Annotated in this window: 47 protein-coding genes, 1 tRNA gene and 2 pseudogenes (2 of these 50 running past the window's edge); 23 read left to right on the forward strand and 27 right to left on the reverse strand. The window is 43.4% G+C overall.

The features are described 5' to 3' along the window. Positions 1-1,084, forward strand: partial view of a DNA polymerase III subunit beta gene (gene dnaN, locus N0824_RS07220; protein WP_108936267.1) — the 3' portion only. Its footprint begins 65 nt before the window's first position; the window shows 1,084 of its 1,149 coding nt (coding positions 66-1,149); its start codon lies beyond the left edge, outside the window; the stop codon is at positions 1,082-1,084. Positions 1,085-1,243: 159 nt separating this feature from the next. On the opposite strand, the gene N0824_RS07225 is transcribed toward dnaN, so the two are convergent. The 4 genes from N0824_RS07225 to N0824_RS07240 all read right to left on the reverse strand — a co-directional run bounded on the left by N0824_RS07225 (position 1,244) and on the right by N0824_RS07240 (position 5,895). Further along, positions 1,244-3,295: an FAD-dependent oxidoreductase gene (locus N0824_RS07225; RefSeq protein WP_108936268.1), complete on the reverse strand. Its 2,052-nt coding sequence runs from the start codon at positions 3,293-3,295 to the stop codon at positions 1,244-1,246. Next, positions 3,295-3,507 (reverse strand): hypothetical protein, encoded by a 213-nt coding sequence (locus N0824_RS07230; RefSeq protein ID WP_108936269.1) that lies wholly within the window; start codon positions 3,505-3,507, stop codon positions 3,295-3,297. Before N0824_RS07230 ends, N0824_RS07225 begins: the two co-directional genes overlap by 1 nt. Before the next feature lie 240 nt (positions 3,508-3,747). Further along, a complete protein-coding gene (locus N0824_RS07235) occupies positions 3,748-4,311 on the reverse strand; it encodes a Uma2 family endonuclease (RefSeq protein ID WP_108936270.1) in 564 nt (187 codons plus the stop codon). A gap of 57 nt (positions 4,312-4,368) precedes the next feature. Further along, positions 4,369-5,895, reverse strand: a complete 1,527-nt coding sequence (locus N0824_RS07240; RefSeq protein ID WP_108936335.1) for a bifunctional aminoglycoside phosphotransferase/ATP-binding protein — start codon at positions 5,893-5,895, stop codon at positions 4,369-4,371. Positions 5,896-6,226: 331 nt separating this feature from the next. Between N0824_RS07240 and N0824_RS21850 the strand changes: the two are divergent. From N0824_RS21850 to N0824_RS07255, 4 genes and pseudogenes are all read left to right on the forward strand, one after another. Further along, positions 6,227-6,364, forward strand: a pseudogene (locus tag N0824_RS21850) (hypothetical protein); the annotation flags it as partial. Between the two features lie 19 nt (positions 6,365-6,383). Next, positions 6,384-6,653 carry an EAL domain-containing protein gene (locus N0824_RS07245; protein WP_255420518.1) on the forward strand — a complete coding sequence of 90 codons (270 nt, stop codon included), beginning with the start codon at positions 6,384-6,386 and terminating at the stop codon, positions 6,651-6,653. 76 nt (positions 6,654-6,729) lie between these two features. After that, complete coding sequence (locus tag N0824_RS07250; protein ID WP_108936336.1) at positions 6,730-8,544, forward strand: EAL domain-containing protein; 1,815 nt, start codon at positions 6,730-6,732, stop codon at positions 8,542-8,544. Between the two features lie 288 nt (positions 8,545-8,832). Beyond that, positions 8,833-9,834 (forward strand): phosphoribulokinase, encoded by a 1,002-nt coding sequence (locus N0824_RS07255; RefSeq protein WP_108936272.1) that lies wholly within the window; start codon positions 8,833-8,835, stop codon positions 9,832-9,834. Between the two features lie 50 nt (positions 9,835-9,884). Here the strand turns inward: N0824_RS07255 and N0824_RS07260 are convergent, their stop codons facing one another. The 4 genes from N0824_RS07260 to N0824_RS07275 all read right to left on the reverse strand — a co-directional run bounded on the left by N0824_RS07260 (position 9,885) and on the right by N0824_RS07275 (position 14,880). Continuing rightward, complete coding sequence (locus tag N0824_RS07260) at positions 9,885-10,598, reverse strand: response regulator transcription factor (protein WP_108936337.1); 714 nt, start codon at positions 10,596-10,598, stop codon at positions 9,885-9,887. Between the two features lie 646 nt (positions 10,599-11,244). Further along, positions 11,245-12,306, reverse strand: coding sequence for an S-methyl-5-thioribose-1-phosphate isomerase (mtnA, locus tag N0824_RS07265; RefSeq protein WP_108936273.1), 1,062 nt, complete (start codon positions 12,304-12,306; stop codon positions 11,245-11,247). Between the two features lie 139 nt (positions 12,307-12,445). Beyond that, positions 12,446-12,859 (reverse strand): hypothetical protein, encoded by a 414-nt coding sequence (locus tag N0824_RS07270; protein WP_108936274.1) that lies wholly within the window; start codon positions 12,857-12,859, stop codon positions 12,446-12,448. 413 nt (positions 12,860-13,272) lie between these two features. Then, a complete protein-coding gene (locus N0824_RS07275; RefSeq protein ID WP_108936275.1) occupies positions 13,273-14,880 on the reverse strand; it encodes an MFS transporter in 1,608 nt (535 codons plus the stop codon). A 161-nt stretch (positions 14,881-15,041) separates the two neighbouring features. Between N0824_RS07275 and N0824_RS20495 the strand changes: the two genes are divergently transcribed. Further along, positions 15,042-15,233, forward strand: a complete 192-nt coding sequence (locus N0824_RS20495) for a hypothetical protein (protein WP_146184265.1) — start codon at positions 15,042-15,044, stop codon at positions 15,231-15,233. Positions 15,234-15,351: 118 nt separating this feature from the next. Then, a complete protein-coding gene (locus tag N0824_RS07280) occupies positions 15,352-16,455 on the forward strand; it encodes a glycosyltransferase family 4 protein (protein ID WP_108936276.1) in 1,104 nt (367 codons plus the stop codon). Positions 16,456-16,733: 278 nt separating this feature from the next. Here the strand turns inward: N0824_RS07280 and queF are convergent, their stop codons facing one another. Further along, the gene (gene queF, locus N0824_RS07285) at positions 16,734-17,129 is read right to left on the reverse strand and encodes a preQ(1) synthase (protein WP_108936277.1); all 396 of its coding nucleotides are present in this window, start codon (positions 17,127-17,129) and stop codon (positions 16,734-16,736) included. Between the two features lie 243 nt (positions 17,130-17,372). Here queF and N0824_RS07290 point away from each other — a divergent pair, with 243 nt between their 5' ends. From N0824_RS07290 to N0824_RS07305, 4 genes are all read left to right on the forward strand, one after another. Further along, entirely contained in the window at positions 17,373-18,554 is a 1,182-nt protein-coding gene (locus N0824_RS07290; RefSeq protein WP_108936278.1) for a M20 family metallopeptidase, read from the forward strand. 22 nt (positions 18,555-18,576) lie between these two features. Beyond that, positions 18,577-19,041, forward strand: coding sequence for an MEKHLA domain-containing protein (locus tag N0824_RS07295; RefSeq protein ID WP_108936279.1), 465 nt, complete (start codon positions 18,577-18,579; stop codon positions 19,039-19,041). A 235-nt stretch (positions 19,042-19,276) separates the two neighbouring features. After that, on the forward strand, positions 19,277-19,978 hold the full coding sequence (gene pyrF / locus N0824_RS07300) for an orotidine-5'-phosphate decarboxylase (RefSeq protein ID WP_108936280.1): 702 nt from the start codon (positions 19,277-19,279) through the stop codon (positions 19,976-19,978). Then, positions 19,942-20,478 (forward strand): hypothetical protein, encoded by a 537-nt coding sequence (locus N0824_RS07305; protein ID WP_108936281.1) that lies wholly within the window; start codon positions 19,942-19,944, stop codon positions 20,476-20,478. Before pyrF ends, N0824_RS07305 begins: the two co-directional genes overlap by 37 nt. Here N0824_RS07305 and prmC read toward each other — a convergent pair. The 4 genes from prmC to N0824_RS07325 all read right to left on the reverse strand — a co-directional run bounded on the left by prmC (position 20,475) and on the right by N0824_RS07325 (position 23,349). Continuing rightward, entirely contained in the window at positions 20,475-21,359 is an 885-nt protein-coding gene (gene prmC / locus N0824_RS07310; protein WP_108936282.1) for a peptide chain release factor N(5)-glutamine methyltransferase, read from the reverse strand. The two genes, N0824_RS07305 and prmC, sit on opposite strands and share 4 nt — an antisense overlap. Positions 21,360-21,364: 5 nt before the next feature. Further along, on the reverse strand, positions 21,365-22,165 hold the full coding sequence (locus tag N0824_RS07315; RefSeq protein WP_108936283.1) for a Tic22 family protein: 801 nt from the start codon (positions 22,163-22,165) through the stop codon (positions 21,365-21,367). A 399-nt stretch (positions 22,166-22,564) separates the two neighbouring features. Continuing rightward, positions 22,565-22,999 (reverse strand): hypothetical protein, encoded by a 435-nt coding sequence (locus tag N0824_RS07320; protein WP_108936284.1) that lies wholly within the window; start codon positions 22,997-22,999, stop codon positions 22,565-22,567. A 277-nt stretch (positions 23,000-23,276) separates the two neighbouring features. After that, positions 23,277-23,349, reverse strand: a tRNA-His gene (locus tag N0824_RS07325). Between the two features lie 102 nt (positions 23,350-23,451). On the opposite strand from N0824_RS07325, the gene N0824_RS07330 reads away from it, so the two are divergent. Then, positions 23,452-23,838, forward strand: coding sequence for a DUF4359 domain-containing protein (locus N0824_RS07330; RefSeq protein ID WP_108936285.1), 387 nt, complete (start codon positions 23,452-23,454; stop codon positions 23,836-23,838). Between the two features lie 135 nt (positions 23,839-23,973). Here the strand turns inward: N0824_RS07330 and N0824_RS07335 are convergent, their stop codons facing one another. Next, the gene (locus tag N0824_RS07335) at positions 23,974-24,477 is read right to left on the reverse strand and encodes a DUF3122 domain-containing protein (RefSeq protein WP_108936286.1); all 504 of its coding nucleotides are present in this window, start codon (positions 24,475-24,477) and stop codon (positions 23,974-23,976) included. Between the two features lie 547 nt (positions 24,478-25,024). On the opposite strand from N0824_RS07335, the gene N0824_RS07340 reads away from it, so the two are divergent. Next, positions 25,025-27,652, forward strand: coding sequence for a chloride channel protein (locus N0824_RS07340; RefSeq protein ID WP_108936287.1), 2,628 nt, complete (start codon positions 25,025-25,027; stop codon positions 27,650-27,652). Positions 27,653-27,660: 8 nt separating this feature from the next. Here the strand turns inward: N0824_RS07340 and N0824_RS07345 are convergent, their stop codons facing one another. After that, entirely contained in the window at positions 27,661-28,041 is a 381-nt protein-coding gene (locus N0824_RS07345) for a DUF1830 domain-containing protein (protein WP_108936288.1), read from the reverse strand. A 948-nt stretch (positions 28,042-28,989) separates the two neighbouring features. On the opposite strand from N0824_RS07345, the gene N0824_RS07355 reads away from it, so the two are divergent. Together N0824_RS07355 and N0824_RS07360 are read left to right on the forward strand one after the other, a co-directional pair. Beyond that, complete coding sequence (locus N0824_RS07355) at positions 28,990-30,072, forward strand: DEAD/DEAH box helicase family protein (RefSeq protein WP_233256377.1); 1,083 nt, start codon at positions 28,990-28,992, stop codon at positions 30,070-30,072. Between the two features lie 173 nt (positions 30,073-30,245). After that, positions 30,246-30,641: a gamma-glutamyltransferase gene (locus N0824_RS07360; protein WP_233256381.1), complete on the forward strand. Its 396-nt coding sequence runs from the start codon at positions 30,246-30,248 to the stop codon at positions 30,639-30,641. A gap of 69 nt (positions 30,642-30,710) precedes the next feature. Here N0824_RS07360 and N0824_RS07365 read toward each other — a convergent pair whose 3' ends face one another. From N0824_RS07365 to N0824_RS07375, 3 genes are all read right to left on the reverse strand, one after another. Beyond that, positions 30,711-33,416: a phycobilisome rod-core linker polypeptide gene (locus tag N0824_RS07365; RefSeq protein ID WP_108936290.1), complete on the reverse strand. Its 2,706-nt coding sequence runs from the start codon at positions 33,414-33,416 to the stop codon at positions 30,711-30,713. A 174-nt stretch (positions 33,417-33,590) separates the two neighbouring features. After that, a complete protein-coding gene (cutA, locus tag N0824_RS07370) occupies positions 33,591-33,929 on the reverse strand; it encodes a divalent-cation tolerance protein CutA (protein ID WP_108936291.1) in 339 nt (112 codons plus the stop codon). Positions 33,930-34,073: 144 nt separating this feature from the next. Continuing rightward, entirely contained in the window at positions 34,074-34,781 is a 708-nt protein-coding gene (locus tag N0824_RS07375) for a Crp/Fnr family transcriptional regulator (protein ID WP_108936292.1), read from the reverse strand. A 55-nt stretch (positions 34,782-34,836) separates the two neighbouring features. Between N0824_RS07375 and N0824_RS07380 the strand changes: the two genes are divergently transcribed. After that, positions 34,837-36,036, forward strand: coding sequence for a hypothetical protein (locus N0824_RS07380; RefSeq protein ID WP_108936293.1), 1,200 nt, complete (start codon positions 34,837-34,839; stop codon positions 36,034-36,036). 38 nt (positions 36,037-36,074) lie between these two features. Here the strand turns inward: N0824_RS07380 and N0824_RS21855 are convergent. Beyond that, a pseudogene (locus N0824_RS21855) lies at positions 36,075-36,217 on the reverse strand (type II toxin-antitoxin system HicB family antitoxin); the annotation flags it as partial. Between the two features lie 135 nt (positions 36,218-36,352). Beyond that, a complete protein-coding gene (locus N0824_RS07385) occupies positions 36,353-36,859 on the reverse strand; it encodes a hypothetical protein (RefSeq protein ID WP_108936294.1) in 507 nt (168 codons plus the stop codon). A 513-nt stretch (positions 36,860-37,372) separates the two neighbouring features. Between N0824_RS07385 and N0824_RS07395 the strand changes: the two genes are divergently transcribed. Next, positions 37,373-37,870: a DUF2335 domain-containing protein gene (locus N0824_RS07395; protein ID WP_233256378.1), complete on the forward strand. Its 498-nt coding sequence runs from the start codon at positions 37,373-37,375 to the stop codon at positions 37,868-37,870. Positions 37,871-37,955: 85 nt separating this feature from the next. Here the strand turns inward: N0824_RS07395 and N0824_RS07400 are convergent, their stop codons facing one another. Beyond that, positions 37,956-41,942 carry a magnesium chelatase subunit H gene (locus N0824_RS07400; protein ID WP_108936296.1) on the reverse strand — a complete coding sequence of 1,329 codons (3,987 nt, stop codon included), beginning with the start codon at positions 41,940-41,942 and terminating at the stop codon, positions 37,956-37,958. A 712-nt stretch (positions 41,943-42,654) separates the two neighbouring features. Here N0824_RS07400 and N0824_RS07405 point away from each other — a divergent pair. The 4 genes from N0824_RS07405 to N0824_RS07420 all read left to right on the forward strand — a co-directional run bounded on the left by N0824_RS07405 (position 42,655) and on the right by N0824_RS07420 (position 46,999). Further along, positions 42,655-43,086: a HEPN domain-containing protein gene (locus N0824_RS07405; RefSeq protein WP_108936297.1), complete on the forward strand. Its 432-nt coding sequence runs from the start codon at positions 42,655-42,657 to the stop codon at positions 43,084-43,086. Between the two features lie 7 nt (positions 43,087-43,093). Continuing rightward, positions 43,094-44,470 (forward strand): KGGVGR-motif variant AAA ATPase, encoded by a 1,377-nt coding sequence (locus N0824_RS07410; RefSeq protein WP_108936298.1) that lies wholly within the window; start codon positions 43,094-43,096, stop codon positions 44,468-44,470. 5 nt (positions 44,471-44,475) lie between these two features. Then, a complete protein-coding gene (locus tag N0824_RS07415) occupies positions 44,476-45,969 on the forward strand; it encodes a P-loop ATPase, Sll1717 family (protein WP_108936299.1) in 1,494 nt (497 codons plus the stop codon). Positions 45,970-46,123: 154 nt separating this feature from the next. Further along, positions 46,124-46,999: an N-acetylmuramoyl-L-alanine amidase-like domain-containing protein gene (locus N0824_RS07420; RefSeq protein ID WP_108936300.1), complete on the forward strand. Its 876-nt coding sequence runs from the start codon at positions 46,124-46,126 to the stop codon at positions 46,997-46,999. On the opposite strand, the gene lpxC is transcribed toward N0824_RS07420, so the two are convergent. The 6 genes from lpxC to N0824_RS07455 all read right to left on the reverse strand — a co-directional run bounded on the left by lpxC (position 46,996) and on the right by N0824_RS07455 (position 55,390). Next, entirely contained in the window at positions 46,996-47,808 is an 813-nt protein-coding gene (lpxC, locus tag N0824_RS07425) for a UDP-3-O-acyl-N-acetylglucosamine deacetylase (protein ID WP_108936301.1), read from the reverse strand. The two genes, N0824_RS07420 and lpxC, sit on opposite strands and share 4 nt — an antisense overlap. 249 nt (positions 47,809-48,057) lie before the next feature. Next, on the reverse strand, positions 48,058-50,121 hold the full coding sequence (locus tag N0824_RS07430) for a BamA/TamA family outer membrane protein (protein WP_108936302.1): 2,064 nt from the start codon (positions 50,119-50,121) through the stop codon (positions 48,058-48,060). A 275-nt stretch (positions 50,122-50,396) separates the two neighbouring features. Then, the gene (locus N0824_RS07435) at positions 50,397-51,275 is read right to left on the reverse strand and encodes an Hpt domain-containing protein (RefSeq protein WP_108936303.1); all 879 of its coding nucleotides are present in this window, start codon (positions 51,273-51,275) and stop codon (positions 50,397-50,399) included. A gap of 683 nt (positions 51,276-51,958) precedes the next feature. Next, positions 51,959-52,582, reverse strand: a complete 624-nt coding sequence (locus tag N0824_RS07445; RefSeq protein ID WP_052277060.1) for a heme-copper oxidase subunit III — start codon at positions 52,580-52,582, stop codon at positions 51,959-51,961. 136 nt (positions 52,583-52,718) lie between these two features. Further along, on the reverse strand, positions 52,719-54,395 hold the full coding sequence (gene ctaD / locus N0824_RS07450; protein ID WP_108936304.1) for a cytochrome c oxidase subunit I: 1,677 nt from the start codon (positions 54,393-54,395) through the stop codon (positions 52,719-52,721). A gap of 29 nt (positions 54,396-54,424) precedes the next feature. Next, the gene (locus N0824_RS07455; protein ID WP_046663288.1) at positions 54,425-55,390 is read right to left on the reverse strand and encodes a cytochrome c oxidase subunit II; all 966 of its coding nucleotides are present in this window, start codon (positions 55,388-55,390) and stop codon (positions 54,425-54,427) included. 314 nt (positions 55,391-55,704) lie between these two features. On the opposite strand from N0824_RS07455, the gene N0824_RS07460 reads away from it, so the two are divergent. Together N0824_RS07460 and N0824_RS07465 are read left to right on the forward strand one after the other, a co-directional pair. Continuing rightward, positions 55,705-56,616, forward strand: coding sequence for a heme A synthase (locus N0824_RS07460; protein ID WP_108936338.1), 912 nt, complete (start codon positions 55,705-55,707; stop codon positions 56,614-56,616). A 111-nt stretch (positions 56,617-56,727) separates the two neighbouring features. Further along, on the forward strand, positions 56,728-57,671 hold the 5' portion of the coding sequence (locus N0824_RS07465; protein WP_108936305.1) for a heme o synthase. It continues 7 nt past the right edge of the window; 944 of the gene's 951 nt are visible here — the first part of the coding sequence; its start codon is at positions 56,728-56,730; the stop codon falls past the right edge of the window.

Here is a 57,671-nt window from a genome sequence, read left to right on the forward strand (position 1 = left end):
CAGTCGTCCTACCCATCCGGTGTTGGGCAATGTTCTCTTTTGTGCCGATGAGGAAAAGGGCGAAATTAGCCTGACTGCTTTTGATTTGAGTTTAGGGATTCGCACCAGTTTTCGGGCCGAGGTGGTGGAAGGGGGTAAGATTACTCTGCCAGCAAAATTGCTGAACGATATTGTCTCTCGTTTGGGAGAGGGGGAAATCACTATCTCTGTGGAAGAAAACGAGAATGATGAGGAGCATAGTCTCGCTTTCCTGAAAACTGCCTCGGCACAGTTCCAAATTCGCGGCATGAAGGCCGATGAGTTCCCAGAATTGCCCACGGTGGCCGATGGAGAAATTGTTAATTTACCTGTAGTTGCCTTGACAGAGGGACTAAAAGGTGCCTTGTTTGCCGCTAGTGGCGATGAAACTAAACAGGTGTTGACGGGGGTACATTTAACTAAAACCGTCGATTGTCTAGAATTTGCCGCCACAGACGGTCATCGTTTAGCGGTGGTACAAACTCCCCTAGAGGAGGTGGAAAGTGCCTCTGGTGGCTTTAATGTCACCATTCCGGCCCGGGCCCTGCGAGAATTGGAAAGAATGATGGCAACAAAACAAAATATCGAGACTATTACTCTGCATGTGGATGATTCTCAAGTCATCTTTGAAATGGGGGAACAGAGGTTAACCAGTCGTAAGTTAGAAGGGGCCTATCCCACTTATAATCAGTTAATTCCTAAATCCTTCGATCGCTCTTTGGTTTTAGACCGCAAACAGTTAATCCGTTGTTTGGAATTAGTGGCGGTTTTATCGGACCAAAAGAATAATTTAGTTAAGTTTAGTCTCGATGGTGAGAATAGTCGTTTATCCCTAGCGGTGGAGTCTCCCGATTTAGGTAGCGCAAAAGAGTCCATGGCGGCGGAAATTCAGGGAGAAAGTGGCGATATTGCCTTTAATGTTAAATATTTAATGGACGGTTTGAAGGCTTTACCCAATAATGATATCCAAATGCAGTTAAATGCTAGTACCCAACCAGTTATTTTTACCCCCTTGGGAGGTTTAAAGATGACCTATTTGGTCATGCCGGTACAAATTCGTCAGTAATTTTTCCCTAGCAATTACCTCAAGGAGTGGGAGACTTTTCAGCTATCAGCTTTCAGCATTTGTTTGGCAATTGATTAGAAAGTTTTCTACTTATTATCACAGTCCGAGTCCCTGACTGCTGACTGCTTAAAGACTCCTGACTCCCCCAACTCTGGTTAATTAATACCAATCATCCATCGACCGGAAAATTGAGGCATCGGGGAACACAGTGGGATTACCACTAGCGTCGATTTTTTGCCGTAATTCTCGCAGTTGTTTATTGCCAATGAGAAAATCACTTTCTACTAATTGATAGGGCAGTACATTATTATTTAAAGCATACACTGCCGTGATGCCAGCAGCTACCCCAGAGGACCACTCGAAGGAATGGACACGATAGGCGGCCGCGGCAATATGACTGAGAGCGATACTTTTACCCGCTATCAGTAAATTATCGATTTTTTGGGGAATTATAGCCCTTAAAGGAATCTCGAAGGGGTAAGCTTGGCCTTGTCCCTGTCTTTCTCCTGCTTTTTCTGTATTACCCGGTTTTTCGGGGGGATGTTCCGTCATGCAGGGATGAAAATCAATCGCATAGTGGCCGATACCGACGGAATCGGGGTAAATGGTCGAGCGCTTGCGTTTAACGGCCTGATCGGGGGATAATGTGCCATCAAGTACGGAAAATCCCTCTAATCCTGCCAAGGTGGCAATTAAGCGCCGATATTCTGCCGGGGAAAGATTTTGACGATAGAAATCGCTTTGAAAATTTTGTCGGGAAATATCGATTTCTGTGACGGTAAAACCATCGGGGAAAGTCAGGGAAGGACGACCGATAATCCGTCTTGCTTCCCGAATATAGGGATATTTTGACAAACCATGGGCAGTTCCCATGGGAGAATCAAAACCGGAGAGATAACGGTTATTCAAATGGGGAACTTTTACCCCGTCCCCTAACTGGGAATCGGTCGTCCCTTCTACTAACCAATAATAGTAGGAAATGGCGTGTTCTTCGCCCCTTGCGAGGGTTTCTGTGCGTAATCCTCCCATCCATCCCCCGGGAGATAACTGTCCTAACTCTTGCAACTGTTCACGGGTGTAGATAAAGTTATCCTTCCCAGTCCCCGGACGATAATCATTTCCCCAGGTCCAATTCTGCATGGAGATATCCCCCGGGACGGGTTCGGTAAAAGTAATTCCCCCAAAGGTTTTTTCTTTACCCAGTTGTGGACTCCAAATACGACGATAGGTGAAAACCAGGTCAAAATCGGCTAATCGCGGCAATTCATAGCTAAAATAGGGGGCATAGCGTTCGTAATAAACGGGTTTCTCGTGGGTTTGGGGTTTTTCTGTTTCCTCCATGGCGAAGGTATAGGTAAAGCCTTGGGTACAGTAGGGGTCGCCAGTGACGCTAGAGGAAGAAGGTTCGAGATAACTGCGCTTATCGACCCCTAAACGGTAGGGAATATCTGATAATCCGATGATTTCCCCGGTTTCGGTCGCTTCAATCACATACCAATCTGCTAATTGATTCGGTTGGGAGGATTTGGAGACAAAACGGAGGATTTTTTTATCAAAACGGGGAGAATTTTCGTAGCGATAGATATCCTCCATTTTTTGCGATAAAAACTCGCTATTTAGGGGAGGAGTACCTTTTGCGGGACTATGTTGAATAGCAATTACACTGGTAATCTGTTGACCGGTGCCGCGATTGGGTAAAGTTTCAATATTTAATTCTTTGACTACCGTGGAGGGAAACCATTTCAGGGTTCCTTTGCCTTTTTTGGCAGCGTCTTCTAACTGTTGAAATAATAATTTATGTCCATCAAAAGGGAAAAAACAAGACCCACTTACCCAACATTCCCCGGGGTTTTGTTTGCCGTAATGCTTTCTAATTCTTTCCCTAAATTCTAGATAACCTTTCGGGAAAAATAATTTTTCTCTTTGTGTCCGTCTTTCATCTAATGCGGAGGTTCCCTGAGAAGATATCTGTCCCCCCACCCAGTCGGTAATCTCGGTTAAACAGACGGTTTTTCCTAATAATAAAGCTTCGTAGGCTGCACCGGCACCGGCTAAACCACCACCCACCACCAGAATATCACAGCCGACGGTTTGATCCGGTTCTCGCGGGGGGGCCGCTAGGGTAAGGGGAGTGAAAGCTTGCAGGAGAAATAATCCCAGAGAGAGGGATTTAAGGGGAGTAAAGTGATGATTGAAAATTTTAGGGGACATTATTGACAAATATCAATGTTGTGGCTGAGAGTTTCCTCTTTCTTTGAAGAAGTAGCCAGAGCATCTGTTCCTGAAATCCTGATGGTTTTTTTTGGGCGATATTGAGAACTTTGTAGCTTGATGCTGGCCTTTGAGAGATTATACACCTTCAGGCTGACAATCGATCGCTTTTCCAGAACTGTTTTGACAAAGATATCCTGATTCGGTGTCATTCCCTTTATTATATAGTCATTTCAGATAAGTCTGATACAGTCTAGACCGACAAAACCCTTATGAACTCTGGGATTGATATTCTCAATCTTAATTGAAATGACTATACTAAATCCGTTGAGTAACGCACAGAAAACGGGTTTCTCGGAGAAACCCGTTTTCTACTCATGCACTCATGCAAAACGGAGAATAAATAATCAGTTTTTAATAACTGGATTTAGTATTATTCCCTGTCATCCTTCCTAAGTTAAATGCAAAACAAATCCGGGTAAGACATCTTCCCCAGATAAAATAGCAGGTAAATTAATAATTTCCACACCGCTATTTAGTCGGTAGATTTCCACCTGCTGCTGTTGAGGATTAATCAACCAACCCAAACGTAAACCACTGGCTAAATATTCGCGCATCTTTTCGCGTAAAGAGGTTAAAGAATCGCTACGAGAACGTAATTCAATCACAAAATCGGGACACAAAGGTGGGAACTTTTCTCGCTCTTCTGCGCTCAAAGCTTCCCATCTCTCCCGTTTTATCCAAGCAACATCAGGAGAACGATATCCTCCCTTTGGTAAACGAAAAATTGTCGAAGAACTAAACACCTCACCAAGTTGAGTTTGCTCGTTCCATACCCCCACTTTAACAATCAAATTAGCTTCTTGTTTACCAGTATTTCCCCCCACGGGAGGCATAATTAATAATTCTCCTTTTTGATTACGTTCTAAATTCCATGTTTGATTGTCCTGACAGAGATGATAAAATTGTTCATCGGTCAGATTAACTGTCTCGAGATTTAACACTACAGTTTCCATAATCGCTTCTCCTTCTTGCTACTTTATAAGAATGGCTATATCGTGATTAATCTCAACCTATTTACCTAATTGACTCTCTAAAAATTCTGACCAATTGGGATTAGTAGTGTCTAGGGAAACTAGATAGGGTTGTTCCCTTTCATGAAAAGGTTCTGTTTTCTCAATTTGGGCATTTAAAACCTCGATAGTAGCGTCAGAAATATCGCCTTTTCTAGCGGCAATCCGTTGTTTTAAAACTTCTATAGGTGCGTGACAATGGACAATATGAAAAGGAATCTTTAAATTTTGGGCATAGGTTAATAAGGGTTCTCGCCAAGCATATTTATCATAGCGTGCATCGAGAATAACTGGATAACCTAAAGTTATTAAAATTCGGGCTAATTTCGCTAGTCTAGCGAAGGTTTTTTGACTCATTTCGATACTATATATATCTAGACTTCCTGTTTGATTTAAGTCAATTCCAGCCAAATGTTTGCGAACTGCATCGGAACGAATCTGAATAGCATTAAGATTTTTAGCAATTACTTTCCCTATGGTACTCTTACCCGATGCAGAAAATCCCGACATCAGAATTAATCTCGGTTTCTGCGGTTGGGTGTACTGCCAAGCTAATTGATAATAATCCTGTGCATTGGCTTTAATTTTCTCAGAAAAAGTGTCACCATCAAGCATAAAACTATTGACTTTTGCCCTCACATACGCTTGTCTAGTCAGGTAGAGAGGCAAGACTTTTAAACCCTCCCAGTCTGCGGTTTGTTCTAGATAAGTATTGACAAATAAATTAGCGAAATCTTCTCTCCCCCTAGCGGTTAAATCCATGACTGTAAAAGCAATATCATACATGACATCAACGAAGCGAAAAGATTCATTAAATTCTATGCGATCAAATAATTGTATTTCTCCCTGCCACTGACAGATATTATTTAAATGTAAGTCGCCGTGACATTCGCGAATCATCCCTTTTATTTGTCTTTCCTCTAACCAATCTCGGTGTTCTGCGAAGAATTTATCTGTATAAGCTTTTGTTTCATCGTATTGTTTTTGGGTTTGGACAAAATTAATATATTTCTCGGTTTGTTGATAGTTTTCATCAAAAGCTTGTTTAATAATTTCTAAATTACCAAATTGAGTAATATAGGAATTAGTCACAGCTTGCCGATGAAACTGTGCCACTTTTTGAGCCAAAGACTCGATCGCTTTTTCCGTTAGTTCTCCCCGTTCAAAAATTTTACTCAGTAAACATTCTTGGGGAAACTGATTCATTTTTAAAATGTATTCTATCACTTTTCCTTTGCCATTTAAACTTATGCTACCCTGTTCTTCATTAATTGACAAAACTTCCAGATAGATATTAGCAGCAACTTTTTTATTTAACTCTAGTTCCTGTTCTAGATAATATTTTCTCTTTTCTAAAGTGGAGAAATCAAAAAAATTATAATTAACTGGTTTCTTGACTTTATAGGCATAATCTCCTGTCAAGAAGATAATTGAAGCATGGGTTTGGATAATTTCAACGGGAATTTTGACAGCATGAGGATAAAAGTCGGGATTTTTTAATTCTTCGATTAATCGGTTACTATCCATAGGGAGAACTCCTCCGGGGTACATCTCATTTTTGTAAATTTACTAAGTTGGGATTTTTAAAGGGAAAATCTCGGCTAAAATTGGGCTTTATGTCTGATTTTATCACTCAATCTGGGCCCTTGAGGGTTTCTACTCCCCAAACCTCGTTAGGGAGGACAGGACTTCGCCACCCACGCGCGTGGTTTTAGATGTCCGTGGAGAAAGTGCCTCCCCCAAAGGTCAGAAAGCATTAGCTTTGCAAGTGGGATGCTTACACTCGGTTATCGTACATTTGTATTGGTTTGTTGCTGAGAGTCGGTATTTCTGCAAATCTGAGGTGCAGCAGGTCTAAATTAATGAAAACTGCATCATGCAGGATGAGAGCTTTGTCAACTCAGCTTTAAGCGACCTGCGGGAATTGTGGGTACAGTTAGTTTTAGATAATTTTGCCACCGGCTATTCCTCATTAAGTTATATTTATAAATACACCTTCGACAGTTTGAAGATCGATCGATCAAACCTTTATCCAATCTTTACCATCAAAAACCAAGCATTTAGCCATGTTATCGACTATGATCAGCCTAGGGCAGAATTTGAATTTACGAGTTATTGCCGTCGGGGGAGAAAGTGCACAACAGTTGGATATTTGCCAACGTCTCGATTGTAAAGAAGTACAAGGATTTTGGTTGACTCGGACTTTGAAACCAGAAGATGTGACACAATTACTGTTAAGTAAATGTTCCGAATTACCCCAACACTTTATTGAGAAAATAAATTAACTTAAAGACGAATAAGCCATAGCTTTTGAGAGAACAAATTAACTTATATTTTCACTTTTGTCGAGGTGCCGAAAAAATGATTAATGGTTCATCCAATTCCCGTTATCTCCTGATTGTGGAAGATCCTCAGGGGAGAAGAACAATTACCCTAGAGGAAATGAAATATTCTCTCGGACGTAAGTCCGATAATCAAATTGTTCTTCGCTCCAAACACGCTTCTCGCTATCATGCAACTTTAATTAAAAAGAGTATTGATCGCCAAAAATTTTCCTATTGGATTCTTGATGGTGATTTAGAGGGAAATAAAAGTCATAATGGCATTTATGTCAATGGGTCTAAATGCTTAATTCATGAATTAAAAGATGGTGATTTAATTAACTTTGGCTGTGATATAAATGCCAGTTTTCATTTAATAGCAAGTCAAGCAAAAATAGAGCAAGCACCAGTTAAAAGTCTAGGACAGTTACAAGGGAACCTGACGGAAAATGAAACCCATTCTAGCCAGAATGACCTCCATGCAAAAAGTACCTTAATTCTCGATCAATCCCCATCCAAAATCATTAGTTTTGATAGCCAGATTCAAGAGGAATATTCTTCCGGTCTTCTCACGGATTTACCTAACCGTTCTCTCTTTAATCAATATCTCTCAAGTGCTATTAATAATGCCCAGAAAAATAATAAACTGATCGGGCTGTTATTATTGGACGTAGAGCGGCTAAGAAATGTCAACAATCAACTAGGTTATCCCCTGGGATATAAACTCTTAAAAATCTTAATTGAACGTTTAAGAAAAAATTTGCGATCAGAAGATATAGTCGCCCATTGGAGAGGGTATAAATTTATTATCCTGCTGCCACAAATTAATGCTGCTAATGATCTAGAAAAAATTAGTCAAAGAATTATTAACACCCTAGAAAGTAATTATGATATCGAAAATCACTCCCTAGCCGTGCGATTAAGTTTAGGTTCAGTTATCTATCCCCCCGACGTCACAGACAGGAAAGTAATATTACAGAAACTGGAGGAAAATTTAGTAGCAGTCAAGAATAATACAAATAATAACTCCCAGATAGAGTCAGTTAATGTTCCCTCCAAAAATACTCGTAGTTCTAAAGTTGAATATTTTCTCTATCAGGCAATGAGAAATAATGAATTAGCTCTTTACTATCAACCGCAAGTTAATATCCCTCAGAGGCAAGTGGAAGGATTGGAGGTATTATTGCGCTGGTTACACCCTCAATTCGGATTAATCGCTCCCAATCGTTTTTTACCCTTAGTCGAAGAAAGCGAGTTAATCCTTGAGCTTAATCGTTGGGTGCTAAAAAATGCCTGTCAACAGGCACAAATATGGCAGCAGCGGGGATTATTATACACTCCCATCTCGATCAATCTGTCCCCACACCAATTGCGCGATCCCCAGTTGCTCACCATCTTCAAAGAAGTCTTGACTGAAACCAAAATCGGGCCTTTCTTTCTGGAGATGGAAATAACCGAGACAAGTTTACTGGAAAATAGCCGCGAAACCGGTCGAATTCTTGGGGATTTGCAGAAATTGGGTATTAGTATTACCCTCGATGATTTTGGCAGCGGGTACGCTTCGATCGCCTATCTCGGTCAATTTCCCGTGAAAAAACTGAAAATAGAGCAATCTTTAACAAAAAAACTGACTAATGCTCCCCAAGATACCCGTTTTATCTCGTCATTGCTGGCGATAGCGAAAAGTTTTAACTTAATAGCGATCGCCAAGGGAGTGGAAACCCAGCAACAATTAGAAATCCTGCAAGAATTAGGTTGTGAGAGAATGCAAGGCAATCGCATCAGTTGCCCCCTAGCAGTGGAGGAAATGACGACATTTCTCCACACCCACCGCACCCTCTCAGTTGGGGATTAGGAGTCAGGAGACAGGGGAGAGGAGACAGCTTTTGTGTATTCTCCCCACTCCCCAATTCATAATTCATAATTCATAATTCATAATTCCCACTGATAACTGATTTTGGTCACTGATTCCGGTATGATCTGAACAGAGAATCTAGTATTAAATACCTACTCATTCTAGCGTGAGACTCTTGCCGAACCTGTCAGCAGCAGAAATTTGTGGCGGCGGGGTGCTGCTGGATCCAGAGTCTGGTTTAATTACATACTATGGGTTAACAATTAGTTGTGTATTTAGAGGGAAACTATGGCCAATAAGCCAGAGCGCGTGGTTCTAATCGGTGTAGCTGGGGACTCCGGCTGTGGGAAATCTACTTTTTTACGTCGTTTGACCGATTTATTCGGGGCCGAGTTTATGACAGTGATCTGTTTAGATGACTACCATTGCCTCGATCGCAAACAGAGAAAAGAGGTGGGTGTCACCGCACTCAATCCGAAAGCGAATAACTTTGACCTGATGTATGAGCAGATTAAAGCTCTCAAGGAAGGTCAAGCCATTAATAAACCTATTTATAATCATGAAACGGGGATGATCGATCCTCCCGAAATCATCGAACCGAATAAGGTAATCGTGATCGAGGGACTACACCCCTTATATGATGAACGAGTCCGGTCTCTATTAGATTTCAGCGTTTATCTCGATATTAGCGATGAAGTCAAAGTTAACTGGAAAATTCAACGGGATATGGCCGAGCGCGGTCACACCTATGATGATGTCATGGCGGCCATTAATTCTAGAAAACCGGATTTCAGCGCCTATATCGATCCCCAAAGACAGTACGCTGACGTGGTGATTCAAGTGCTGCCCACCAAATTACTTGAAGATCACGAAAGTAAATTACTGCGGGTCCGTTTAATCCAGAAAGAGGGGGTAGAAAACTTTGAACCCGCTTATCTGTTTGATGAAGGTTCCACCATCGACTGGCGGCCCTGTGGTCGTAAATTGACCTGCACTTATCCCGGTATTAAACTCTACTATGGTCCGGATGGCTTCTTGGGAAATGAAGTGTCGATTCTGGAACTAGATGGTCAATTCGATAACCTGGAAGAAATGATCTACATCGAAAGCCATTTGAGCAAAACCGGCACTAAATACTACGGTGAAATGACGGAATTACTGCTCAAACACAAAGATTATCCCGGTTCTACCAATGGTACGGGTTTATTCCAAGTATTGGTCGGTCTCAAAATGCGTGAAACCTACGAAAAACTAATGGCAGCCGAAGCAAAAGTGGTGGCCCAAGTCTAGTTTCTAGTTTTGAGGGAGCCAGCATTCTACCCGGGTAGGATGCTGGTTTTTTAACCCACTAATCCCGATCGCAGGGCCAGCACTGCCGCTTGAGTCCGATCATCGACACAGAGTTTATTTAAGATATTGCGGACATGGGTTTTCACCGTGCCAATGGTGATATAGAGTCGGTCGGCAATCTCGGCGTTACTACAACCGGCGACAATCAGATCGAGAATTTCTAGCTCTCGTTCCGTTAGGGGCGCATTTTCCAGTAATTGGCGACATTCCAGGTCAACCCCCTGAATTATCACTGTTTTGGCCTCGGCGGCTGCACCCACGGGAACATTTTGGCGCACTTGTTGCAGGACAATATTGGCGATTAAGGGATCGATCCAAGGATTGCCTTCCTGGGTGGAATGAATCGCCTCGACTAATTTATCGACGCTAATATCCTTCATGCAGTAGGAATCAGCCCCAGCAGTAAAGGCCGCCAAAACCGGTTCTTGGGTTTTGTGCATGGTTAGCATGAGAATCTTCGTGGCCAGGCCGTCCTCGCCGCAATTTTGTTTGAAACGCCGCACTAACTCGATCCCGTCGATCGTAGGCAAACCTATATCGACGATCGCCACATCGGGTTTAGCCTCCTCTAGCAGCCTCAGTCCCTGTAATCCATTGGTGGCTTCTCCCACCACTTGAATACCTTCTCGATACTGGAGGGCTGCCACCAAGCCCATGCGTGTTAGATCGTGATCTTCTATAACGATAACCCGCACTTTATCCATGTTCTTTTCCCAGTTGATTTTATTTCCACTTACAGCGTTGCTCATAAGGATTTCTCATAAATATGAAGTATGAAGGAATTTGGCATCATTTGTGGACGACCAGCTACTGTCCGGCGTTACCTGTTCAGGTCTCCCCCAAACAAGAGACTTAGTACCTCACTATTAAGATAACTGCTATACTAAAAGCCGCACTGCCAAAGAGCCTTAATTGTCCCCTCAAATCTACACTTTACTACTCCCAATCTTAGTCTTTGCCGTCCCATTGTAACATCCTTTAAATCTCGATTAGGTAAAGATTTAACAAGAATACATCTTTGATCTACTTGGAGTTTAATAGATATAGAATTGGGTTCTGGTTTAATCAATTTTTTAGCCTATCTTAACAAAAATCTCTTAAATAAACAAAAAAGCTAATTTTTGTCCTTAATTAGCTCAATAATAGTATCTAACTGTAGATAATTTCTCAAAATTACTATTTTCCTTGATATTATCGCTTTAAGCTATTTTTGTCTATTTGTCAATACCGATCTTACCCATTTTACCATCTTGGCCACCACCTCCAATATGATTGAGGCTGAATTTTTCCCCACTGTGCCAGTCGATATCAACAAATAAAAATGGTGTTAGTAGGGAAAAAGCTTACTCTCTAGGAGTCCTGTAAAAAAATTAATTCAGCTGGTGTTACCGCTCCTTTTTCCGTGATGATTGCGGTGATTAAAGTGGCGGGAGTAACATCGAAAGCGGGGTTATAAAAGTTAACATCTCTAGGGGAAAGGGTTGTCGTCCCCACCTGATAAATTTCGGCACTATCGCGCTGTTCGATCGGGATACCCGTACCATCCTTAAGGGAAAAATCCACCGTCGATAGCGGTGCAGCCACATAAAAAGGCAGATGATGAGCTTTTGCCAGCACCGCGAGGGAATAGGTGCCGATTTTGTTAGCCGTGTCCCCATTGGCCGCAATGCGATCGGCCCCAACAATCACCGCATCGATCAGTTTTTGCTGCATACAGTGGGCTGCCATGCTATCGGTGATCACGGTGACGGGAATTCCCTCCCGCGCACATTCCCAAGCGGTTAATTTTGCCCCTTGCAACCTTGGCCGGGTTTCGTCTGCATACACTTGTATTAATCTTCCCGCCGTCCAAGCGGAACGAATCACCCCTAAAGCAGTACCATAACTGGCCGTGGCCAGGGAACCAGTATTACAGTGGGTTAGAATTGTCAGTTTTTCCGGCTGCTCCGGCAGCGCCAATAAACCATGGTGACCGATCGCTCGACAGGTTTCCACGTCTTCTTTTTGGATATTGTGGGCAGTTTCAAGGAGATTTTTGCTAATTATTGTCACTTCTGGGCCACTTTCCCTGGCCACTTTTAACATTCGCTCGATCGCCCAGAATAAATTCACCGCCGTGGGCCGGGTTTGGGCTAATCGATCGGCTACTCTAGTTAAATCAGCCAGAAATTCCTCTGTCTGGTCGGTTTTAATTTCCTGCGCTCCTAAAACCATACCATAGGCAGCCGCTACCCCGATCGCTGGAGCGCCGCGGACAATCATCGTTTCGATCGCCTGGGCCATGGACTCACTGCTGGTGATCTCAACTTCCCGATACTCGATCGGTAAACGGGTTTGATCGATCAGCCAGACTTTGTTATCTTGCCAACGCACGGGATAGATTGAGTTACTCTCGGCATTGTTTGTGGTCATAATTAGTAATCTCCGTAATAGTTGCAAAATTTTGGTTTTTTTTAAGAGGTCTAGTCTCGTGCGCTCTAGTTACTTTAAGCGATCGAGCTTGGATTCTGGTCATAGCTAGATTAGGGTTTAATCTTATATATCCCGGATTTTATCCTTTGTATTCTCGTCTAAGTTTTTGTAGTCTGTCTATCTCTTTTCCTGTCGGGTGTAGAGTTTTTTTGCGGGTGATTCTCAAGCGTTCGGCTATTCTTGCCACTGTCGCCACACTTAACAATATACCAGTTCTTTCTAGGAATAGTTTCGATAGTTCGGCTAGAGTTGCATCATTATTTTCCTCAATCAAATCACCGAGGGCGATCATCTGTTCTGACGTAAGTTTTAAATGACGGCCACATCGATAAGTCTTCGGTCGAATATCTCCCGTTTCTCGAGATTGCTTCAAAAGCTTTTGTACGAAACTTAAGGTTACGCAGAATCTTTTCGCTAATTGTCTTTGAGAGATGGGTTCGTTATAATAACAGTCTAGGATTTTCTGACGGAACTCTACTGGATAGGATTTCATTTTTTTTACAATTTAGCTATCGATAACATTATACTTAAGTAAGTAGTTATAATGTTATTGAAGATAGATTTTGCCTCTGATCCCCCCTGCACCCCTTAATCCCCCCTTGATAAGGTAGGGTTGATTCATAGTAGGGTTGATTCATGAATCAACCCTACCCTTGATAAGGGGGGTGTCTGACAACTTTTAACACCCACCTACTTAATATTTCCGAGAAAGGCCGTATCTGAATAGAGTAGAGGGGGAGAACACTCCTTGAAGACATTATGCTTCTGGGTCGATTGTACCCAGTAACAAGTAGTTCAAAAATCAATACAATTACTTTGCGGTAAGGGTTGGCTGATTTTTCTTGGGAGGAATTTCGGAAATAAATAAAAATAATCTCCTGTCTCCTGACATCTGACAACTGATGTTTACTTTTCTTCCTGTCTTCTTGCTGCTAATTGGTCTAAAATTTCGGCGTGAACTTGGCGAGTAATTGGATAAAAATAGGCAAGAATTAGACTAATGATCAGGAAAAATGCTGGTAAAGGGGCAATTGCTAGGCGAATTGCTATTAAAGCACTATCTGGCTGTAGGGGAATTGCTTCTCCTGGGATTCTCGGTTTAAAACCAGATGTTTCTAGAGCAATACCGACAAGAAATAACCCCAAAGCTAAACCAATTTTTTGCAAAAGTACCATGAAAGCATAAAAAATACCTTCTCGACGTTTTCCTGTTTCTAATTCATCTAATTCAATCACATCAGGAACCATTGACCAAGGAATTAAATAGGCCACAGATACACCAAATCCCGCCAAAACTGCCAAAGTATACATTAAAGTTATTTGTCCTGGTTGGAGCAAAAATAAACCGATTTGGGCAATAATCCAGACAGTCATCCCTAAAAAATAGACTAGCTTTTTATCTAATTTCTGACTAACTGCTTGCCAGAAAAATAACATCACTAAAGCTGTTCCCTGTACTGCTAAAGCGACTAAACCTGATTCTGCTTCCGATAGTCTCATGTAGCTGACGACGTAGTAAACCAAAATCGAGGCGGTTAATTGTACTCCTAACCAAGCACAAAGATAGATGCCAATAACGTATAAAAAGGGACGATTACCAAAAACTATTTTTAATTGTTCTTTCAAGGGAATATTTTCGGGATTATTAGCCGCTTCTCTCTGTTTAATTGCCGCATCATCCCTGAGATGATTTTCAGTTTTACCATAGTAAATAGTTAAACCAGAAACTATCACTTGTATTCCTAATAAAATTGTGGAAATAGCGATAAAGTCTCTGGGATTTACCCCAATTTTTCCTACTCCATAGACCAAGGAAAGCGCACCGATAACTATAAAAGCAATTGCCAAAACTTTTTTCTGAGGAGAATTTAGAATCGCTTTTGCTCCTCGTTCTTGTAAAACTAAAGCGCACCAAATAACTGCTATAATCGACATTAAAGCACAAACTACACCTAACAATAAAAAAGCTTGATGGAGATCGTTGGCATAGGACGATGAGACGAGAATATAGAGAATTAATGAGAGAATGCTACCCCCGATGGAAAAGGCAAAACGAAAACTATTTAAGCGGGTTCTCTCGTTATAATCATAAGTTAATTCAGGGGTGAGTGCCTGGTAGGGAAGATTGACTACCGTATAGGTTAAATTAAAGATAATGCCGATAAAAATATAATATAAAAATAACCATAATTGGTTATTGGTCGGGATTAACCACAGTAAAAAATAGCTAATTCCGAAGGGAATCGACCCCAATAACATCCATGGTAAGCGACGACCCCAGATAGTACGAGTTTGATCGCTCCACATACCAATGATCGGATCGTTAATAGCGTCGAAAATTCTCACCACCATCAGCACACTACCGGCTAATCCTGCCGATAATCCTGCCACATCAGTGAGGAAAAATAGCAAGTAAAATACCGAGATATTGGCAGTGATAGCCGGTCCTAAATCGCCCGCACCATAGGCGATTTTTGTGGTTAAATTGAGTCTTTCAGCAGTTAAATTATCCATAAAAGCAATTACAGAGATTAAAATAAGCTTAACCGTTCTGGGAGCATTTGTAACCTTTGTCAGAGCAGCTGAGGAACTTTAATTTTTTTGATTTCTAGTAATTCCTGAAAATATCCAGCATTAAAAGAGGAAGATTCCTCGATCACACAAGGGACAAAGAAATGGCTTTATCTGTGGCATCCCGGAAAATTCTGACTATTTCCCCGTCCTTCACTTTTTATCTATCGCCTTGGCCAGCATTATCAGCTAAACTGGCTAATATCAGTTATTTTAGCTATCAGCATCGGAATTATCCTTATTCTGGCAGTTACACGCGAGAATATCTACCAGATTGTTCTTTTTCGGACTGTTAGCGGTTAGTATCTATTACTTGGGGGACGATCGAAATAGATCAGGAAAGTGCGATAGTACAGATCAGAGATCGGGAAAAATTTTTTCGCCAAACCCAAAACTTTTTGACGCTGAAGTTCTATTATGCCTCATATCTTCCTATTTTTAGAGATTTTTTCCCAAGAAGGCGGTATTCAATCATATATTAAGGATGTTATACAAGCTTATCTTACTTTGCCCGATTCCGAGGCGGCCGAGGTTTTTTTACTGCGGGATGCCCCTGATTGTCCTAATCCTTTCAAAAATCGAGGTATTACCTTTCATTACCTGAAAAATAACTCAGCAACTCTCGGACGCATCCAATTAGCCCTTAAGTTTCTGGTTTCTCTCCTCCGGAAACGTCCCCAAAGAGTTTTTTGTGGTCATGTAAATTTAGCCCCCCTCACCCGTCTTTACTGTCAAGCTTTAGGCATACCCTACACCGTCCTTACCTACGGCAAAGAAGTCTGGGAACCTTTACCAAATTCCCAAAAACAGGCCCTGCAAGCGGCCGAATCGATCTGGACAATTAGCCGTTACAGTCGCGATCTTATGTGTGAGGCTAACGCTATTGATCCCAAAAAAGTAGCAATTCTCCCCTGTGTGGTGGATGAAGAAAAGTTTAATTTAGGTGAAAAGTCCTTGACATTAATCAAAAAATATGATATAGAAAATGCCAAAGTTTTATTAACAGTGGCCCGATTGTGGTCGGGGGATATCTATAAAGGGGTAGATGTTACCATTCGGGCCCTGCCGACAATTCTAGAGACTTATCCCGAAGTAAAATATCTAGTTATCGGACGAGGAGACGACCTTCCCCGGTTAGAAGCTTTAACCAAGCAGTTAGGAGTCGATAAACAGGTAATTTTCGCCGGTTTTGTCCCCACGGAGGAATTAGCCGACCATTATCGTTTGGCCGATGCTTACGTTATGCCCTCCCGGGAAGGATTCGGGATTGTTTACCTAGAAGCGATGGCCTGTGGTGTTCCCGTGATTTCTGGGGATGAGGACGGTTCAGCAGAGCCGCTGCAGGATGGTTTGGTGGGGTGGCGGGTTCCCTATCGAGATGCCGAAAAAGTGGCTAAAGCTTGTTTAGAAATTTTGCCAGGTCAGGATCAACGTTGTCACCCGCAATGGTTGCGTCAACAAACTCTAACTAAATTCGGCAAAAAGACTTTACGAGCAAAATTAGAGCAGTTAATCTAAATCCCTATGCTCTATGTTAGTGCGAGTTTTGGGGAGCATCCCAGAGCTGCACGGGCAGGAGACCTGTTCTACATAGATTCTCTAATTTTATCTGTGGGCTAGGCTTCTGGCCCGTCCTTCCCGTCATTCAACCAGTTTACCTAAATTAAACACTTAAAACACAGGAACAATGGAGGTGAAAAAATAACACTTAAAAAGCGTTTAATTGAAAAGATCAACAACAAAAACTAGAACAGCTAGAGATGGGGGCTAACCCATCCCCAAACTAGACAATTATGCTATTCTTTTTTATACATCACCTCCACCACGGTATGTACGTTACCTCTGGGATGAAAATCCCCCTTAACTTTCATCTGCAAGGGTTCGCAAGCCGCCACCAAATCATCTAAAATTTGGTTAATTGCTTCTTCGTGGGAAATATAAAGATCGCGATAACTATTAATATAAAGTTTAATCGCCTTTAATTCCATCACCTTTTGATCGGGAACGTAGCTAAGATAAATAGTGGCAAAATCGGGATAACCGGAAAAGGGACACTTACAGGTATATTCCGGCAGAGTGATCTGAATATCGTAATTTCTGCCAGGACGTGGATTGGGAAAAGTAATTAATGTTCCTTCGGCAATTTCTCTTTCCCCGTACTTAACCTCAATTTTTTCGGAAGACTGAACCATGTTTTTTCCTAACTAGACAATGTTTCCTATCATAGCTGGAATATTCTCTCAAGAGGTGTTACCGAATTAAGAGATGAATAAGCTAAGACGCATTTTAACCACCGGTCCTTAGATTAGCCGAATCTCTTCATCCCTTTGCTTTTGCCTCTTGCCTCTTGCCTTCAGACTGAAAATCAGCCAAGTGGAATTTTCAGGTAAAAAATGCTCTATGATTAACTCTAAAGATACTGTAAAACTGGTTTCATGCTCTCCGAGATTAAAAACATAGCCGAGAGTCTCGCACCCCGATTAGTGGAGATTCGCCGCCACATTCACGCGAATCCAGAGTTAAGCGGGCAAGAATATCAAACTGCCGCCTATATTGCCGGGGTTTTGTCTTCCTGTGGTCTATCGGTGCAGGAAGCGGTGGGAAAAACGGGAGTTAAGGGAGAATTGGCGGGAAAAGGCAGTGATCGAAGGATTTTAGCCATCCGGGCCGATATGGATGCCCTACCAATCCAAGAAAGAACCGATTTAGACTTTGCTTCCCGCAAACCGGGGATTATGCACGCCTGCGGTCACGATGTTCATGCTACCGTCGGTTTAGGGGTGGCGATGGTGCTTTCCCGCCTCTCGGAACCTTTGGGGGGAAAAATACGCTTTCTCTTTCAACCAGCAGAGGAAATCGCCCAGGGGGCCAGTTGGATGATCCGGGAGGGGGTGATGCGGGATGTCAGCGCCGTTTTGGGGCTGCACGTTTTCCCCTCGATTCCGGCCCGATCGATCGGGGTTCGTTACGGGGCCTTAACTGCAGCTGCCGACGATCTGGAGATTTTTATTCAAGGGGAATCCGGCCACGGGGCCCGGCCCCACGAGGCGATCGATGCTATCTGGATCGCCTCGCAAGTAATCACCACTTTGCAACAGGCAATTAGTCGGACTCAAAACCCTTTGCGTCCCATCGTCCTCACCATCGGGCAGATTAGCGGTGGTCGCGCCCCCAACGTCATCGCCGATCAGGTACGCATGGCGGGAACCGTGCGATCGCTGCACCCAGAAACCCACGCTCATCTCCCGGAATGGATCGAGAGTTTGGTCACGAATGTCTGTAGCACATATAACGCTAAATGTCAAGTAAAATATCGTCGGGGCGTGCCATCGGTACAAAATGACCAATTTTTAACTCGTTTGGTGGAAGAAGCCGGTTTAGAAGCTTGGGGACAGGATCGGGTGTTAATTCTCTCGGAACCCTCCATGGGGGCCGAGGATTTTTCCCTTTATTTGCAACAGGCCCCGGGGACAATGTTCCGTCTGGGAGTGGGTTCGACTAATCTCCTCAATCCCCCCCTTCACCATCCGGAATTTTTAGTGGATGAGTCGGCAATTCTGACGGGAGTGATTACTTTAGCCTACGCTGCCTATAAATATTGGCAAAGGGAAGATTAAACCGGTTTTTCAAGATAATTTTATGGAAATTTGGCAAGATTTAGCTATTATAGCTTGGACGGAATTGCTGCTGGATAGTTATGAACAGTTAATCGGGCGATCGCTGTTGCCCCGGATCGGTACTGGCAAAGAACAGAGTAAAATGCTCTTTTATGCCCCTTTCGTGCTGGTTTCCCACGGTACACAAACTAATCCGATCTTTAACTATGGTAATCGCAGCGCCCTGGATCTCTGGGGTTTAACTTGGCCAGAATTATTAGCAACTCCTTCGCGAGCGACGGTACAGGGGGAGGAACCCGCCCAAGAACGCCAAAAAATGCTGGATTTAGTCAAAAAACAGGGCTATATCAACGATTATCACGGGGTAAGGATCACGAAAAACGGTCAACTATTTCGCATCGAAAAAGCGATCGTTTGGAATATCATCGATCGTGATGGCATTTATTGCGGACAGGCTGCCACTTTTGCCGATTGGATTTTTCTCTGATTTAAGCTCCTCAATCCCCCATCACCCCACTCCCTAATTCATAATTTATAATTCCCTCTCCCCAATTCATAATTCATAATTCATAATTTATAATTCATAATTCCCCACACCCCACTTCCCAATTCATAATTCATAATTCATAATTCATAATTCATAATTCCCTCTCCCCAATTCATAATTCATAATTCATAATTTATAATTCATAATTCCCCACACCCCACTGTATCGCCCAAATATGACCAACTCAGACCGAATTATTGTTCCTCTCGATGTGCCGGATTTAGAATCAGCGATCGCATTGCTCGATCTGTTGCCGGAAGTCAATTTTTGGAAAGTGGGACTAGAATTATTTGTCAGTAGCGGTGCAGAAATTCTGGCGATTCTGCAAGAAAGACAAAAAAAGAGCTTTCTCGATCTCAAATTTCATGATATTCCCAATACGGTCGCCGGGGCCTGTCGTTCCGCCAGTCGCTATCAAGTGGATTTACTCACCCTCCACGCAACGGCCGGACGGCAAGCGCTGACGGCAGCTAAAGCAGCAGTCTCTGACCTGCTATCCCCGCCAAAACTTCTCGCTATCACCGTTTTAACCAGCCTTAACGCCAGGGAATTAGCCCTCGACCTCAAAATTCCCCTAGAGCTATCGGAATATGCCTTAAATCTGGCATTATTGGCCAAGGAATCGGGAATTGATGGGGCGGTTTGTTCTCCCCAAGAAGTGGCGCAATTGCGTCGCGTCTGTGGAGAGGATTTTCTCTTAGTTTGCCCCGGAGTTCGTCCCTCCTGGTCAATCAAAGGGGATCAAAGTCGGGTGATGACTCCGGCCCAAGCGATTAAAGCTGGGGCTGATTATCTAGTAATTGGACGACCGATCACCGGTGCTGAGGAGCCAAAGGTAGCATGGGCAAAAATTTGTCACGAATTAGCCGATATTTAGGGGTATTACTGGTTATTTTCGGGATTAACTCGCCAGTAGTTAGTCTTCCTCTTTCTAGCTGTCCGGAGGATTTAAATCTTTTAGTCGATCGCCTCTTGTCAGATTTACCCGGTTATGCTAATCGAGTTATTACCCGTTCCCAAATCGACCAAAAATTATCTACACCGGTTTTTGTGATTATTGCCGGTCGTCCTGAATTTGCACCCCTACCTTTAACTGCCAGTCAATATTCTGGTCAAATTGCCGATGACACTCAACAGGTTTTTTTTACGACTTTAGAGCGTCAGTATAGCAAAAATCGCTCTGTCAGCCTCCAGAATTATCACTGGTTATTTTTAACTAAAACTGGGGAAGGATGGCGATTAGTGACGATTTATAGTCAATTAGCGGCCCTTGAACCCGCTCAAGTCCCCTTACCTCCCCTAGAAACCAGCCAAGGCACCATCGGCCAAGCGGTGCGTCTCTGGCTGCGGGACTGCGAAGCGGGGACATTGCGCTAAATTCGCTCGGCCAAAACAAAGCGGTCGAAACCTGCTAGGTCGTTAATAATCTGAATTTGTCGATAATTGCCCTGATTTTCCAGCATTTGCGCTACTTTTTCCCCTTGACCGGCTCTCATTTCCACTAGCCAAAGGCCTCCCGATCGCAGATAATCAGGTGCAGTGGCCACTAGATATTGAATTGACTGTAATCCGTCTTCACCTCCATCCAGGGCCAAACGAGGTTCATGTTCCCGCACTTCAATTTGTAAGTCGGGGATTTCTGCACTGGGAATATAGGGAGGATTGGACAGCATACCGCTAATCTGTCCTTTCCACTTCTCTAGGGGTGTCCACCAAGAACCCTGTTTTAGGATAATTCTGTCGGCAAAACCGGTATTGATGATATTTTCTTTGGCGATCGCTAAAGCCGTTTGACTGTAATCAATAGCATATATCTCTGCTTTTGTCAAGATACTGGCTAAACCAATAGCGATCGCACCGCTACCGGTTCCCAGATCTACCCAGATTCCCCCGTCGTCTCCTCTGACGGTTTCTCCAACAATATCGATTAATAACTCGGTTTCGGGACGAGGAATTAAGACCGCCGGGGAGACTTTCAGGGTAAAATTACGCCAGACCACCGATTCGAGCAAATACTGCAAGGGAACCCTTGCTTGCAGGCGTTTTTGCCAGCGTTTAGTAATTTCCGACCAAGAATAACTCAAAGGGATTTTTTCTCGTTCCCGAAAGGATTGTAAGCGCAGGGAAAGAGTATCTAAATCTGTCACTGCTTGCAGAAAGATATCCACTTCCTTGGCAGATAGTTGCGCTTGCGCTAAATCCGCGATCGCCTGTTGGCGCCATTGACTTAATTCTTGACCGGAAATACTATCAGTCACAAGGCTTAACGATTGGGGGCGGGGGGATTATTGGTATTATTATTAGGGCGTGGCTGATTTGCTGGGGGTTGGTTGGGAGCATTTTGGTTGCTATTTGCTCGGATAAAATTAATCGTTTCTTGGCTAGGATAGAGGAGAATTTTAGTTAAAGCTTCATCGTTGCTTTGTTGTAGGGTGGCGATGACACTTTCTAAGGGAATAACCTCAATTTTTACCGTGGCTGCTTCGGCGGGATTAGCTTTTTTATATTGTTCTACCATTTGCAAAGCGGCTGCTTTTTCAAAGAAGAAAGGAATAAAATCCTGATTATTGCGACTGATCACCAAAAAATTACTCTCTTTTCCCGCTTTCGGCACAAATAAAGGTACCCCACCTTGATACTGTTGACCTCTTTCACTAAGCAGTTTTTTCGCCGATTCTACTTCCGACTCTTTGGGAACAAAATCGATAATTAAACGATTTTGTTCGGTTTGACTGGCTTGCATTTTATAGACTTGTGCCAAAGAAACAGCCTGAACTTTAACTTTGCTGGCCACTTCAGGATTCTCTTTTTTCAGTCGTTCAAAAAAGTTTTGTGCGTCCTGTTGACTGATAAAAACTCCCGTGAATTTCTGTTCTTTTTCTCCCACGGCAATTAGGGGAACTCCTTGATCGTCGGCAATAGCAAAGACAGGTACAGACTGCAAGGTTCTGACGATTTGTTCTTCAGGTAAAGCGAGTGCTTTAGAATAGCTGCCCAGCAGCGAAGTCAGCATTGTCGTTCCTACTAAACCAAGGGTTGCCGTCCAACGAATGAGAGATTTCATCAAAATAATTACCTCGTTATTACTATTAACCAATATTTGCCGTTAATCTGAACTATATCGTCTACTTAACTCCTCCGATTAGGAGTTTTTTGATGAATAACCAGCCGCGAAAGTTCCCTTTATTGGCTTGCTTTTGAACCATCATAGCTAAAAATATCCATACTTGGTAAGATGTGGTCGCAGCAGCGGCGAGAAAACAGGGGCAATTTATGGGCTGATCTGGGGAATAATAAAAATTAATTAGAGTTTTTAAGGCATATTTTCCGAAAAAAATCGCTTTAGCTACGGTTTAAGTTCCCTTAAGCTCGCTTTTGCTTTAATAAGCACCAACTTAAGCTCAAAAGGCATCCTCTTGTGTGAATCAGTTAGTCAACCGGCCACCTCTTGATCTTGGCACTACTAATGATTTTCCGAGAGATGGTGCGGATGGGCGATCGCTAACCGCAGCCATTGATAGGAAACTAGATTTAAAATCAGTCCGATGATCAATAAAATTGCCATGAGAGCGATTTGATACCAGGCGATCGGTCTGACCAGAAGATCGGCGATCAGATGGGCTAAATTCAAGATAGAATAGAGAATTGTCAGCCAGAAATGGGTTTTTCTCAAGGAACGACTTTCACTAAAATTGACCCCGATAATCGCTAACATTGGCAGCAAAAAAAAGAGTAACATTCCCCAGAAAATTGGCTCAAGATTGCTGGTTTGATGACTCTCGACGATCGATTGACCATGGAAAAGCGGCATTAACCCCAGTTGGGTGTGAAATAGGGTTCCCAAGAGGAATGTTGTCCAGAGAGCGGCAATTTTTTCGGGATATTTCGCTGTTTTCACGGTAATTATCCTCTTAATCGGTTAATATAAAAGCTCGCGCTAGGTGAGAAAGTCTTCTTAAATTTTTCCTAATCACTACATTCCAGAAAAAGTTGCTGTATTTAAAAAGTCAATTTAAGTCTGAATGGCATCACTATCTGATCGATTAGATGCTAAACTCCCCAGATATTATTTTGCTGTTGAAGGTTGTCAGAAACGACGATCAGAACTACTACAAAAATGACGTTGATTTAGTGCGAATTTTAGCCTAGCCTGAAATCGAGGGTCTTGAAAAGAGGGCGAACGAGGGGACTCGAACCCCCGAGTGGTGGAACCACAATCCACTGCCTTAACCACTTGGCTACGCTCGCCGTACACCTTTTCAAGTATAGCACAAGACGAATGGTTGACAAGGGGTTTTTTATCCTAATTCGGGCTATGGTTAGGGTAAGTGAGTGATGATTTGAGAGCTTATGAAATTGGCGCGGTTAGGGGGAATGGTGTTAGGAGTGGTTTTAGGGGGAATTGCGGGGATATTGCTGACAACTAATCCCAATCGTCAAGATTACGAACAATACGCCTCCCAGAGGTTAACTAGCTATCTTAAGGATAATGTCTGCGCTCGGGCGCAAGCTTCCATCGAGGTACAGTCTCTCTTGCGGGGTTACTGTAAAATGTTGGTGGATACGGGTCATCCTTTCTTACAAGAAGCGATCGCCACTAACACATCTAGAAAGAATTTTCTCGTTTTCAGCGTTTATCAAACGGAATTATCGTTCCCTCCCCCTTTACCTAGTTATCACTTCAGCACCGTCGGTTTTTTGAACAAATTATACATCTACGAAGCTTTAGAACTGTAGTCAGACAATTAGAATTTTGGTACTGATTGTATTGTAGTGGTGATAGCTGAAACTTTTGCTAATTGGGCATTGTAGTCAGATAAAGTACCAAACAGCCCCAAGGTGATTCTCAATTTTTCACCCTAACCCAAAAAGTCAAACATTTACGGAAAAAAGCAGACTTTGCCATTCCAAAAGTACAGGAATCGGGATACTGAGAGAGCGGGGATTGTCTAGGGGTAGGGAAAGCTCGATCACTTCGGTAACGGGTAGCTGCGCTAAGATATCCTGCATCTTGTATTGACCAACGTTAGCTGCGGGTGATTCTTGGGCAAAAGCATCCTCAGCCGCTAAAATTTGACCTTTAGCAGTGGTTATCGTTAATCTTTCCGGGTGAAGAAACTCAATCCCCTCTGGAAATCCCACCAAGCGCAAACTAATTTCTACCGTTTCCCCATCTTTAACTCGTTTAAATAACACCACCTGCCAAGGACTACCGGTATCATCGCGCAAACTATGACGGGATTGATATAACAGCTGCCCCGGTCCTTCTAGCTGTTGTCGAGTTATAGCTAGTGCGGACAAGGAAAAATCGATTTGAAGGCTAATAAATAGCAAAAAACTGACGAGAACACAAAATAATAATAGAAATCGTTTCATAACTTTATTGACATTAGCTAAAAAATGTGATACAGGCTTCGGCACTTGAGCTAAATTAACATAACTATATCACTATACAGTTAATTATTCAAAAAAAAGCTGCTGTCAAGGGAAGTGGAGCGGCTTTTGTCCGCAAAGACATTGTCTGATTGATTAGATAAATTGATAGTTGCAAGTAACTTCGAGATGGCTAACAAACCCGATGAATTTGCCAGAACAGAAATCAGCGAAAAACAGAAAATAGTTGATTAGGATACAAAGGAATATCCTTGAGTCCAGCTTTCTCAAAACCATGGGTTAGCCACCCGGCCCCACAAAATAGATCTACTGTAGAGATATGGTCAATCAATGACAAGTTTTATATCCTCCGATCAAAGACAGGGACAACCTTTGATCCTAGCCCATCGATCGAAAAACTACTATGGGGTCCACCGGTAGAAACAAGGTGAACGGTTACAGAACTTAACGGCCTATGATTAAAGAGACGAGGAATCAGAACCCGAAATAAATCCTCGCCCCGCCATTGCCTTGATTCTCCCTGATAATTATGGGACTTTTTGCCCGTCACCAAAACCTCCGTCAGTGGTTTAAATCCCAACACTTCGGACGTAGCGCCACCGATAGTCGCTATGCTTTACTGGTCGCCTGTTTAATCGGAATTCTCTCCGCCCTTGCCGCTATTATCCTGAAATTGGGCATCGGTTGGTTAGGTGGTTGGCGGGTGCATCTAGTAGCCAATTCCTCTCCTTTCCTGGTTTTGCCCCTCGGCGGTTTTCTGCTTGGTTACAGCGCCGGTTGGATTGTGGAACACTTCTCCCCCGCAGCCGCCGGGGGTGGTATTCCCCAAGTAAAAGCGGCCCTAGCTAAATATCCTTTGCCCCTGTCTTGGCGCGTCGCCCTAGTAAAAATGATCGGGGCGATCCTGATCCTTGGCGGTGGTTTAACCCTTGGTCGTCGGGCCCCGACGGTACACATCGGAGCAGCCCTAGCGGCCCAATTAAGCGTCTGGCTGCCCACCAGTCCCGATCACCGTCGTCAGATGATCGCAGCCGGGGCAGCCGCCGGGTTAGCGGCCGGTTTTACTACTCCCATCGCCGGAGTCCTCTTTGTGATCGAGGAATTAATGCGCGATGTTTCCAGTATGACCCTAGAAACGGCGATCGTGGCTTCCTTTACCGGGGCCGTGGTTTCGATGATGCTGCAGAATACCCCCTCGATCATCACTGAATATGCCAATATTAGCTTCTCTGCCCAAGAAATACCCATTTATTGCCTTTTAGGGGCTTTAGCTGGCTTATTGGGGGCTTTATTCAATCAAGGCATCCTTTTTTGTAGCCAGATGCAGCGGCGTTGGCGGTTATCTTTAGCTTGGCGCATCGGTCTGGTCAGTGGCTTATCGGGAACGGTAGTGGCTTTTTTACCCGACTTTTTCCGAGATAATACGGGTTTACGCGAATTTTTGCTGGCAGGGGAATTAAGTTGGCAGAATACCGCCCTCGCTTTTGTGGTCTATTTTTTCCTGACGATGATCTCCTACAGTTCCGGCGCTCCTGGAGGACTCCTCGCCCCCGCTTTGGTGTTGGGATCCTGTTTGGGGTTTCTGGTGGGGGGAATCGAGACGAAAATTATGGGTTTCGGCAGCGAACCTAGTTATGCTTTAGCGGGTATGGGGGCTTTTTTTACGGGAGTAGTCAGGGTTCCAGTAACGGCGATCGTGATTGTCTTTGAACTGCATCACAATTTTAATGTTGTGCTGCCCCTGATGTTGACCTGTGCCGTTTCTTATATCACTGCCGAAAGCATTCTACCCGGTTCTCTCTATCAGCATTTACTTTCCGCTAGTGGTATTATTCTCAACGAGGAAACCCCTGCTAATGATGTGCTGGCCCATCTGTCGGCTATAGATGTGATGCAATCGCAGGTGGAAATTCTGCCGGCAGATTTACCCCTAGGGGAAGTGGTGAAAATTATGTCCCGTTCCCATCATCGCGGTTTTCCCGTGGTGGAACAGGGGCGACTATTGGGGATTTTTACCCAAAGTGATCTGGATAAATGGCGATCAAAAAACAGTCAAACCGTCCTGCGGGAGATCATGACTCCCAATCCGATTACTGTGGCTCCTCAGGCAGCTTTAAGCGATGTTTTATTTCTGTTAAATCGCTATCAGCTTTCCCGTTTACCCGTTACCGATGGTCAAAAATTGGTGGGGATCATCACCCGCACCGATATTATCCGGGTGGAAGCTGATCAATTGGGGGGGGTTTGTCAACTGCCCCAACCCAGTACCCCTTCCTATGTGGTTTATCAAACTCGTTCTCCGGCTGTGGGAATAGGCCGGATTTTGTTACCTATTGCCAATCCCGACACCGCTACCGCTTTGTTTAAAATTGCTGCTGCGATCGCCCGTGAACGCAATTATGAGATAGATTGTCTCTATGTGATTACTGTGCCTCGTCTTAGTTCTCCGGCGGAAGTCCGGGTGGATACGCGGGAAGGACGCAAATTACTTCATCGTTTGGAAAGATTAGCGCGACAGCAGAATATCTCTGTTCATACACAAATTTCGGTGGCTCAGGATATCGCCGACGGGATTTTAGCCACGATTCGCGAACGACACAGCAATTTATTAATTATGGGTTGGACGGGGGAAAAATCGACTACTGGGGCGATTTTTGGGTTTTTAGTCGATACTTTGATCGCCCAAGCTCCCTGTGAAACCATCTTGGTAAAATTAGGGACAAAGGATTGTTTTCCCAACGATCCTAATCGGGAAAGGATTTGGCTGATTCCCACCGCCGGCGGTCCCAATGCCCAACGCGCCTTAGGATTATTGCCTAGTTTGCTGTCTTTGTCCGAGTCTTCGGATTATCCCAAACTTTGGTTATGTAAAATCTATTCTCCGACGGAGTTACTGCCAGATCTGTCTATTTTGGAAGTTTTACAAGCATCTTTACAGAAAGCGATCGCACAGCCGATTGTGCCTTTACCGATTCGTTCGGCCTCTCCGGCCGAGGCGGTAATTAATCTGGTAGAATCGGAGGATTGTTCTTTGGTGCTTTTGGGTGCATCTAGGGAAAGTTTGCTCAATCAGTTCTTAAATGGCAATATCCCCTCGACGATTGCCCGTGCCGTTAACTGCACTGTCATTCTCGTGCGAGGGGAATTATCGGAGTAGGTTATTAGCTAGGCGGAAGCTAAACTTAAACCGAAGGGTACGGTATTGTCAATTTTGGCCCCTTGACTTTCCTCTAGGGAATGGGGATAAAATACTTCCCTGTCCAGTTGACCATCGGAGTCATCGTCATCCCCATCGCTGATATAAAGGCGTTCACAGGGGATATTATCGGAAAGGATGGCACTGGCCATCATCCCCGTATGAATCTCTAAGAAAGCATCCGCTAGGGTCTCAAATACTAAACGCTGCCCGGGGAAAACCACCCTTTCAAAATACCAGTTAGCAATATTGGTGATGCGAACAATTTGAATATGATTGGTCGCATTGACATAGCAACAAAGAATACTATTTTTCTTGCCGTTGGGGAGGGGATCGAGAATCTGTGCCATAGCAATTGGGGTGATCTTAAAGTGGGTTTGTCATCGCTCCTTCACCGTAACATCCTTTGATCCCCGATAGCTGTAAAGATGATTACATTACTCGGATAAAAATCTACCGATAGCTTTTTCTGGTGATAGAAAGCGGTTTTTATTAAAAAATAATTAAATTTAACTAATGCCTAGTTTTGGCTATTTGTCAAGGGGGAAACTACGCTTTTTTGCTGTTTTTCTTGATTTTTTGCCCAGCTATTTAGGGTCAATCCTAATTTTCAGGGAAAAAGTACCTGAATTTTCCCGCTGCTCACTCCCAGATCTGGTATTTTTTGATTGACAAAAAGTCTAAAATTCTTACCCAACAAGGTTTTTAGATTTATTCAGCCAGCCCTAAGTATGCGCTCTCTGATTCTATCTTTTTCGGTAACAATATCAACAACATTGTCAAGTTTACTACTGTTTAGCGGACTAAGCTGTACTGCATTTAAACTGCGTATTGAGAATTTTAGTACAAATGCTCGAACTGCCTCTCCCTGCTCCCTGCTCATAGACAGTCTTAACGAGTAATTTAGATATAGCGTTTCTCGCATCTGTGCGGCACAGTTAAACCTTTGCTGATTAAGCTGTTCAGGATCGAGAATGTACCTCGTGTGAATCAGAAATGCTATAGTCAACAGCTTACCACCTAAACTCGGTAGCTGGAAAAAGGTTAATTGTCTCAGTTGCTGATTTTAGCCTCTAGATTAATCATCGAGAATTGAGCAAGCGATCGCATTTATGATCTGATTTTAATTTATTGAGGGTCAGTAAGAATAGCGATAATTGACATTTCTTAAGACCTTATCTCCGACCACTGATAATTAATATTAAGATAAAAAAAACTTTCTAAAATCTGCTTAGATAAAGATAAATATTGACATTTGCTGTTAAATTAGTCAGCTTATCGCGCCAAATTTGCTAACCATGCCTTCCAGCAATCAAACCCCAGAAAACCAATCCCGTGAACTGATTGACGAACAATTGCGTCAAGCGGGATGGTCTATCCAAGATAAAAAAGACATCCACTTCAATGCTAGTTTAGGGGTGGCTATCAGGGAATATCCAACCGATAGCGGATTCGCTGATTATGTCCTGTTTGTGGATAGAGAACCCGTCGGTATTATTGAGGCCAAACGAGAGGAAAAAGGCTTGTACTTAACGGTGGCGGAGGAACAATCCAACAAATACGCTAATAGTAAGCTGAAATATATCAATAACCAGCCCCTTAACTTTATTTACGAAAGCACAGGCAAGCTGACGCGCTTTACCAATCGCCGCGACCCGAAACCTCGTTCCCGTCTTGTTTTTTCCTTTCACCAACCCGAAACCCTGCAAGAATGGCGAGATAAACCCAAAAGCTTGCGGGATAAACTGCAAGATATCCCCCCCCTTGACCCGAATGGACTAAGAGAATGTCAAATTAAAGCTATTACCAACTTAGAAGCCTCCTTTAAGCGAAATTTTCCCCGGGCCTTGCTGCAGATGGCCACGGGAAGCGGCAAAACCTTCACCGCTATTACCGCTATTTATCGCCTCCTAAAGTTTGCCGATGCCAAACGGGTGTTATTTCTAGTCGATACCAAAAACTTAGGAGAACAAGCTGAAGGGGAGTTTATGAATTTTGTTCCCAATGATGATAACCGCAAATTCACCGAACTTTACAACGTTCAGCGATTATCCTCCAGTTATCTGGCCAAAGATGCTCAGGTCTGCATCTCAACCATTCAAAGACTGTATTCTATCCTTAAAGGCGAAAGTCTTGATGAGGCTGCCGAACAAACCAACCCGAATGAATTAGTACAAGGGAAACAACCGGTCCCCGTGGTCTATAATCCGAAAGTTCCTCTTGAATTCTTCGATTTTATCGTCATCGATGAGTGTCATCGCTCGATTTACAACGTTTGGCAACAGGTTTTATTATATTTCGACGCTTTTCTGATTGGTTTAACCGCCACTCCCGACGTGCGGACATTTGCCTTTTTCCATGAAAATAGACCTCTTGGATAAATCCGAAAACAAACGATAGAAACAATAATGGGAGGGACTTTCAGTTAATTATTTATTAGTAGTTGATAATCTTCAAAAATGTTGCTGTACAAGGATCGACTTAAGACTTTTGCAAGAGGTCTAATTATCAGGGTTTTGCCAGTGGTATTTTAGTCCCCCAGACGGGAATCGCCCTGCCTAACCGTGCTAGTGGTTTTAGCCTCGAATTCGGTCATCCTAACCCCATTACCCCCGCTAAACGCCCTTTTCATCTGATTATCCCCAGTTTTCTCCGTTGGGATGATGGCACTTTTGGCCCCATGGGAGTGATGGGCGCGCCGATGCAACCCCAAAGCCCCCGACAAATGGCGGTAAACATGGTTGACCATCATTTCAATCCTCAAACCGCCCTTGATGCCCCTAGATGGCGATTTTTACGGGGAAACAGCGTACTTTTAGAAAGGGGTGCAGCCCCCGAATTACTGCCCGGATTAACCCCCAGAGTCCATCAGGTGGCGATCGCAGATTCCTCCCATTTTGGCAAGGGTCAAATTATCCGGCAAATTGCGAACCTCTGTCCGATGGGTTAGCTTTAGGATACTAAACTAAAAAAAAGCTCGTGTTAAACACGAGCTAAATTAACTAACTTCAAAGACTAATTAGCCACCGACCTTAACTACTGGTTTAAAACTGGGGACAACCAGTTCACTATCCTGTTTAGTCAGCTTATTGTATAAGCGTTCCGTATTGGGGAAATTAGCGGCCGGTAGAGTCGGGAAACGACGATAGGGAACCGTATCTTCACCAAATAATTGTAGGTATTCCATGCTATTAACCATGGCACCGATAAAGGCTTTTAATCCTTGAGTTGCCAGAATTTGGTTATATTTCTGGATTTCTTTTTGATTCAAGGGAGCGCGACCTAAGAAGTGCTTGGTTCCCAATTCAATTACTTTCGTATTCGGATAGGGAGCATAGAATTCTTTCAGGTAAAGATCCGAACCACCTAAACCCTCAATAAACTCTTTCACCGTGATCTCAGCATTGCTTAATTTACTCTCTAAAGCAGTAAATTCGGCATTGATGATATAGGGTTCGAGATCCCGTTCAAAAATCTGACGATAGGCAGCGCGAACAGTATTTTGTACGGCAACTTTATCGAGATTAGTTAACAGTTTAAAGATCTTAGTTTGTTCCCGTTGAACCGTGACACCTTGACCGACACGAGATTGAATATCGGGTTCAGTGCGAATCGAGACCGAAGGTGTACCCAATTCAATAAAGCGCGGGGTTTCCTCTTTATCAACTCTTTGGCCGATATCTTCGCGGAGATTACCCAAACGCACCATCCGTAACTGCATCCCTTGGGGAGTTAGATAGCGCTCGTAGGGAACCGTATCTTCGCCAAAAGCTTCCGTATATTCAGGACTATCGATCAGAGCATCGATTAAAGCATAGAAGCCTTTTTTCGAGCAGATATCGAAGTATTGATTCATTTCCTGACGACCGTAGGTGGGACGACCGAGCAGACGACGGTGAATATATTCGATCGCTTTCACCACATAGAGAGGAGTCCAGTAGATTTTCCGGAAAGCCTCGGATTTAGCTAGGGTTTTGATAAACTCGCGCAGAGTAATATCGCCATTTTCTAGCTTAATCTCGGCCACGGATAAACGCTGACCTTCGTAGGGCATTCGACCGAAAACCTGACGATAAGCCGCTAAAATCACTCTTTGGGTGGAACTTTCACCAAATTTAACGCTCACCCCATTGCTAGAACCGGGTAACTCGTTATTGAGACGAAAAACTTTCGGTCCCAAAGTACCCGGGAATTCACCTCGGGCGCTGGGGTTACTATTTTGGTTATTAGTAGCAGGTCCGCGGTGGATGAGGATACGTTTGCTATCTTTACCGAAGGGAGCGGGACTAGAACTAGGTTCGCGGGTTTCTTTCGGGAAAATTGCCCCAAATTGGATTTCTAAGGGGTCATTTCCGGAACCGTAAACGTGCTGATCTGGTAAGGGGCGATCGTATTTAGCAAAGGTGGTGATAAATTGGGGAACTTTGCGGAAAGGTGCGCTGTAGTTAAACAGGTCGATCTGCATCCCCCAGTTGCGACATTCCTGCGCTTCTGCACCCAAACCCCGGAGATAGGGAACGGTTTCTTCGCCGAAATAGTCGGAATACTCTTGAGAATCGACTAAAGCATCGATTAACGCCGCTAAACCGCCGCTAGAGACGATCGAGAAGTATTTCTGTACTTCTTCCCGGGAGGAAGGACCGCGACCGAGGAAATGACGGAAAGCCAATTCTAGGGCGCGACTATTGATAAAAGGTTCAAAGAACTGTTTGCGGTAGAGAGGCGATTTACCGAGACGACGGACAAATTCTTTCATCGAGATGTCGCCGTTTTTCACCTTCGATTCTAGGTCAGAAATGGACTGACTATAGGCGCGGGTGATGTCCCGTTCAAAAATTTGTCTGTAGGCGGCCTTGATAATCGAAGATTTTTCCGACTCCGATAAACCGGTTTTCATGACAAACTTTTGCCGTTTTTCGGCGCCATTGTAGTAGCTTTGGGGAAGACTTAAACCCTGTTGGTCACTACTGGGACGCTGACGCAGTTTATTAGCGGGGGTGGGGGCTTTTAATTCCCCTAGTAGGATATTGAAATAGTCACTGATTAAAGTGGCCGCATCCTTGTCTCTTTGGAAATACTCGATCGAAGCGGCCCGCATTTCCTGTAGGGCCACGATGGTGGCATCAATGGAACAGGCATTTTCGAGAACTTCCCTTAAACCGCGGGTATTAACGATCAGGATACTGGTATCACCAGCCACGATCGCGTATGTAATATAACGCAGGAACCAGGATAAATCCCGCAGGGACTTCTGCATATTGCTCGGACCGTAACGAGAGACGTTAATCGGTCGGAATCCGGGGGGAATTGGGCCGCTAGAGGCGAAAATCCCCTTTAAGCCACCGAGGAAGCCACCACCGCCACCAGAGCCGCTTTCCGCGTAGGTAACGGTTCCTAATTTCATCCCTTCCTGGACGTTGATCACTTTACCCGCACCCACCAGGGCCAATTCTTCCACGGGGGGTTTTTCTAGGTAGGCCATGGGTGAACCACCGGTAAAAATCCGGTTAGCTGCCCGTGAGACGATCAGATCGGAGTTCCGGGTGAGCGTTTGGGCAATATCTAAGCGCTTGCTCCCCGATTGGAAGTAGGCGATCAGTTCATTGAGTTCGGGTTTATCGAGAAAGCGGTCTTGTTGTTCTGCTTGGGTAATGGCAGATACTGGGACGGTTTGATAGAGTTGGGGACGCGCTAAGGAGCTGCCACCGCTTGCCTTAAGACTCATTGGATTTTAACTATCTCCCTTGACGATGTGCTGAGTTCTCCAATCGTGGAGGCGATCGGTCTTAAAACCAGATGTTTAAAAATTTAATCAGCATCTAGATTAAAACTTTTTGCGCTTCCTGAGATAGTTTATTAAGAATTATATAGATTTTTTTCGCTAAAGTTGCCGATTGGTCTATTCTGACACCCCACCTGTATGGGAGGCTAACCAGTCTAAATAGGTCTGAGAACCCGCAACAAGAGGTAAAGCGATGATTTCCGGGACGGCATAGCTATGCAGTTCCTGTATCTTCGCCGATAACTGCTCAAACTGCTTTAAATCGGTTTTGATCGCTAATTGCCATTCGCGCTCGTTTTCAATCTGTCCCTGCCAACGATAAATGGAACGAATCGGGTAAATACTCACACAAGCGGCCAGGCGATCATTAAGTAAGGCGATCGCCAGGTGTTCCGCTTCCGTTTCGCTGGCCGTTGTCACCAGCACCACTCCAAAACCGGTTAATTTTTCAGTCATAAGTAGTCGTGCAAAATAAATTTCCTAGTGAAGATAGGGAAAAGGCAACAGGCAACAGGCAATAGGAGGAATAGATAATCAGTCTTTAATAACTGGATTTAGTATGATAACCGATAACCGATAACTGATCACTGATAACTGAATTTAGGTGATCACTTTTTCTAAAGCGGCCAGATCGGGAATACAGAGAGATTCCTGCTGTCGTTGAATCAGGCCTTTTTTCTCCAATTTGGTCAAGGATCGGGTCACGGTTTCCCGGGCCAGGCCACTAATACTACTCAATTCCCGGTGAGGTAAATTAGGAATTATCGCACCCTGGCCGCTTTTTTCTCCTTGACCTTCGGCTAAAAAGAGTAAAGTATCGGCGACTCTGGAGAGACTATCGGCCTCGCGCAAACGTAAACGCCGGTTAAGCTGACGCAAACGCTTGGCCATTAACTGAGAAAGACGAATTCCCGCTAAAGGCTCCGATTTGAGCAGATTAACAAAATCTTGGGCGGGAATACTGCTAATTGTGGCCGTGGTTAAGGTGATAGCATCAGTGGAGCGGGGAGATTCTTCTAAAGCGGCCATTTCTCCGACTATTTCCCCTTTACCGATGATATTTAAGGTGACTTCTTTGCCATCCATATTGTAAGTACGAATTTTCACCCAACCATCCAGAATAAAGTAAACCGAACCACCCCAATCATTTTCTAATAGAATTGCCCGATTAGCGGGATGAGTCCGGGTGACAACATGAGAAGTAACTCGATCGAGGGTTTCAGGCGATAAACCGACCAGTAAACTGGCTGTATCCAATAATTTTTGAATTTCTGCTGATTTTTCCGCGGGATAGCGTTTTTCTTCCATGGTTTAATATTTAAATTTTGTTCGTTTTAAGTAGGTGATTCTACAATAGACAGTTGTGGGTATTTTTATTTATCTAGTGACCGATAAACAGGATTTTTCCTCCCTACTGACCGAGATCGATCTGATTCTTGCCAAGGTAATTTCATCTCTAGTTAACCCGCAAGAAGTTACTTGCGAGACAATTATTGCCACTCGTCAACATTTAGAATCGGCCAAAGCACTTCTTTCTCCCGTATTATTCCCCAATCAAACCCCAGAAGTTGCCCGTTGGTCCCTGGGAATGGAGGTACAACCACCAGGGGTGAAAATCGTTTTTTTTCGGGAAAGCCAAGGACTGATCGATTTTTATCCTCTTTCTTGGAGTCTGGCAACGGGAACAAGTGATCTCTTACCCTGCTCTCAGTTGGAAGAATATCTAATTAACTGGCTATCTAATCGGGATTTTAGCACCGATTCTTGGCTCTGGGAAGCCTTAGAGCGATTAGAAGCTATCATTATTACCGATGACGGGGAAACCCCCACGGATGACCTAAAAAAAGCCCTTCTCAGAGCGCAACTAATACCCTCCGATCGCCTCTCTAGTCTGGAAACAGCGATCGCTACTGCCCTAGCCTATATTCCCACTAGCGACCAACCTCAACCCCAAACCCTACTTGTTATCGAAGGTAAACGAGAGACTACCACTTTAGCGCTGCTGGAAGTCCCACCGCAAACTTGCTCTTTATCCCGTCAAGCGATCGCTCTGAGCCATTTTAACTACGGGGAAAACACCTATGAACAGGCCATACTCTCTCAGTTAATTTATCCTCTCTGGCGTTCTTTTTTGCCGCTTTCTCCCTCCGATCTCACCGATACTAATCCCTTAAAAAAATCTTTACTGGCAGCCGCTAGATTAACCAAATTAATCCTGCAAGAAGAAAGCGAATTTACCTCCTCTCTAGCCGGTCATACTTGGACGGTCAGTCGTAGGGATTTAAATAAGAAGGTGATTGCACCATATCTAGATAATTTAAGACAAAAAGTTAATGATTTGTTAGAAAAACAGCAAAAAAGTCTTAAAGATATCGATCGAATAATTTTTAGCGGTAATTTTTTCTTGACTATTTGGCCCTATTTCTTAACAGAAATTCAGCAAGAATTTGCTGGATGCAATCTAGAAGCCCCCAACCAAGAGACCTTCTCACCAGCAATCATGGGTTTGGGTCGTCTCTGTTTATTTTCCGCTCTCAGAGGTCAGAAGGTCAATAATGCTTAAAAAATCGCATCGCCGCAACAATTTACGGGGATATTTTTTTATCTTTTAGAAAACATGGGAATATCTTTTTTATCACTAAAATAAACTGTCTCTATCCAAATTCGCTCGCTTCTTCAATATTAATAATCCCTTCCTCTAAAGTTTTACTATGAGTCATACATCCGGGTAAATCGGGAATTAGTTTTTCCTAGACAAAAATGGTAGTAAATTAGTAGGTCGGGTTGAGGCTACGAAACCCGACAACCCGACAGAAACCCTCTTAATCCTTTTTTTGCTGAATAAAATGCACAACTGGACTAATTTTTGATTATAACGATTAAATAGGCTTGACTAGATCGCCAACTTGAGGATTTTCAAACGGTAGTCTTTCTCCTAATTTATCAATCATTGATTTTAACTCTCTTTCTCTTTTTGATTGTAACTCTTTCTTGGCTAAGTATTCAATTCCAGAAGGAGTCAAGGGAGGGATATAAGATAATTCAGACAATTCTCTAGGTTTATGCAAATATTCTACGATCAAATAAGAAAGTTTATTTAAATCTATGTCTGGCTTTTTGTCTGATTCTATAATAGATATTTTATCTTGAACAAAAATAATTCTTCCCGTACCTCTTACTAATTCGAGAAACCCTAAAGATTCGCCAGTATGCGGATCTAATATTTCTTCGTCATCGATACGATAAACCATCATTCTTTGACCTTCTCGAATTCCGTTCTGTTCACCTCTATTCATTACTAATTTATAGTCGTCAATAACCTTAACGACAGTGGCAGGAAAAGTTCCTTTGGGGGATAAAAGGGGAGTTTCTGTGACGTTTTCCATAATGATTTATCTTTGGTATAAATCTGGTTAATATTAAATATTATCGCTCTTAGGGCGCAATAGCTATAATTTAAACTTATATTTGTCAAGATTTAATGATAAGGTCGGTCAATTGCCTTGATCATTAATAGTACGAATGTAGTGGCTATGTGTTGTAACTGTAAAAAATGGGTTAAGTGTGATAATTTCTTATAAATTCAAAAAATTGCTATGATAAAATGCTAGAATAAAGGGGTAGGCATAACTTAAACGAGGGTGTTATGGTAAAAAAATACTATCGTGACATTTCTTCCCAAAATTACTCTATTCCTAGACGGTACTTTATGGATGGTCTGGTCTCTGTTCTAGATATAGGGGGGACTTATCGTGCCAATCTAGATTATCGTTGTCGTGTTCGTGTGGGCAAAAAAGTACATTTGAACCCAGACGCTGCCGCAATTCAGTCTGATTGGATGAAGACAGGATTAGATATTTACAATGCCATTTGTGAATATGGGGGAAAGTTGTCTTAAAATGTCCGACGAAAGTAAAAAGTCAGAAGACCAGGATAATAGTGAGCTAGTTGAAAGACCTTTAGAGTCCATAGATGAAATATTAGAAGATGAGACTATTGATCAGTCAACTAAAATCTCGATTCTCCTGAGACGAATAAACAAAAGCATAACCTTCTCTGGCCCGATTCCTCATCCAACAATTCTAAAAGGATATGAAGAAGTTTTGCCTGGTAATGCTGATCGGATTTTGTCTATGACGGAGAAAGAAGGTGAACATCGAAGAAAGATAGAAACAGAACTGGTAAAAAACGATAATATCCGCTCTTATCTTGGACAAATTGCCGGTTTTACGATTGCGATAGTTGGTTTAGGTGGCTCTATTTATCTGGGGATTAATGATAAAGTTTGGGCATCTGGAATTATGAGTGCGGGTACTTTAACAGGTTTGGTGACGGTTTTTGTTACAGGGGATAAAGAGAGAAGAATTCAGTCCCAACAAGATGATCAAGACAAGTGATTCAAATACTGTAAGTTTTTCCTAGACAAAAATGGTAGAGAAGCGATATTTTGCCTCTCTACCTTGATGTATTTTACTAGATCAATTACTCGATTCCTTCGATGCGGTCCTCCACTTCTTGATAAAGTTCCTGTAAGCGGTCTAAATTCTCTTGAGAAGTTTCCCAGTAACCGCGACCATTAACTTCTAGCAGGGTTCCCACCATCTTGCGGAAAGAATTAGGATTGAGATTCATCAGACGCTGACACATTTCCTCATCTTGAATAAAAGTGGTGTTCACATCTTCATAAACCCAATTATCCACCGCATCAGCAGTTGCCGACCATCCCATGGTATTAACCAAACGCTTCGATAATTCTCGGACTCCTTCGTAACCGTGACTTAACATTCCCTCGTACCATTTGGGATTGAGTAACTTGGTGCGGGTATCCAAGCGCACGGTTTCCGATAAAGTACGCACCTGAGCGTTAGCGGTAGTAGTATCAGCAATATAGGCCGCCGGTTTTTTGCCATCATCGCGTAAACTAGCGACAACTTTCGTCGGATCCGAGTCGAAATAGTGGGAAACATCAGTCAAACTAATCTCGCTAGAATCCAAGTTTTGGAAAGTTGCCTCGGCAGTTTTTAAAGATGCTTCAAACAACTGACGATTATCGGCCATCATCCCAGGGTTATCGGAGTCGAAAGCAAAACCCTTGCGGTTGAGATACATATTCTGTAACTCTTTTTCATCTTCCCAACTGCTGTTTTCCACCGCGAGATTGATGTTAGAAGAATAGGAACCGGAAGCATTAGAAAAGATGCGGGTGGCTGCCTGTCGAACCGTTAAACCCATTTCTTTTGCTTGTGACCTAGCGTGTTTGCGGACATAATTCATCTCCATCGGTTCATTTGCTTCCGCGGCCATTTTTACACCTTGGTCAAGCAAGTTCATCTGATTGATAAATAAATCCCGGAATACACCAGAACAGTTGACCACCACATCAATGCGCGGTCTTCCTAACTCCTCTAGGGGAATCAATTCCAATTTATTCACCCGTCCCAAAGCATCGGGAACAGGACGAACCCCCACCATCCAGAGAATTTGTGCCAGGGATTCCCCATAGGTTTTAATATTATCAGTTCCCCAGAGAACACAAGCGATGGTTTCAGGATATTTACCGCCATTATCCAGTTTTTGCCGTTCTAACAGACGATCCACCACGATTTTAGCCGATTTTACCGCCGCTAGGGTCGGGATAGACTGGGGGTCTAAAGCGTGGATATTTTTACCCGTCGGTAAAACTCCGGGGTTACGGATGGGGTCGCCACCAGGACCGGGAAGAACGTATTCCCCTTCCAATGCTTTTAATAGGGCCCCCAATTCATTATCAGCACAGACCTGTTCTAAACAGAATTCTAAGTATTCAAACAGGGGTTTTAACGCCACCGGATCAACTTGTGGATAACCCATCGACTGTAAAGTTTCCAGCCAAGGCGATTTCTTGCCTATATTCAAGAAATTCAGCTTAGAAAGCATTGATACCCGACCTGACCCGTCGGTTTGAGACTCGACTAAAGCGGAGACGGCAGCGCGAGTCGCGAGGGTGATGTTTTGCAGTAATTCCACATCCTCTAACACACCTCGATCGCTATTGCGATAAACTTCCTCTAGATCCCGGCCGATGCTGTTAGCAATAATCCGGGGTAAGGAAAGTAAATCGTCCTCTTCCCGGTCTAAACTGGCAATATTGACCAAAGTTGCCACCGCTTCAAGCGCCGAGGGGGGTTTCCCAATAACATGAAGTCCGCAGGGAAGTAAGCGCGATTCAATTTCCATCAGTTTACGATAGACCGAACCGACGATATTATCCCGTTCCTCTTGACTGAGATGGGCAGTATCACCATCAGGTAAACTTATATCTTTGTCGAGATTGACTAATAAACATTTATCAACAATAGTATTGACAATTTGCACCCCACGCCCACTATCCTTCAGGGTTTGGTAGGAACCGATCAACTCGCTTAGTTCTTTTAACCCTTTGTAGAGTCCGGCATTTTCTGCGGGGGGAGTGAGATAGGAAATAGTTTCCGCATAACTACGACGTTTAGCGATCGTCGCTTCGCTCGGATTATTAGCGGCATAATAGTAGAGATTGGGAATCATCCCGATGAGGTTATCGGGGTAGCATTCCCCAGACATTCCCATCTGTTTCCCCGGCATAAATTCTAGGGATCCGTGGGTGCCAAAATGGAGAACCGCATCTGCTTTCCAGACTTGATTGAGATAGGTATAGTAGGCTGCAAAACCGTGGTGAGGACTAGCAGAACGAGAAAATAGCAGACGCATGGGATCCCCTTCATAACCGAAGGTGGGTTGAACCCCGATAAAGACATTACCGAATTCCTTCCCGTAGATTAACAGATTTTGTCCATCACTGTTGAGGTGTCCCGGTGGTGGTCCCCAATTTTCCTCCAAACGGACAGAATAGGGAGTTAAGCGTTCGTATTCAGGTACAGACATCCGATAGGCGATATTTAGCTCCGGACTATGGTATTGTGCGGTGGCATCATGGATCACCGCTTCCATCAGTTCTTTGGGAGATGCAGGTATGTCCTGCAAGTCATAACCGTTATTTTGTAACGCTTTCATCACTTCGTAGATGGAACCGAAAACATCTAAATAGGCTGCGGTTCCCACATTCCCTTTATCGGGGGGGAAACTAAAAACAGTGATGGCGACTTTTTTATTCAGTTTCGGTTTCTTTCTTAGGTTAGCCCATTTTAGCGCCCGTTGAGCGATCGCTTCTACCCGATCCTGTAAGGCGATCGCTTTACCCGTAGCCCCATCCCGGCCTGATAATATAATAGGTTCGATCGCACCGTCTAATTCCGGAATAGCAATCTGTAGCGCCACTTGAATCGGGTGTAACCCCAAATCGCTTTCTTCCCATTCCTGAGTGGTTTGGAAAACTAGCGGTAACGCGCACATATAGGGACGATTGAGACGTTTTAAGGATTCTATCGCTTTCGGGTGATCTTGTCGCGCTGGACCTCCCACCAAAGCAAATCCTGTCAGGGAAATTACCGTGTCAACGATAGCAACCGCTTCCACTCCTTTTAAGCTTTTATCCCAGAAGTATTCTTCTACGGGTTTGGAAAAGTCTAATCCCCCAGCAAAAACGGGAAGGACTCGCGCACCCATAGACTCGAATTCCTGCACGAGAGCGACATAATGAGCGTCATCACCAGTAACGAGGTGAGTTCTCTGTAAAATCAAGCCAACACAGGGAGCCAAGGGGTCTTTTAGGTCATCGGGAATATCACTGCGGTTATTGTACCAAGTGAAGTATTCCTTGACATCCTCGAACATTTTCAGGGATAAAGGATGCCAGATACCCATATCTGGATAAACTACCGGTTCCTTGTAAACTACACTGTCATCCTTATTATCAAAGACGTACTTATCGGCCAACATTAACAGGAAATTCTCTAAATTTTCTGCCGAACCTCCCAGCCAATACTGGAAACTTAACATAAAGTTGCGTGCGTCCTGAGCTTTTTCCATAGGGAGATATTTCAGGACTTGCGGTAAAGTTCGCAATAACTTTAACATCGCATCTTGGAAACCAGCGCCAGAGTTTTCCCTGCGCTTTTTCATAAAATTAGCGATGACACTCTTAGACTGTCCCAATTGTGCCATGGAAAAGCTGCCTAACTTATTTAAGCGCATTACCTGGGGCATGGAGGGAAAGACAATCGCCGCATCTAATTTATCCCGATGGGGACTGACAGCGGCCACAACTTTATCGGCTAAATCCTCGATAAAGATGAGAGAAGCAATGAAAATATTAGCTTTGGCTACATCCTCCTGAAAATTGCGATAATTTTCCCCATCGCGCAGTTCTTCGATTAAATAACCACTAATTTCGATCGCTAGTTTCGGGTTGTTAGCGTTGATTTCCCTGACCGCACTACTCAGCGCACTTTGGTACTGAGGTTCTAGCACGACATAGACCACCTTGACCAGCGATCGACCATTCAACCCGTCGGGAACTATGTGACGAATGGTGGACTTGACGTGAGTGAACATATATGATGGTTCTCCTTATTATTGCTGAGTCTGGTTTTGAGGTATTTTCGTCATCTGATGACGATCGCCCTTTGTTTAAGGTATTTAGATATATGTTTCTGTTTTGTATCAGAAAATGTAACCCAAGTGAGTATTTACTCTGGGTTTTGACACAATTCGATAAATATCTTGCCATATTTTGTAACAGATGGTAAAGAGCTTTCTGAGTAACTGCTCAAGCTTTTCTTTACAATAATTAATATTTAATCTATTGACTTTTAATCACAAAACTGTTATTTATCAGCACCTCAGACGAGATGTCCCTGTTCAAAGATGATCAGGGTGAGGATTCTAGATCATCTCATAGACATCTGCAAGTGCTATAACTCAATCAAGATAAGCTTTTTGTCCTTGTCCTAGACCTCTGGTAAAAATCAAAAATTGTTGTTAGGGTTAGGATTCAGTAGCAGGTAAGCTGTACTGGATTTAAACTGAGTAGGGGAAATTTTAGTACAAATGCTTGGACTGGCAACTCTGGCACTCCAGTGCAGTCTTAAGGAGTAATTTAGATAGTCAACAGCTTAATTATAGTGAGGAAATCAGGCAATAGTTTCAGAAAATTTGGCAAGTTTAGGTTAAAAAATCAACAACAAGGAAGTAAAGTTCTTAAAGTTTCGTTATGGTGGTAGAATTGGTTTATGGCTAAAAAGTTTTTATTTGATTCGATACATCTATGACCGAGTTATTTGCTAGTGCAGCAGGCCGACATTTGCAAGATGCCAAAATTTTGCTGTCTAAAAACCGTTGGGACAATGCCATTTACCTAGCTGGTTATGTGGTAGAATGCGCTTTTAAGTTTTTAGTAGAACAGTATTTTAAAAATGATCAAAAAGCCGCTAAAAAATTCGGACATGATCTCGAGGAATTAGAAGGTAAAGCGAGGGAAAGATTAGGAATTCTCTATCCTATTTTAGAGCAACAGTTACCAGTTTCTCGCATCCAGGGAACTGTTCTAGGGCAAAATCACCCAGAAAGAAGATATTATCAATCTGGATATTGGACTGAAGATCAGGCTAACTCGGCCGTTGAATATGCTGAAGAAATTTATCGAGATATTATTCTCAGATTAGTGCTAAACGGTTATATTTCTAGTAAGGATATTTAAGATTCTGATGATTAGTTTTAGTGAAACTTTTGCTAGGGTAAGGGACTGCTTTCAGGATTCCAGTCTTGGTTCTCTTGTAGCCAAACTAGAATCCGTGATTATTATTCGTGATGTTGAGGGAAAAATTCGCTTATTTCTAGGGTTAACAGGGACAAACAAGATAGAATCAAACGAAGAAAATCATCTATCTACACTCCTGTCTGAAAAACTTGAGGATTACTATGGCCATGATATTTGGTGGCAAAAAGGAGAAGGAGATGCTTATAAAGCCCTGATTGATCTTATCATGAAGGAAAAAGTTAAGGCACCTTGGTTCGATGAATCGCCAAGCTTGAAATGGTATATTCTAGAACGTCATCTGGCTAAACAAGCATGGACAGAGAATAAAATTGGGCAGCAATTGCCTTGGGATTTTGAAAAAGTTGAAAAAGGATATAAACCAGCTATTGTCTCCTTTTTTTCCTTCAAAGGAGGAGTTGGTCGCACCACTACTATTGCCGCTACTGCCTTAACTTTAGCGCGGAATGGTCATCGAGTCGCTATAGTTGATCTTGATTTAGAAGCTCCTGGTCTGGCCACAATTTTTTCTGAGGATTTTGCCGCTAATTCTGGGGTCATGGACTATTTGCTAGAAAAGAAAGTTCAAAAAGACAAATGGAAACTGAGTTTAAAAGATATTAATGACTCAAATTTGTTAGGAGATGAAGGTGAAATCTTAAAATTGCTACCAGCAGGAAATGTGGATCAAGATTATTTAGAAAAATTGGCTCGTTTAGACTTTCAAAATCTTGTCAATGGTCAACTACAAGGCATTTTAAAACAAATGCTAGAAGAAATAGAAAGGTTAAGCAGACCACTGGATTTTATTCTCATGGATGCAAGAGCAGGTTTTCATGATATTGGTGGTTTAGCTATTACTTATTTTTCCCATGCAGTGGTTATTTTTGGTACGGAATCTCGACAAAGTTGGGCAGGATTAACCCAAGTTATCCAACATTTAGCCCTATCTAACCCTGAGGATCCTTTACCATTAATTTTAGTTCATGCTCTCGCTCCATCTTTAGGAACAGTTGGCCGAGAAAGAGAGTTACGAAATTTTCGACAAAGAGCCTATACAATTTTCCAAGAAAACTATTATACTGAATCTGAAGATGTCCCTAACTCTAATGATACTGATGCACCATTTTTCCCGATAGTTGTCCCCTACGATAATAGTCTGCGGGGAGATATTGCCCTCTTTACTCGTGACTCACGGCACGATACTCCAGAAGAAAAAGAGAGATTAGCAAATCTCGTGAAAGTTATGACCGATTCTCCTTATCAAACTATTGCTGAAAAGCTTTGTCAATTATTTGGACGTGATGTGATTATAAACAATCGGTAAAAATTATGGCTGAATTCGATAAAAAAAAGTTACTGGAATTAATGGGAGCAGTTGCTCCTGGAAAAGCAACTGCTGAACAGGAAAGTGATGATGAAGACGTATTTCTCAAAAATTTCTTACCCGTGGTTGATTATAGAAAAGCTTTGGAGCCAAGCATTTTATTAATTCAAGGTGGTCGGGGTGTGGGTAAAACAGAATTATTTCGTTTACTAGCCATTCCCTCTGGACGAGAAGCTTTAGTTAATAGTTTAAATATTCGAGGTCTTGCTCCTTTAAATCAGACCAGATGGATTGCAGGATTTGGTCGCACTCGCAAAACTGCAAAACGATTTCCGTCACCAGAAATTATAGAAAAAGAAATGCAAAACGCTACTAATCTTGAATGGCGTAGTTTCTGGTTAGGATTGATTTTAGGTGTCATTTTACAGGAACAAGAATCTGATATTGCCAGCATTATAGGTCAAGAATTGGAGCCAAATATTACTACTATTCTTAAAAATAGGTTATCGCTTTTATCAGAATGGAGAATTTTAGTTAAAGATAATTTTGAACATCTAAATTATGTTCTTGACAAATTAGACGAACAATTAATTAGTTCTGACCAATGGCTATTTATTACTTATGATGAATTGGATCGGTTATTGACTACTTATAATGCTCTAGCTAATCCGATTAGAGAATTATTAGCTTTTTGGCTCGATCGCTCTCGTCGTTGGGAGAGAATTCGACCAAAAATATTTCTTCGTACCGACCTATTTAGAGAGGAATTTTTGGGATTTCCTGATGCTTCTAAATTACAATCCCATCGGCTAGAATGGCAACGCTCTTGGCTCTATCAACTCTGGATTAAACGGTTAGCTAATTCCGATCAAGAAATGAGAGACTATTTACAGATGATCCCTAATTTAATTTATGAAAGCTCAACCCAACTAGGATGGAATGTTAGTAGTGATGAACGATTATTTGAAGAATTAATCGAAAAAATGATCGGTAAATATATGGGAGCTAGTCCTAAAAAAGGCATTACCTACCGATGGATACCTAATCATCTTCAGGATACTGGGGGTAGAATTGCTCCTCGCTCTTTTCTAAAATTATTCGACCTAGCGGCAGCCAAAAGATTAGAACGTTTTGAACAACTGACCGAGCTATACCTTCTACAACCCCCTGATCTCCAGAGTGCTTTAATGGATACTTCAGAGGATAGAATTAAAGAATTAGCACAGGAAGAATATCCTTGGTTAGAATCTCTAAAAACTAAGTTAGAAGGGTTAAAAACTCCTATGCCGAAAGAAACTTTTTTAGAGGCTGTGCGCTCAACTAAATGGAGTCCTGAAAAAGAAAACAAACCTCCCGTTCAGGAACCTGAAGGGATTGTGCAATATCTAATACAATTGGGTGTGGTGGAAAGTCAGATTGATGATCGAATTAATATACCTGAAATTTATTCATATGGGTTTAAAGTTAAACGTCGCGGTGGGGTTCAACGTCCTCAATAACTTGAGGATATCGACAATAATTTTATGTAGAATAAATAGTAAAATACATGAAGCAATAATAACTAATACTGGCAGATTTTAACAGTTGATAACTCCGATAGTTAATGTGTATTAGTCGGTGATAAACCCTATTATTTTCAGTAATCGATCGAAAATGTTTTTTAATTGGATAACTTTACCCTATTTATTAATTAATCCTGTTTTAATTCCCTTGAGTATAGCTCGATCGGAAACTATTCTTGCTCAAGAAGTCAGCGATCCTAATTATAAAAAACTGGTGCAGTACGCTCAAAATCAACAACTCGATCGCCTAGCCATGGCTGATATAATCCAGAATATCGCCACTCAATTTTTAGGAGCAAAATATCAAGCAGGATTACTCGATCGCTCTCCTACAGAAAAATTATTTATCTCTTTAAAAGAGTTTGATTGTGTCCTCTTTGTGGAAACAGTTCTCGCTTTGAGTCACAATTTTGCTTTAAAAAATTATCAGTATTCTGCTTTTAGTCAGCAGGTTTTAAATCAGCGTTATCGCCACGGTATTCTCGACGGTTATTGTAGTCGTCTTCACTACTTTTCCGATTGGATTAATGACAACCAAAAACGAGGTAATGTAGAAAATATAACTCAAAAATTAGGGGGAATTACTCTTGACAAAAAGCTCAATTTTATGAGCAAAAATCGCCCTCTATATCCCCAGTTAAAAACTCAAAGTAATTACGATTGTATTCAACAGGTAGAACAAGGATTAGAAAGCTTATCCTTAACCTATATTCCCACCCCTAAGATTAAAGATATTTACCCACAACTACAAGCTGGCGATATTATCGGTGTCGTGACTAATATTGCTGGTTTAGATACCACCCATACCGGTCTAGTTTATCGCTTTTCCGATGGCAAAATTGGCTTAATTCATGCCTCTCCTGCCGGTCAAGTTACCATTGCTAAAGACCTACAAAAATATATCACTAAAGTGGACAAGTCCATCGGTATTTTTGTAGTTCGTCCCCTTGATCCAAGAAATAATTAACCCTGAATTGCTTTAGCTAATTGAACGTGGAGTTTATGACTGGCTTTAAAAGCCATGTAATGGGCAGTGGGAATGGTTCCCAGTAAACTTAAATCACCAATTAAGTCCAATAATTTATGTCTTGCTGGTTCATTATCAAAGCGTAAAGGAGGATTTAACCATTGATTTTGATCGCAGACTAAAGCATTTTCTAAACTGCCTCCTTTAATTAAACCAGCCTTTTGCAGATACTCAATTTGATCGGCAAAACCGAAAGTCCGGGCTGACGCGATCGCCTCTTGAAAACTTTCTTGATCAGGACTCCAACTATACCATTGATTACCGATCGGTTTATAGGTGAAATCGATGCCGTAGGTAAAACGTAATTCAGGGGAAGGAATCGCCGCTACAAAAGCATCCCCTTCGTACAACCAAATCGGTTGAGAAATAGTTAAATCTGATGGAGAAAAAGAGTTATCTAAACCAGCATTTTCGATCGCTTCCACCCAGATTTTGGCCGAACCATCGAGGAGGGGAATTTCCGCACCATCCACCTCAATGCGAGCATCCTCTACCCCCAAAGCGGTTAAGGCAGCTAATAAATGCTCAACGGTTCTAACCTTTGCTTTTCCTTGTCCCAATTCCGTTGATAAAGTCGTTTGGTAAACCGAAGAAACTAGAGCGGGAATAATCGGTTGATTGGCTAAATCTCTGCGGACAAAATAACGTCCTTCCCCGGGGTTTGCCTCACAGACGCGCACCCGTGTTATTTCCCCTGAATGCAGGCCAATTCCCGATAATTCAAATTGTTTAGGGATAGTAGAAACCATAATTATTAAGTAGGTAGGCGTTAAAAATTATCAGATCCCCCCGCCTATCGGCACCCCCCTTATCAAGGGGGGCAGGGGGGATCGAACCTAAAATCCATTTTTAATTTAATTATAACCAGCTACTTAAGTAATAAAGTGAAAAGCTTATTAGTGGTTTTGGGGGTTGGGTTTTAGGTTTTTAGGGTATTGGGGTTTTAGTTGAATTTCCCTATGTCCCCATTTCCCTAATCCCCCATCCCCAATAACTGATTAGAATCGTTCCCCGATACCGAAATGGAGACGAGAACCACCATCGACATTAAAACCGTAGTCAACCCGAATTTGGCCGACGGGAGATTGTACCCGAACACCCAAACCGTAACCGAGACCAGTACCGGGTAAATCCCGGACAATCCCGGGTTGACCGAGGACATCCCCTTGGGAACCAATAGTAGTGCCGAAATCAACAAATAAAGCCCCCCCGATAATTGCGACAATGGGAAAACGATATTCGGCCGTCGCTTGGAAATAACTACGACCGCTACCCACTTCTCCCTCGGCGTAACCCCGTACAGAGTTACTACCCCCCACAATAAAAGCATCGTAGGGGGGTAAATCGCCTAATACTGTTCCTGCTTGCACATTAAAAGCGAGGGATTGCTGACCTTTAAAGATATCGGTTTCAAAGAGATTAAAGGAATTAATCAACCGAACGGGGATAAAGTAACTGTAACTACCCCGAACACGAGTGCCGAAAATACTGCCAGAACCGACCGGAATAGTTTGTTCTAAACCTAGACGCAGGAAAGAACCACTGGTAGGCTGCAGGGGATTATCGCGAAAATCTCGAATCGCGCCAACATTTAGGGAAAGTAGATCATCAATCCCAGAGGAACTAAACGCCAGTTGTTGACTACCAAAACCGTTGAGAGGTGCAGACAGAGGGGAGATGTCCCCATTGGCATTTTGCACCTGTACCTGTTGATAGTTAAAGCCTAGGGAAACCACCCATTTTGGTTTTGTAAACACATCGGGAGCCAAAGGACGGACAAAAGTAATACCGCCACCCGTCCGGACGATACGGGGACTATCATTATCGTTCAACGTCCTAATTGAGGAATTTTCCCCATCATAAACCAGAGAAATCGACTGTCGCCGGAAAACATTGACCGTGTAGGAAGTGCGGAAGTTATCCGTGGCAATCCAAGGATCGGAAAAACTCAGATCAAATAAAAATTCCCGTTCTCCTAACTGGACTTCTGCCCCTAAAGTTTGGTTATTACCGCCAAAATTGCGCTGTTGATAGCTGACAGTGCCGAATAGTCCCGCATTCGAGCTAATACCGCCCCCAGCGGCCAGGGAACCAGTATTACCTTCCACCACATCGACGTTAACAATCACCTCCCTTGGATCGCTGCCGGGAGAAAAAGACAGACGCACATCCTCGAATAAACCGAGACCGAAAACACGCTGTAAATCCTGTTGGGCCGTATTGCGGTTGAAAATATCCCCCGCTTTTAGGCGCATTTCCCTAGTAATGATAAATTCTCTGGTTTTACCCTTGACCGGTTCCTGTTCGACGTTAAAGTAGCGTACTTGAATTTTTTCGATTAAACCTTCGGAAATGACCAGAATCACCCGACCATCGGGAGTGACTTGCGGCGCACCGATTACCTGGGCCAGATCATAGCCGTTTTTGCTGTACCAGTCATTGATTTTTTTGACCCCCGCCTGTAATTCCCGCAAATTCAGGGTTTTGCCGTATTGACCGGCGAAAATTTCCTCGACCACCGCGGCCGGTAAAATCGATTTGTCCACGGTTTCCGGGGCAATTTGAATCTGTACCCCCTGAAAAACGGGGTTAGGTTGCACCTCAAAGGTGACTCGCACTCCTAGGGGCGTATCTTGGGGAACTGCCCGCACATCGGCAAAAAAACCCGTGGCAAAAACGGCGTTAATATCTTCTTGTAGTTGCGATCGAGTTGTGCTTCGTCCGGGTCGGGTGCGAATGGTATTATAAACTAGATTTTCCAATTCTCGATCGGCTCCTTGTACTACCACTTCGGCCACCAAAACCCGCGACTCCTCGGCCTGCGCTGGTGGGGCTGTTGTGGGAGTTTCTGGAGGAGTTGGGTTTTCTGGCGGTGGTGCCACGGGTGGAGTAGTTTCTTCCGTCGCGGCAGGAGACTGTACTAGCTGCTCGACGCGGGGAAAAACCGTCTCTGGGGGTTCTTCTTGGGCAATTGCCGTCGCGTGAAATAATCCGAAAATAGCCAGCAGCAGGGCCAGCGAGGAGTATCGCCTCGAAAAATTGAGATTTTTAAGCACTTCCACACACCCAGTAACACCATTATGGTTTTGTTTGTTTTCTCTGCCCGAGAAATTTAACGAACGTTAAAACTCTAGCAGATCGCTTACTCTCAGTAAATCCCAGCTTGACCGGTGACTCAAGAGATGCTGCCTCAGGTCTGATATTTGTCAGCCGTCAGTCAGCATTAAGTTTTTATCTTGCCATATCTTAGCTTTTTCTGGTTTGGCTCTATCCCAATTCACCATCGAGGATTATTGCCACCTCGGTGGGCGCACAATTAGTTACGCCGGGGCAGCCGTTAACGTCTTGTTTGTAATAACTGTACCAGTTGCGAGACCTGTTGGCGATTGAACATTTGCAGCAGGGTACTAGCTACTAATTCCGGTTCCAGGGTAATCAGAATTTGTGGTAATTTAGCGGTGGCTAATAATTGCAATTCTTGACTGACGGTGATTTCTTCCCCGCGACCCCATTCTAATAAATCACCGGCTTGTTTTAATTCCTTAATAATAACTGGGGCGAGAGTACGATAGGAATGTTTAGGGTTAGCCAATGCCGATTGGGCATTTTTAACTAAATATTGCCATTGTTGCTGTTCTGAAGCCAATTGAGACAGAGGTAAAATTAATTTTTGTAATTGCTGACGGGAAGCACTGGTTTCTTCCTGTTTGAACAGTTGTAACATCTGTTTGAGTATATCTCTGACCCTGATAGAAATAGAAGAGTCCGCCGCAATAGCTGGGGTCAATTTTCCCCGGCCGAGAAGATAGTTAAGATGGGCGCGTAATTCGGCAAAAGTCGCTTCACCGTTTTTAACGATCGCGTCAGCTTCCTCGACTCGCAAACCTAAGGGATCCTGCAGCTTATCGATCAATATCTGAAGCAGATCATAACCCTTGAGGAACAAAGATTCTAATTTTTGATCCACTTCTAGGGGATTTTCTTTCAGTATTTTGAAAGCATCCTCAAGACGGTGAGCAGTTTTTTGGATACTGCTATAACCTAACATGGCCGCCCCCCCCTTGACGGAATGGGCGGCACGAAACATCTCGTTCATCTGTTCATTGTTGTTGACGAGATTGCCTAAGTCTAAAATCCCCTGTTCCAAAGTTTCCAGGTGTTCTTTTGCTTCTTCGATGAAATACCCGAGAATTTTCTGAGCGTTAACAGAGTCCAAAGTCTTATCCCCTTTATCACGATGCTGTCTAGTCCTAGATTGCCCAGTTTTTCAGGAAATATATCAGTTATCTAATTGAATAATATAATATGTGGGGTTTGCGGCAAAAAGCTTTTCCTGGGGCAGGGTGTGGGCTGTGGGGTGTGGGGTTTTATCGATTTTCAGGTGGTCAACTACCTAATTTTCAGGGAAAAAGTCCAGGGATTTTCCCCCCGATCCCCGCAATGACTGGCACTTTTTGAGGAAAAAAAGTCTAAAAGCCTTATCCAACAAGGTTTTAAGCTTTATTCAGCAAGCCCTAAATAATCGTAGATTATTTGTTCAAACTTTATGTTATTTTAATCTCTTAAAACCTTGGTTATTTTTTATTTTTATTCCTCAAATAATTCGCTTGTTCTGTCGTTTATTTTCCCTGCTTAATAAATAATAAATTCTCTTTTAGAGAAGGTTTTTCCACGCAATTCCTATTTCTCTTTTGCCTAGAGTTTCAGAAGATCGATAGTATAGCAAAAAATGGGTTATTTAGGACGCTTTCAATTTTCAAACTCTTATCGGTCAAGGGTTTCAGCGATTGATTGTCCTAACCACCCCGATCTTGGCTATATAAGATAACTGCTGTAAATTGAAATATACAAAAAAGGGCGATCGCTTGATCGCCCTTTTCTCATACTAAATAACAAAAATTATCTCAAGAGATACACCAGTAAAAATAGGATAATCCAGACCACATCGACGAAATGCCAGTATAATTCTGCTGCTTCCACACCAAAGTGAGATTGACTAGAATAGTGGTCTTTTTGACGAGAACGCCAGAGGACAGATAGAATCAGCACTAAACCAAAAGTAACGTGGAGACCGTGGAATCCGGTTAAAGCATAAAAAGCGCTGGTGAAAACATTAGTTGTCAGACCGAATTCAGCGTGATAATATTCGTATCCTTGACCACAAAGGAAGATAATTCCCATCAGGGCAGTAATACCGAACCACAATTGTAAACCGGCGTTATTATTTTGTTTAATCGCCTTTTGTCCTATGTGCATAACAAAACTACTGGACACCAGAATAATCGTGTTAATTGTCGGTAGGGTTAATTCTAATTCGGGCGTGCCGGCGGGGGGCCAAACGGGTAACATGGTACGGTAGAACAAGAAAGCGGCAAATAAGCCTAAAAAGATGGAACTTTCCGCCACTAGAAACAGAACCACACCGAATAAGCGATGATCTGGGTGGCCATGATGTCCGTGTTCCACCGTTTCCTGATGATAATTGACAGAGAGTTGAGAATCTTCGAGCGTTGAACCTTGCATAATTGAATATCCTTAGTTTACACGGGAGACGGGAAGCTTTTTTTCAGTGATCAGTGGGAAGTGGGAAGTGGGAAGCTTTTTTTCAGTAAACAGCAATCAGTGAACTGATAACTGATAACTGATAACTGATAACTGATTATTGGGATTCCGCACCTACTTCAGCGAGGAGATCTTGTACTGATTCCTCTGCTTCCGATTCTTCCATATCAATACCGTAATCGTAGGGGCCGGACCAAAGAATCGGCATTTCCTCGAAATTCTCGATAATTGGGGGAGAGGAAGTTTGCCATTCTAGGGTTAAAGCGCGCCAAGGATTACGGCCGGCGGGTTGACCTTTAAAGGCACTCCAGACCATATTAATAGCGAAGGGAATACTTGATATACCGAGAATATAAGCCCCTGCGGTACTAAGAACATTTAAACCCTGAAACTGCACATCATACAGGGCAATACGACGGTTCATACCCAATAATCCCAATTCGTGCATCGGCATGAAAGTTAAATTCAAACCGATAAAAGTGAGAACAAAGTGGATACGACCGAGAGTTTCGTTATACATCCGTCCGGTCATTTTCGGGAACCAATGGTAAACGGCAGAAAACAGGGCCATTGCCGTACCACCAAATAGTACATAATGGAAGTGACCGACGACAAAATAGGTATCGTGGACGTGGATATCGAAGGGAACAGAAGCCAACATAATCCCGGTCAAACCACCGATGAGGAAAGAAGACAGGAAACCGATCCCAAATAACAAAGACGTATTGAGACTGAGTTTACCCCCCCAAAGGGTGGCACACCAACTAAAGATTTTAATGCCTGTGGGAACGGCGATTAACATGGTTGCCGCCATGAAAAACATCCGTAACCAGCCGGGGGTGCCGCTGGTGAACATATGGTGGGCCCAAACGATTAAACCCAAGAAACAGATGGTGAGACTGGAATAGGCGATCGCTCGATAACCAAAAATCGGTTTACGCGCGTGAACCGGTAATATCTCCGATATCGTGCCGAAAAAGGGCAAAATCATGATATAAACGGCAGGATGGGAGTAAAACCAGAACATATGCTGATAAACCACCGGATCGCCGCCGCCAGCGGGATTAAAAAAGCTCGTGCCAGCGATTAAATCAAAGGACAAGAGAACGAGAGCAGAAGCGAGAACGGGGGTGGAAAGCAGTACCAGAGTCGAGGTGGCCAGCATTGCCCAACAAAATAGCGGCATACTGTACAAATCCATCTCAGGAATCCGCATTTTCAGGATCGTGGTGATGAAATTAATCGAGCCTAAAATCGAAGAAGTCCCGATCAATAAAAGGCTCAAAATCCACAATTCTTCGCCCCATTTGCCGCTAATTAAGCTTAAAGGTGGGTAGGAAGTCCAACCGGACTGGGGGGCGCCGACAAAGAAACTGGATAATAATAGCAGCCCGCCGGGGGGATTAAGCCAGAAAGCCACGGCGTTAAGACGAGGAAAAGCCATATCTTCCGCCCCAATCATCAGGGGAATGAGATAATTGGCAAAACCCGCCCCAACCGGAACGATCCAAAGAAAGATCATGATCGTTCCGTGCATGGTCATGAATTGGTTATATAGTTCTGGGGAGACGAAATCGGGGTCGGGAGTGGCTAATTCTGTCCGCAGCACTTCCGCGAAAGCACCGCCAATAAAGAAGAAAAGAAAGGCAGTCACCAGATATTGAATACCGATGACTTTATGATCGGTGCAGAAAGTGAAGTAATCCGTCCACTTGCGGTGATGGATCACCTCGGGAACGGTTGCTGGGGTGGTTATTTCCGTTGATGCTGTCATAATACCAAGATTTTAGATGACAAGAAAAATTACATTTGCTGCTGATGGGCAACTTGGGCGAGGATTTCAGCGTCGATGCCCATTTCTTCGGTGTAGGGGGTCAAATATTGACTATCAGAGCGATCTTTAGCGGTCATAGCTACGGTTTGATCGCTGTCAACTTCGGCGATTGTGTTGTCCTGCACCCATTGGTCGTAATCCCCTTGGGAGTGAACCACAAAGCTAGATTTCATGCCGCCGTGATAGGCCCCGCAAAGTTCCGCACAAATGATCGGATATTGACCAATTTGGTTGGATGTGAACGATAACACCGTTTCCTGTCCGGGGATAACGTCCTGTTTTAGACGCAATTGGGGAACCCAGAAAGCATGGATCACATCCCCTGCTTCCATATTCAGTTGCACGGGGCGATTGACGGGAGCGTGCAGTTCCCCAGAAACAATGCCAGTTTCGGGATAGGTGAAGATCCAAGCGTATTGAATACCTTTAACATTGACCACTAGGGGGGGAACTCCTTCACCATCGTAGGAATTGCCGATACCTAGGGCGACTCTGCGATCGCCGCCCAGGGCCATCATCGTGCCGTGGTGATGACCGTGGTGGGCGATTTCTCCTTTGCCACCCTTGGAAATCAAGGGATCGAGACCGCCGATATTGTTATAAATCTCGAAGCTATAGACGGCAAGGATAAAGACGATTACCGTCGGAATGGCTGTCCAGAAGATTTCTAGGGGGACATTGCCCTCCACTGCCGGCCCGTCGGTTTGATCCCCCGGTTTGCGGCGAAAGCGAATCACTATATAGATAATCACGCCTTCAACTATTAAAAATAGTCCCGTGGCGATGGTCATCATCAGATTAAAGATATTATCTATCTCCTGAGCATCTTCAGAAGCGGCCACAGGCATTAAGCCATGATTTTGGCCGTACCAGAGACTAATTAAGGTTAAGGTGATCCCGAGTACGAGCGTCAGGATACTGCTGGGAATTTTCACGGTCTTTTCAATATTTTTAATAGTGGCTACTTATTCAAGGCTAAAACATGATTCCCGTATAGATGGGAAATTTAACCAGCATCTTCTGAGAATTTTATCTTTTCTTTGGGATCGTTTTCAGGGAAAGTATTTAAAATAACTAATTTTTATATTTTATTCTGAGTTTATGTAAACAAATGTAACGAAAATGTCCAGAAATCTAAAGAATATCTAAAAGGTTTTACTTGTCGTAAAAAAACTCATTCACAGTGATAAATAACTGGCAAACCAAGCCAGGATCTTTGATGACAGACTCCTTGAGAACAGGCAAACCGATGACCGAATCTGTTTTTAACCCGACACCCCTAAGAGAAACCGGCAATATTCAGGTGTGGATGCGCCGCTTAGTCTGGAAAATTGCGATCGCTACTTTCGCCCTCATGGTGGTGGGCGCTGCCACCAGAGTTATGAACGCCGGTTTAGCTTGTCCCGATTGGCCTCTCTGTTACGGTCAATGGATTCCCAGTCAGCAGATGAATCTACAGGTATTTCTGGAGTGGTTTCACCGTCTGGATGCCTCTTTGATCGGGTTTAGTACGATCGCTCTCGTCGGTCTGTCTTGGTGGTATCGTCGCCATCTTCCCCCTTGGCTGTTGCCCTCGGCGATCGCTGCCTTGGCTTTAATTCTCCTGCAAGGAGTCCTGGGAGGATTAACCGTGACCCAATTACTGCGATTTGACATCGTAACCGCCCATTTAGCCACAGCTTTGCTCTTTTTCTCCACCCTAATCGTCATTGCTATCGGTCTGACCCCCTACCGTGGCACAGGTACGGTCGGAAAACTAACTGGGATGGGAATGATCGCCACCGGTCTAGTTTATCTGCAATGTCTCCTCGGCGGTCTCGTCGGTTCCCGTTGGGCAGCCCATCAGTGTTTAACGGTTTCCCAACTCTGCACGGTGATGAATAGCCACATTATCGGGGTTTTTCCCGCCACTATCTCGGTTTTAACCCTAGTTTTCTTCGCGTGGCGAGCTGCCGCTATCCCTCCTCTCCTCAAAAAACTAGCTTTTAGCGCCGGGGGATTAGTCGCCCTACAGGTGTTTTTAGGCGTTGCCACCCTGAAACTACATCTCCAGGTGGAACCCTTAACCATCACCCACCACAGCATCGGTGCGCTATTGGTGGCAACCCTCGTCGCTTTTACCACTTTCGCCCTTCGCGATCGTTCTTTCGCGCCTAAGTAACTAGACACAATTAATTGCACATATCTAACCGCCTCTTGCCTATTGCCCATCCTAACCAAGAAGTTAATTTTGTCCCATTACTTATAAGCCATCTCTAAGGATTTAATCACGATGACTGGAACTCAAGCCCTTCGCCACCACGATAATTTTTTACAAGTCGCTAAAAGTTATTATCAACTCACCAAACCCCGAATTATTCCTCTACTGCTGATTACCACGGTTGCCTCTATGGAAATCGCCTCTAAAGGTCAGGTTTCCCCCCTCTTACTCTTTCTTACCCTCCTCGGTGGCACTCTCGCCGCCGCCGCCGCTCAAACCTTAAACTGCATCTATGATCGCGATATCGATCACACCATGCTTCGCACCCGCGCCCGTCCCATTCCCTCTGGCCGCGTGCAACCCCTCCACGCCCTCATTTTTGCCCTCGTTTTAGCCTCCCTTTCCCTAGCAATTTTTGTCTTTTTTGTCAATACTTTGAGCGGATTTTTAGCAATGACCGGCATCGCATTTTATATGCTGATTTATACCCATCTGCTCAAGCGTCATAGTGTCCAAAATATTGTTATCGGTGGCGCAGCTGGCTCGATTCCTCCCCTCGTCGGTTGGGCGGCAGTAACGGGCGATCTCGGTTGGATTCCCTGGATTTTATTCGCCATTATTTTCCTTTGGACTCCTCCCCATTTTTGGGCTTTAGCTTTAATGATCAAGGATGATTATGCAGAAGTAGATATCCCGATGATGCCCGTAGTTAAAGGAGAAGAAGCCACTAGCGAGCAGATTTGGCTCTATACTTTAATCGTCGTTCCTTTCACTTTCCTCCTGATTTATCCCTTGGCTGCCTGTGGTGTGGTTTATGGTGTAGCGGCTTTGGTTTTAGGGTTTGTTTTCCTGAAAAAAGCTTGGCGATTAAAACAGAATCCTTTTGATCGAGACATGGCTCGATCGCTGTTTAAATATTCCATTCTTTACATGATGTTATTATGTACAGCTATGGTGATCGATAGTTTACCCATGACCTCTCGTCTCCTCGCTACAATTGCCAGTTTATTCTCCTG

Source organism: Microcystis sp. 0824 (assembly GCF_003112475.1).
Taxonomy (GTDB): Bacteria; Cyanobacteriota; Cyanobacteriia; order Cyanobacteriales; family Microcystaceae; genus Microcystis; species Microcystis aeruginosa_C.

Excerpts from the sequence above, each read along its gene's own strand:
- lpxC (WP_108936301.1), bottom strand. The coding sequence starts at position 47,808 with ATGGTTTCTACTATCCCTAAACAATTTGAATTATCGGGAATTGGCCTG.
- N0824_RS07400 (WP_108936296.1), bottom strand. The coding sequence starts at position 41,942 with ATGTTCACTCACGTCAAGTCCACCATTCGTCACATAGTTCCCGACGGG.
- N0824_RS07240 (WP_108936335.1), bottom strand. The coding sequence starts at position 5,895 with ATGGATAGTAACCGATTAATCGAAGAATTAAAAAATCCCGACTTTTAT.
- ctaD (WP_108936304.1), bottom strand. The coding sequence starts at position 54,395 with ATGACAGCATCAACGGAAATAACCACCCCAGCAACCGTTCCCGAGGTG.
- N0824_RS07235 (WP_108936270.1), bottom strand. The coding sequence starts at position 4,311 with ATGGAAACTGTAGTGTTAAATCTCGAGACAGTTAATCTGACCGATGAA.
- cutA (WP_108936291.1), bottom strand. The coding sequence starts at position 33,929 with ATGACTGAAAAATTAACCGGTTTTGGAGTGGTGCTGGTGACAACGGCC.
- N0824_RS07225 (WP_108936268.1), bottom strand. The coding sequence starts at position 3,295 with ATGTCCCCTAAAATTTTCAATCATCACTTTACTCCCCTTAAATCCCTC.
- N0824_RS07230 (WP_108936269.1), bottom strand. The coding sequence starts at position 3,507 with ATGACACCGAATCAGGATATCTTTGTCAAAACAGTTCTGGAAAAGCGA.
- N0824_RS07335 (WP_108936286.1), bottom strand. The coding sequence starts at position 24,477 with ATGAAACGATTTCTATTATTATTTTGTGTTCTCGTCAGTTTTTTGCTA.
- N0824_RS07295 (WP_108936279.1), top strand. The coding sequence starts at position 18,577 with ATGGAAATTTGGCAAGATTTAGCTATTATAGCTTGGACGGAATTGCTG.
- N0824_RS07275 (WP_108936275.1), bottom strand. The coding sequence starts at position 14,880 with ATGGATAATTTAACTGCTGAAAGACTCAATTTAACCACAAAAATCGCC.
- N0824_RS07255 (WP_108936272.1), top strand. The coding sequence starts at position 8,833 with ATGGCCAATAAGCCAGAGCGCGTGGTTCTAATCGGTGTAGCTGGGGAC.
- N0824_RS07345 (WP_108936288.1), bottom strand. The coding sequence starts at position 28,041 with ATGGCACAGATTCTCGATCCCCTCCCCAACGGCAAGAAAAATAGTATT.
- N0824_RS07260 (WP_108936337.1), bottom strand. The coding sequence starts at position 10,598 with ATGGATAAAGTGCGGGTTATCGTTATAGAAGATCACGATCTAACACGC.
- N0824_RS07330 (WP_108936285.1), top strand. The coding sequence starts at position 23,452 with ATGAAATTGGCGCGGTTAGGGGGAATGGTGTTAGGAGTGGTTTTAGGG.
- queF (WP_108936277.1), bottom strand. The coding sequence starts at position 17,129 with ATGGTTCAGTCTTCCGAAAAAATTGAGGTTAAGTACGGGGAAAGAGAA.
- N0824_RS07315 (WP_108936283.1), bottom strand. The coding sequence starts at position 22,165 with ATGAAATCTCTCATTCGTTGGACGGCAACCCTTGGTTTAGTAGGAACG.
- N0824_RS07405 (WP_108936297.1), top strand. The coding sequence starts at position 42,655 with ATGACCGAGTTATTTGCTAGTGCAGCAGGCCGACATTTGCAAGATGCC.
- N0824_RS07340 (WP_108936287.1), top strand. The coding sequence starts at position 25,025 with ATGGGACTTTTTGCCCGTCACCAAAACCTCCGTCAGTGGTTTAAATCC.
- N0824_RS07365 (WP_108936290.1), bottom strand. The coding sequence starts at position 33,416 with ATGAGTCTTAAGGCAAGCGGTGGCAGCTCCTTAGCGCGTCCCCAACTC.
- N0824_RS07270 (WP_108936274.1), bottom strand. The coding sequence starts at position 12,859 with ATGAAATCCTATCCAGTAGAGTTCCGTCAGAAAATCCTAGACTGTTAT.
- pyrF (WP_108936280.1), top strand. The coding sequence starts at position 19,277 with ATGACCAACTCAGACCGAATTATTGTTCCTCTCGATGTGCCGGATTTA.
- N0824_RS07305 (WP_108936281.1), top strand. The coding sequence starts at position 19,942 with ATGGGCAAAAATTTGTCACGAATTAGCCGATATTTAGGGGTATTACTG.
- N0824_RS07355 (WP_233256377.1), top strand. The coding sequence starts at position 28,990 with ATGCCTTCCAGCAATCAAACCCCAGAAAACCAATCCCGTGAACTGATT.
- N0824_RS07250 (WP_108936336.1), top strand. The coding sequence starts at position 6,730 with ATGATTAATGGTTCATCCAATTCCCGTTATCTCCTGATTGTGGAAGAT.
- N0824_RS07460 (WP_108936338.1), top strand. The coding sequence starts at position 55,705 with ATGACCGAATCTGTTTTTAACCCGACACCCCTAAGAGAAACCGGCAAT.
- N0824_RS07385 (WP_108936294.1), bottom strand. The coding sequence starts at position 36,859 with ATGGAAAACGTCACAGAAACTCCCCTTTTATCCCCCAAAGGAACTTTT.
- N0824_RS07395 (WP_233256378.1), top strand. The coding sequence starts at position 37,373 with ATGTCCGACGAAAGTAAAAAGTCAGAAGACCAGGATAATAGTGAGCTA.
- N0824_RS07415 (WP_108936299.1), top strand. The coding sequence starts at position 44,476 with ATGGCTGAATTCGATAAAAAAAAGTTACTGGAATTAATGGGAGCAGTT.
- N0824_RS07375 (WP_108936292.1), bottom strand. The coding sequence starts at position 34,781 with ATGGAAGAAAAACGCTATCCCGCGGAAAAATCAGCAGAAATTCAAAAA.
- N0824_RS07445 (WP_052277060.1), bottom strand. The coding sequence starts at position 52,582 with ATGCAAGGTTCAACGCTCGAAGATTCTCAACTCTCTGTCAATTATCAT.
- N0824_RS07420 (WP_108936300.1), top strand. The coding sequence starts at position 46,124 with ATGTTTTTTAATTGGATAACTTTACCCTATTTATTAATTAATCCTGTT.
- N0824_RS07410 (WP_108936298.1), top strand. The coding sequence starts at position 43,094 with ATGATTAGTTTTAGTGAAACTTTTGCTAGGGTAAGGGACTGCTTTCAG.
- N0824_RS07290 (WP_108936278.1), top strand. The coding sequence starts at position 17,373 with ATGCTCTCCGAGATTAAAAACATAGCCGAGAGTCTCGCACCCCGATTA.
- N0824_RS20495 (WP_146184265.1), top strand. The coding sequence starts at position 15,042 with ATGGCTTTATCTGTGGCATCCCGGAAAATTCTGACTATTTCCCCGTCC.
- mtnA (WP_108936273.1), bottom strand. The coding sequence starts at position 12,306 with ATGACCACAAACAATGCCGAGAGTAACTCAATCTATCCCGTGCGTTGG.